The sequence below is a fragment of the Glaciimonas sp. GG7 genome (genome assembly GCF_052976905.1).
Map to the genome: position 1 here is coordinate 1 of NZ_JBRIIQ010000027.1, position 47,576 is coordinate 47,576.

General features: G+C 50.6%; 42 protein-coding genes and 1 tRNA gene. 9 read left to right on the plus strand and 34 right to left on the minus strand.

The genetic code is table 11. The features are described 5' to 3' along the window. Positions 1 to 79 precede the first annotated feature (79 nt). From ACVBEF_RS08790 to ACVBEF_RS08805, 4 genes are read left to right on the plus strand one after another with little or no spacing between them, the layout of a single operon-like run. The gene (locus ACVBEF_RS08790) at positions 80 to 3,157 is read left to right on the plus strand and encodes an anti-phage-associated DUF499 domain-containing protein (RefSeq protein WP_447123560.1); all 3,078 of its coding nucleotides are present in this window, start codon (positions 80 to 82) and stop codon (positions 3,155 to 3,157) included. A 41-nt stretch (positions 3,158 to 3,198) separates the two neighbouring features. Next, positions 3,199 to 3,786: an anti-phage-associated DUF3780 domain-containing protein gene (locus ACVBEF_RS08795; RefSeq protein WP_447123561.1), complete on the plus strand. Its 588-nt coding sequence runs from the start codon at positions 3,199 to 3,201 to the stop codon at positions 3,784 to 3,786. Between the two features lie 50 nt (positions 3,787 to 3,836). Then, positions 3,837 to 6,935, plus strand: a complete 3,099-nt coding sequence (locus tag ACVBEF_RS08800; protein ID WP_447123562.1) for an anti-phage-associated DUF1156 domain-containing protein — start codon at positions 3,837 to 3,839, stop codon at positions 6,933 to 6,935. A 6-nt stretch (positions 6,936 to 6,941) separates the two neighbouring features. Further along, on the plus strand, positions 6,942 to 9,683 hold the full coding sequence (locus ACVBEF_RS08805; protein WP_447123563.1) for a phospholipase D-like domain-containing anti-phage protein: 2,742 nt from the start codon (positions 6,942 to 6,944) through the stop codon (positions 9,681 to 9,683). A 395-nt stretch (positions 9,684 to 10,078) separates the two neighbouring features. On the opposite strand, the gene ACVBEF_RS08810 is transcribed toward ACVBEF_RS08805, so the two are convergent. From ACVBEF_RS08810 to petA, 14 genes are all read right to left on the minus strand, one after another. Beyond that, complete coding sequence (locus ACVBEF_RS08810; protein WP_447123564.1) at positions 10,079 to 11,845, minus strand: UvrD-helicase domain-containing protein; 1,767 nt, start codon at positions 11,843 to 11,845, stop codon at positions 10,079 to 10,081. 7 nt (positions 11,846 to 11,852) lie between these two features. Beyond that, on the minus strand, positions 11,853 to 13,739 hold the full coding sequence (locus ACVBEF_RS08815; RefSeq protein ID WP_447123565.1) for an ATP-dependent nuclease: 1,887 nt from the start codon (positions 13,737 to 13,739) through the stop codon (positions 11,853 to 11,855). A 624-nt stretch (positions 13,740 to 14,363) separates the two neighbouring features. Beyond that, positions 14,364 to 14,636, minus strand: coding sequence for a hypothetical protein (locus tag ACVBEF_RS08820; protein ID WP_447123566.1), 273 nt, complete (start codon positions 14,634 to 14,636; stop codon positions 14,364 to 14,366). A gap of 13 nt (positions 14,637 to 14,649) precedes the next feature. Beyond that, the gene (locus tag ACVBEF_RS08825) at positions 14,650 to 15,660 is read right to left on the minus strand and encodes a type IV secretion system protein (RefSeq protein ID WP_447123567.1); all 1,011 of its coding nucleotides are present in this window, start codon (positions 15,658 to 15,660) and stop codon (positions 14,650 to 14,652) included. A gap of 44 nt (positions 15,661 to 15,704) precedes the next feature. Further along, positions 15,705 to 15,983, minus strand: a complete 279-nt coding sequence (locus ACVBEF_RS08830; protein WP_447123568.1) for a hypothetical protein — start codon at positions 15,981 to 15,983, stop codon at positions 15,705 to 15,707. Between the two features lie 197 nt (positions 15,984 to 16,180). Continuing rightward, the gene (locus ACVBEF_RS08835; protein ID WP_447123569.1) at positions 16,181 to 16,807 is read right to left on the minus strand and encodes a helix-turn-helix domain-containing protein; all 627 of its coding nucleotides are present in this window, start codon (positions 16,805 to 16,807) and stop codon (positions 16,181 to 16,183) included. Beyond that, entirely contained in the window at positions 16,804 to 17,040 is a 237-nt protein-coding gene (locus ACVBEF_RS08840; RefSeq protein WP_168053691.1) for a plasmid-related protein, read from the minus strand. Before ACVBEF_RS08840 ends, ACVBEF_RS08835 begins: the two co-directional genes overlap by 4 nt. A 287-nt stretch (positions 17,041 to 17,327) precedes the next feature. Next, a complete protein-coding gene (locus ACVBEF_RS08845; protein WP_447123570.1) occupies positions 17,328 to 18,371 on the minus strand; it encodes a tyrosine-type recombinase/integrase in 1,044 nt (347 codons plus the stop codon). 97 nt (positions 18,372 to 18,468) lie between these two features. Then, a tRNA-Thr gene (locus ACVBEF_RS08850) sits at positions 18,469 to 18,544 on the minus strand. Positions 18,545 to 18,569: 25 nt separating this feature from the next. After that, positions 18,570 to 19,079: a ClpXP protease specificity-enhancing factor gene (locus ACVBEF_RS08855; protein ID WP_447123599.1), complete on the minus strand. Its 510-nt coding sequence runs from the start codon at positions 19,077 to 19,079 to the stop codon at positions 18,570 to 18,572. A gap of 189 nt (positions 19,080 to 19,268) precedes the next feature. Next, a complete protein-coding gene (locus ACVBEF_RS08860; RefSeq protein ID WP_447123571.1) occupies positions 19,269 to 19,880 on the minus strand; it encodes a glutathione S-transferase N-terminal domain-containing protein in 612 nt (203 codons plus the stop codon). An 88-nt stretch (positions 19,881 to 19,968) separates the two neighbouring features. Then, complete coding sequence (locus ACVBEF_RS08865) at positions 19,969 to 20,733, minus strand: cytochrome c1 (RefSeq protein WP_447123572.1); 765 nt, start codon at positions 20,731 to 20,733, stop codon at positions 19,969 to 19,971. Between the two features lie 19 nt (positions 20,734 to 20,752). Continuing rightward, entirely contained in the window at positions 20,753 to 22,159 is a 1,407-nt protein-coding gene (locus tag ACVBEF_RS08870) for a cytochrome b (protein ID WP_447123600.1), read from the minus strand. Continuing rightward, on the minus strand, positions 22,159 to 22,779 hold the full coding sequence (gene petA, locus ACVBEF_RS08875; RefSeq protein ID WP_447123573.1) for a ubiquinol-cytochrome c reductase iron-sulfur subunit: 621 nt from the start codon (positions 22,777 to 22,779) through the stop codon (positions 22,159 to 22,161). Before petA ends, ACVBEF_RS08870 begins: the two co-directional genes overlap by 1 nt. Positions 22,780 to 23,054: 275 nt before the next feature. On the opposite strand from petA, the gene mscL reads away from it, so the two are divergent. From mscL to ACVBEF_RS08890, 3 genes are all read left to right on the plus strand, one after another. Then, complete coding sequence (mscL, locus tag ACVBEF_RS08880; protein WP_447123574.1) at positions 23,055 to 23,474, plus strand: large conductance mechanosensitive channel protein MscL; 420 nt, start codon at positions 23,055 to 23,057, stop codon at positions 23,472 to 23,474. Between the two features lie 269 nt (positions 23,475 to 23,743). Next, positions 23,744 to 24,328: an RNA polymerase sigma factor gene (locus ACVBEF_RS08885; protein ID WP_447123575.1), complete on the plus strand. Its 585-nt coding sequence runs from the start codon at positions 23,744 to 23,746 to the stop codon at positions 24,326 to 24,328. Next, positions 24,328 to 25,077 (plus strand): anti-sigma factor, encoded by a 750-nt coding sequence (locus ACVBEF_RS08890; RefSeq protein ID WP_447123576.1) that lies wholly within the window; start codon positions 24,328 to 24,330, stop codon positions 25,075 to 25,077. The genes ACVBEF_RS08885 and ACVBEF_RS08890 overlap by 1 nt, the downstream gene beginning before the upstream one ends. A gap of 58 nt (positions 25,078 to 25,135) precedes the next feature. On the opposite strand, the gene ACVBEF_RS08895 is transcribed toward ACVBEF_RS08890, so the two are convergent. The 19 genes from ACVBEF_RS08895 to ACVBEF_RS08985 all read right to left on the minus strand — a co-directional run bounded on the left by ACVBEF_RS08895 (position 25,136) and on the right by ACVBEF_RS08985 (position 45,265). Further along, positions 25,136 to 26,299 (minus strand): phospholipase D-like domain-containing protein, encoded by a 1,164-nt coding sequence (locus ACVBEF_RS08895; RefSeq protein ID WP_447123577.1) that lies wholly within the window; start codon positions 26,297 to 26,299, stop codon positions 25,136 to 25,138. Between the two features lie 87 nt (positions 26,300 to 26,386). After that, on the minus strand, positions 26,387 to 27,205 hold the full coding sequence (locus ACVBEF_RS08900) for an endonuclease/exonuclease/phosphatase family protein (RefSeq protein ID WP_447123578.1): 819 nt from the start codon (positions 27,203 to 27,205) through the stop codon (positions 26,387 to 26,389). Positions 27,206 to 27,226: 21 nt separating this feature from the next. Then, a complete protein-coding gene (nudB, locus tag ACVBEF_RS08905) occupies positions 27,227 to 27,712 on the minus strand; it encodes a dihydroneopterin triphosphate diphosphatase (protein ID WP_447123579.1) in 486 nt (161 codons plus the stop codon). A 227-nt stretch (positions 27,713 to 27,939) separates the two neighbouring features. Continuing rightward, entirely contained in the window at positions 27,940 to 29,745 is a 1,806-nt protein-coding gene (gene aspS, locus ACVBEF_RS08910) for an aspartate--tRNA ligase (RefSeq protein ID WP_447123580.1), read from the minus strand. A gap of 97 nt (positions 29,746 to 29,842) precedes the next feature. Then, positions 29,843 to 30,478 carry a DUF502 domain-containing protein gene (locus tag ACVBEF_RS08915; RefSeq protein ID WP_447123581.1) on the minus strand — a complete coding sequence of 212 codons (636 nt, stop codon included), beginning with the start codon at positions 30,476 to 30,478 and terminating at the stop codon, positions 29,843 to 29,845. A gap of 70 nt (positions 30,479 to 30,548) precedes the next feature. Continuing rightward, positions 30,549 to 30,932 carry an FmdB family zinc ribbon protein gene (locus tag ACVBEF_RS08920; protein ID WP_447123582.1) on the minus strand — a complete coding sequence of 128 codons (384 nt, stop codon included), beginning with the start codon at positions 30,930 to 30,932 and terminating at the stop codon, positions 30,549 to 30,551. Positions 30,933 to 31,080: 148 nt separating this feature from the next. Then, complete coding sequence (locus ACVBEF_RS08925; protein WP_447123583.1) at positions 31,081 to 32,148, minus strand: ABC transporter substrate-binding protein; 1,068 nt, start codon at positions 32,146 to 32,148, stop codon at positions 31,081 to 31,083. Between the two features lie 20 nt (positions 32,149 to 32,168). Beyond that, on the minus strand, positions 32,169 to 33,077 hold the full coding sequence (locus tag ACVBEF_RS08930) for an ABC transporter permease (RefSeq protein ID WP_447123584.1): 909 nt from the start codon (positions 33,075 to 33,077) through the stop codon (positions 32,169 to 32,171). Continuing rightward, a complete protein-coding gene (locus ACVBEF_RS08935; RefSeq protein ID WP_447123585.1) occupies positions 32,978 to 33,883 on the minus strand; it encodes an ABC transporter permease in 906 nt (301 codons plus the stop codon). Before ACVBEF_RS08935 ends, ACVBEF_RS08930 begins: the two co-directional genes overlap by 100 nt. After that, on the minus strand, positions 33,876 to 34,961 hold the full coding sequence (locus ACVBEF_RS08940; RefSeq protein WP_447123586.1) for an ABC transporter ATP-binding protein: 1,086 nt from the start codon (positions 34,959 to 34,961) through the stop codon (positions 33,876 to 33,878). The genes ACVBEF_RS08935 and ACVBEF_RS08940 overlap by 8 nt, the downstream gene beginning before the upstream one ends. Before the next feature lie 87 nt (positions 34,962 to 35,048). Continuing rightward, on the minus strand, positions 35,049 to 35,666 hold the full coding sequence (locus tag ACVBEF_RS08945; protein WP_447123587.1) for a methyltransferase: 618 nt from the start codon (positions 35,664 to 35,666) through the stop codon (positions 35,049 to 35,051). A gap of 6 nt (positions 35,667 to 35,672) precedes the next feature. Then, positions 35,673 to 37,253 (minus strand): ubiquinone biosynthesis regulatory protein kinase UbiB, encoded by a 1,581-nt coding sequence (ubiB, locus tag ACVBEF_RS08950; RefSeq protein ID WP_447123588.1) that lies wholly within the window; start codon positions 37,251 to 37,253, stop codon positions 35,673 to 35,675. A gap of 18 nt (positions 37,254 to 37,271) precedes the next feature. Further along, positions 37,272 to 37,871, minus strand: coding sequence for a ubiquinone biosynthesis accessory factor UbiJ (locus ACVBEF_RS08955; RefSeq protein ID WP_447123589.1), 600 nt, complete (start codon positions 37,869 to 37,871; stop codon positions 37,272 to 37,274). Positions 37,872 to 37,984: 113 nt separating this feature from the next. Continuing rightward, positions 37,985 to 38,917 (minus strand): Tim44 domain-containing protein, encoded by a 933-nt coding sequence (locus ACVBEF_RS08960; protein ID WP_447123590.1) that lies wholly within the window; start codon positions 38,915 to 38,917, stop codon positions 37,985 to 37,987. 19 nt (positions 38,918 to 38,936) lie between these two features. After that, positions 38,937 to 39,671: a bifunctional demethylmenaquinone methyltransferase/2-methoxy-6-polyprenyl-1,4-benzoquinol methylase UbiE gene (gene ubiE, locus ACVBEF_RS08965; RefSeq protein ID WP_447123591.1), complete on the minus strand. Its 735-nt coding sequence runs from the start codon at positions 39,669 to 39,671 to the stop codon at positions 38,937 to 38,939. 83 nt (positions 39,672 to 39,754) lie between these two features. Continuing rightward, positions 39,755 to 40,309 carry a phosphonate degradation HD-domain oxygenase gene (locus ACVBEF_RS08970; RefSeq protein ID WP_447123592.1) on the minus strand — a complete coding sequence of 185 codons (555 nt, stop codon included), beginning with the start codon at positions 40,307 to 40,309 and terminating at the stop codon, positions 39,755 to 39,757. 22 nt (positions 40,310 to 40,331) lie between these two features. Continuing rightward, a complete protein-coding gene (locus ACVBEF_RS08975) occupies positions 40,332 to 40,763 on the minus strand; it encodes a gamma-butyrobetaine hydroxylase-like domain-containing protein (protein WP_447123593.1) in 432 nt (143 codons plus the stop codon). Positions 40,764 to 40,808: 45 nt separating this feature from the next. Beyond that, entirely contained in the window at positions 40,809 to 41,246 is a 438-nt protein-coding gene (locus tag ACVBEF_RS08980) for an HIT family protein (protein WP_447123594.1), read from the minus strand. Positions 41,247 to 41,248: 2 nt separating this feature from the next. Then, positions 41,249 to 45,265, minus strand: coding sequence for a DUF3683 domain-containing protein (locus tag ACVBEF_RS08985; RefSeq protein ID WP_447123595.1), 4,017 nt, complete (start codon positions 45,263 to 45,265; stop codon positions 41,249 to 41,251). Between the two features lie 231 nt (positions 45,266 to 45,496). Between ACVBEF_RS08985 and ACVBEF_RS08990 the strand changes: the two genes are divergently transcribed. Next, the gene (locus ACVBEF_RS08990; protein WP_447123596.1) at positions 45,497 to 45,643 is read left to right on the plus strand and encodes a hypothetical protein; all 147 of its coding nucleotides are present in this window, start codon (positions 45,497 to 45,499) and stop codon (positions 45,641 to 45,643) included. Between the two features lie 9 nt (positions 45,644 to 45,652). Here the strand turns inward: ACVBEF_RS08990 and ACVBEF_RS08995 are convergent, their stop codons facing one another. Further along, positions 45,653 to 46,144 carry a YqaA family protein gene (locus tag ACVBEF_RS08995; RefSeq protein ID WP_447123597.1) on the minus strand — a complete coding sequence of 164 codons (492 nt, stop codon included), beginning with the start codon at positions 46,142 to 46,144 and terminating at the stop codon, positions 45,653 to 45,655. A 210-nt stretch (positions 46,145 to 46,354) separates the two neighbouring features. Between ACVBEF_RS08995 and ilvA the strand changes: the two genes are divergently transcribed. Further along, on the plus strand, positions 46,355 to 47,576 hold a 1,222-nt coding region (gene ilvA / locus ACVBEF_RS09000), incomplete at its 3' end, for a threonine ammonia-lyase, biosynthetic (protein ID WP_447123598.1).

Sequence of the window (47,576 nt, forward strand, 5' to 3'; positions counted from 1 at the left end):
CAACAACAACAACAACAACAACAACAACAACAACAACAACAACAACAACAACAACAACTGCATCCATGGAGTCTGAGTAATGAAAACCGTTAAACAAGCCTGCGAACTTGCACCGAACGCTCTGTCGATTGACGTTAGCGACCAAATTGAACAGCTGGAAGAGCTAATTCACTCGGAGGGCAATGGTGAGGCGTTTTACCAAAAGACGTTCATCACGGTCGGTATGCGCGACTTGCTGCGTGGGACGATTGAACGCTTGGCAGGTAAGTCAAACAACGCGGTTTTCCACTTAAAGCAAGCCATGGGCGGGGGTAAGACTCATTTGATTGTGGGCACAGGGTTGGCCGCTAAGCACTCCCCCCTGCGCCAAAAATACTGCGCTGACATTCCGTACATCAACTCATTTGATGATGCCCGGGTGGTGGCATTCAATGGCCGCAACAGCCCCCAGCATTACTTGTGGGGTGAAGTTGCTCACCAACTTGGACAGGGAGAGCAATTCCGAAAGTTCTGGGCAAATGGTCCTGACGCACCGGATGAGTCCGATTGGACTACCGTACTGAAGTCGGACAAGCCAACGTTGATTTTGTTGGATGAGCTACCACCGTACTTCCAAGTGTTAGGCACCCGCTCAGTAGGCATTGGTACGGTTGCGGATATCGCTACGCGTGCTTTCGCCAATATGCTCAGTGCCGCCGGCAAACTCTCGAATGTGTGCGTTGTTGTATCTGATCTGGACGCTTCATACGCTCAAGGTGGTGCAATGATTGAACGTGCGTTGCTTGATGCCCGTAAAGAGTTGGGCCGCCAAGAAAAGGCAATCACTCCGGTGGACCTGGCCGGCACGGAAGTCTATGACATCCTGCGCAAGCGACTGTTCGTAAAGTTGCCTGATATCGCTGAAATCCAAGACTTGGCAGCACGCTACGGTCAAGCGCTCGAAGAAGCTACTAAATCGAAGGTCATTGCCCGTGGCGCAGAAGCTCTGGCCGATGAAATCGTCAATACCTACCCATTTCATCCTAGGCTGAAAGACTTGGTCGCCCTGTTCAAAGAAAACGAACAGTTCATGCAGACCCGCGGCCTTATGGAGCTGATGTCCCGTTTATTGAAGTCGGTGTGGGAACGCGACAGCGACGATGTGTATCTAATCGGTGCCCAGCACTTTGACTTAAGTATCACGGAAGTTCGTAGCAAACTGGCTGACATCTCTGGTATGCAGGACGTCATCGCAAAGGACTTGTGGGATTCCAATTTTTCAGCCCATGCCCAAGGTTTGGATGCTGCGAGCGGCAATAAAAATGCAACCGAGGTAGCAAATCTGTTGTTTACCGCCAGCCTGTCGACCGCCGTAAATGCTGTCAAAGGCCTGTCAAAAGAAGAAATGCTGGAGTGCGTGGTTACCCCTCAACAATCAGTGGTCGAGTATGGTGCTGCACTTGATGCGTTACTTGGAGAGTGCTGGTTCCTGCATCAAAACCAAGATTCACGGCTTTACTTTGACCGTCAAGAAAACTTGACCAAAATGCTTCAGGCTCTGGCTACAGCAGCACCTGAAGCGCAGATTGACGAGCTTATCAAAGTCCGCTTGGAGTCTATGTTCGCCCCGGTTAGAAAGACGGCTTATACCAAGGTTATTGCATTACCGGAATACGTCGAGGTGACTGATGAGGTTAAACGCAATCGTGTTTTGCTCATTATCAATCCAGCCACCAAGATGCCCCCAGATGCGTTGACACAGTTCTTCAACGAACTGACAGAGAAAAACAATCTCTTGGTATTGACTGGTGACAAAACTCAGATGGCCAGCATCGAAAATGCGGCCCGTCGTGTGTTCGCGACCCTCAAGGCTGACAACAAAATCAATAAAAATCATGCCCAGTTCGAAGAATTTTTAGTCAAAAAAGAAACGGCAGACCACGAGTTTTACTCTACCATTCTTGGTGTTTTCGATAAAGTTATCTATCCGGTACAGGTTGGCGACAAGGCCCCTGAACTAAAAGTCAAGCCACTCGATACCAAACGTGACGGTAATAAGCCGTATGACGGCGAACAGCAAATCGAGCAAACCTTGGCAGCTCACCCGCGTAAGCTATTTCTGGATATTGAAGCTGAATTTGATGCGCTGCGCGAATTTGCCGAAACTAACCTGTGGAACGAAACGTCGCCCCATATCGACTGGACCACTGCGGTCGCACGTGAAAAGCAAAAGCCTAAGATGCCATGGCTGCCACCTCGGGGGTTGGAGTCACTCAAGACCTTGGCTATTCAAAAAGGCGTCTGGGAGGATTTAGGTACTGGACACATCAGCCACACACCCGCCAAGAAGAAAACAGCAGTCCAAGTTGTGCCTGAGACGACACCTAATGATGAAGGATTCGTTCTTTTGCGGATTAACGCCCTGAATGCTGGCCCGTCTGCCCGTATTCATTACGCTGAAGATGGCGTCGTAAACGAAGCAAGTCCGATTTTAAAGGACGACGTTTTACAAACTAAGGCCTATCGAGTGCAGTTTTTGGCAGTTGACCCCAATGGGCAATTCGATACAGGAGACAGCCAATCCTGGGAGAACAAACTGGTTATTCGAGCAAGCTGGAATGCCCTCAATCGTGAGGTTGAGTTATTTGTTGCTCCAGCTGCAAAACTTTGGTACACATTAGATGGGTCTGAGCCTCGGAACGGCACTCCGTATATTGACCCGATTACGTTAGATTCTGGCAACATTACTCTTCTGGTTTTTTCCGATGGCGGCGGTTTGGAGCAAAAGGAGCGTTTTACTTATGGCGCAATCTCTGATGGCAAGAAGGCTGTGGTCATCGATCGGAGTAAGCCTGTCACGCTCAATAAAATTGTATCTTTAGGATCTCGCCAGGAAGCATACCAGGCGCTTAGCTTGCTCAAAGAGCGTCAAACAGTTTTGGAAAAAATCCAGGCCGTAATTGGTACTGCGCCTCAGGTAGCGCAATTTGGACTAGGAGACACTCCTGTCAGTGCGGAATATTTAGAGAACGTACTTAGCCAGATTGGTTCCTGCCTGCCCGTGGATTCCGCCATCAGCCTCAAGATTCACCGATTCCAGTTTAAGTCAGGGCAGGACCTCGTCGACTTGGCCGAAAAAGCCGGATTTGAGGTTGGCGAGAACGATTTCTCCCAGTAACAGAATTCTCAACGGCTCATCACCAAAAGTTAAAGGATTGCATGACTCAACCAAAAAGCGATAAAACAGCAGAGCATTACTTAGGATTTGGCGCGCTTGCGACATACGGCGCGCACATCTTTCGGGTAAACATTCCTGTCGCTTTGAAAGGGGACATCGCCATCATCGAAGATTATGGGTTGAAGGGGGGCGATAATGGTTTCCCCACCCATGAGGTTCGAGTGAACCTGCCTCGGCGTTATTGGTCGGCTATATCTGAAGCGGCTCGAAAAGACTTTGCTGCCCGGCTGAAAGCTAAAAAGCTGCCTTCCAGCCGTTGGACTACTGGCGACAATAAGGTGGACCGTATGCTGGGTAAAGAGTTGTGTGTACTGGCCTGGGCGGCAGAACACGCTCAGGCAGTAGATGAATGCAAGGTGATTGCTGCCAAATGGTCTGCGCTAAGGCCCGAAGAGCGCTGGTGGCTATTTGGTCAGACTATTGCTGAAGCAGGCTTGGCCGCTGATACCGATGGTGGATGGCGAAAGGCCCTTTATTTTGCGCTCTCGGGCGGCAACTCTCCTGATGAACGGAAGCCTCGCTCGATTCGCCCGTCGGAAGAAACTTCAGAAAACCTGAATTTGTTTTAAGTATTCTCAACTCAAGCCTTACCGGCTAAATACTACAAAAAATTGAGACCATGACCTCTACCACTGCTGTCACCACTATTCCAAAAATAGACTACACCACCAAGCCGCATCCGTCTGGCGTGATTGCGCTGAGCCTAAAAGACACTCCCTCATTGATTGAGGCACTACTGCCGGTACAGAAGCTCTCCATCGATGTCTACAAAGAACGTATGGCTGGCTCCGGCCAGACCCTGACTGCACTTGGCAGTTACTGGAAAGGTCGCAAGCCTTTGGTGCTCAACCGCGCCTGTGTATTGGCAGCCCTGTTACCGGCAACGGACAACCCTATCAAAGACCTCGAAGTCTTTGAGCTACTGATGGGCATGGACGAGGTTTCGATGTCCAAGCGTATCGGACTGGCAAAGCCAGCTGAAATTGCTGAACATCTGGTCATCGGCGACATAGGCGCGTATTTCAAGGTTGACCCGCCTGAGCAGACCAATGCCCTTCCCATCCAAGCTCCTTTTGACATCAAAGATTATACCTACCTGAAAAATGGGATTGAGCACGTCGTAAAGCTCTCTTGGCGTGACGACGTCTCGGAGGACGAAAAACACGAGTTGGCTGCGGGGCTATTTGATACCCAGTCATACAAGGAGCTGGCCAGCGACAAAGGGACCAAGCGCGCCGAAGAGATTGCCGACAAGGTGAGCACCCATATTTGGCCCACAGTAAATGCTCATTTAAGTACAAAGACCACGACTTTCGCGGGGTTGGTTGAGCAATTGGGGGTAATGCGGTACGGCCATCGGCCGACCGTGGCGGATACGTTTTCAGGGTCCGGACAGATTCCGTTTGCGGCTGCACAGCTCGGCTGTGATGTGTACGCTTCGGACTTGAACCCAGTGGCGTGCATGTTGACATGGGGGGCATTCAACATCGTAGGGGCAACAGTCCCGAAACGTAGAGAGATTGAAAAAGAACAAAAAGCATTGGCACTTAAAGTTCGTGGGGAAATTGATGCTCTGGGCATCGAGACGGACGGTGCTGGTTGGCGAGGCAAGGTCTACCTGTATTGTCTGGAAGTCACTTGCCCCTCGTCAGGATGGAAGGTGCCCGTGTTGCCAAGCTTTATTGTCTCAAAGCAGAGAACGGGAGCCAATAATAATTTGGCTATAAAACTGGTACCTGACTATGCAACAAGTACTTATGCCATTGAGTTGGTGCCCAAGCTGAGTTTATCCGCAATAGATGAATTTATTAACGGGACCTATAGGGACGGTAACGTAGTCCATACAGTAAATGGGGTGGAGCATATCAACGCGCTTACAGCAATTCGCGGGGACTACACCACGGTGGAAGATGGCAAAAAAATAAAGAAAAATATGTTACGGATGTGGGACACAGAAGACGTAGTGTTTCTGGAATCTGATATTTTTCAAGAAAGGCTATACGCTATTCAGTGGATTAAGGATGATGGCTCTCCTCGGCCCACGGCTGAATTTCGTTCTGTCACGCAGGCTGACCTAGCTCGCGAAGACAAGGTAACAAAACATGTACAAAAGAATATTGCCAATTGGCAAATAAAAGGATGGGTGCCCGATACGCGGATTGAACCGGGCGATAAGACTGACGAACCGATTCGGACGCGTGGGTGGACCCATTGGCATCATTTGTTTAATCCTAGGCAGCTCTTAATCGCAACTCTATTTCGACGTAACATTGCTGCTGACAATGCCTTGAATCTCAACCAGATTCTTAATTGGAGCGCTAGGCTGTCTCGATGGAATCCTGGAAGTGGGGGGGGCGGAAGTGTTCAGGATGTGTTCTATAATCAAGCTCTAAACACGTTATTTAACTACGGGTGCAGGGGGATGGTGTCAATTGCCAACGTGTTCTTGAAGACCGCATCAGAAGTGGCTGTTTCTACACATGAACTAGTGCTGGAAAACATTCCCGTCTCGAAGCTTAATATTAACTGTGAAGTATTTATCACGGACCCTCCATACGGCGACGCAGTAAAATATGAAGAAATTCTGGAATTCTTCATTGCTTGGCTTCGTAAAACTCCGCCAGCTGAGTTCGCTGACTGGACTTGGGATTCGCGACGTGAACTAGCGGTCAAAGGTGAGGATCATAATTTTCGGCTAAGCATGGTTGCAGCCTATAAACGCATGGCCGAATGCATGCCAGACAATGGACTGCAAATTTTAATGTTTACCCATCAAGATGGCAACATTTGGGCGGACATGGCAAACATTGTCTGGGCCAGTGGCCTCCGTGTTACTGCAGCATGGTATTTGGTCACAGAGACCGACTCCGCGTTGCGAGAGGGTTCATACGTCAAAGGGACCATTCTTTTGGTACTGCGCAAACGCTTAGGAGCGAAACGTACGAACCAGACGGACCTATCTTATGAGTTGGAAGACGAGGTCGCCGAACAAATCAAGCGACTCACCGGCCTGAATGATACAGTTGCAGCTGATTCAAACCGTGCCAAAGATGGGAACCTATTTGAGGATGCAGACCTGCAAATGGCAGGCTACGCCGCTGCCCTTAAGGTACTGACCAAGTACAGCGTAATTGATGGAAAAGACATGACCCAGGAGGCTTTGCGCCCGCGAGTGGGGGGGCAAGAAACGTTGGTGGACGGGTTGATTGAGTTTGCCGTCAACACTGCAAACAAAGCTTTGGTGCCACATGGCTTACCCGAAGCCGTCTGGCATGACCTCAATCCGAGCGAGCGCTTTTATTTAAAAATGCTGGATATGGAGTCGCAGGGCATACATGGGCTGGACAATTATCAAAACTTTGCCAAAGCCTTCTCGGTTAAGGATTGGAAACCATTCATGGAAAGTGAAAAAGCGAGCGCCGCATCTTTACGCTCTGCCAAGCAATTCGCACGGTCAGAAATGAATGTGTCATCCGGGCTGTTTGAGACACCCACCCGTGCGGTGCTCTACGCCCTCATGGACCTGCAGGCCCAGAAAGATATCGATCTGGTGCTGAAAGGGTTGGAACAAAACCTCAAAGTAAACGCTTTTTACTCCTCACGCGTCACCTTAGTGAGTCTTTCCAAGTTCATTGCCAAAAAAGTGGAATTTATGCGCCCCGAAGAAGCGGCCGCCGCCCGGATTCTGGCAGGTGGTCTTGAAAATCAACGTATGTAAGTCGATATGAGTACCATTCAGCGCTTCAGTTCTCGTAGCCAACGCCTTGATAAGGAGTTCTTGGCCAAACGCCTAGAGGGCGCTGTTTCATACAGGCGCATTGCCGGCTACTTTCGCAGTTCCATCTTTGAGCTAGTTGGCGAAGAAATAGCGAATATTCCGGACGTGCGCATTGTCTGTAACAGCGAGCTAGACGTGTCGGACATCAAAGTTTCCCAAGCTGCGCGGGAATCTGCTTTGAAGGAGGTTTGGAACGAAACATCCCCTGCCATTGAAGCACTGCTTTACCGAGACCAGTACCGAAAGCTTTATGCCTTACTTCGCGCGGGTAACGTAAAAATTCGGGTGGTTCCAAAAAACTGCGTATTTTTGCATGGAAAAGCAGGCGTAATCGAGCAGGCAGATGGTTCCATGACTTCGTTTATGGGTTCCATCAACGAGTCCAAAAGTGCTTTTTTGACCAACTACGAAATTCTTTGGGAAGATTCTTCACCTGCAGCAGTTGCTTGGGTCGACGCCGAGTTTGATGCGCTTTGGAACGATAGTTACGACCTTCCAGATGCCATCATTGATGAAGTCGGACGTATCGCAAAGCGATATGAAGTTCGTTTCGAAGAACTTAAGTCTAACGAAATTCCTGGCGCAGCCTTAGTTGAAAGTCCTCTGTATCGGGCGGGTGAGATGCTGCAGCCTTGGCAACGATCTTTTGTGAGCATTTTTATGCAACACAGGGAAACTTACGGCAAGGCTCGACTGCTTTTGGCCGACGAGGTTGGCGTGGGTAAGACGCTCTCCATGGCCGTATCGGCGATGGTTTCTGCACTGATGGGTGACGGCAAGGTGCTTATTCTCTGTCCCTCAACTCTCACCTTTCAGTGGCAGACCGAACTTAAAGACAGGTTGGGCATCCCCAGCGCGGTATGGCTATCCAGTAAAAAATGCTGGCAGGATGAGAATGGCCATATCATCAAGAACACGTTGGGCGCAGCGGGCATAAAACGCTGTCCAAGTGCCATGGCCATCGTTTCGCAGGGCCTAATTTTCCATAAGGCCGACGAGTGCGCTGAACTGCTTAGCATTCAGTTTGGAACTGTGATTCTCGACGAAGGACACAAGGCCAGAGTGAGCCGAGGCATCGGAAAAAAAGACTACAAGCCGAACAACTTGTTGAGCTTCATGCTGCAGTTGGCCAAAAAAACTAAAAACATGGTCATTGGAACGGCAACGCCCATCCAGACTGAAGTAGTAGAGTTGTGGGACTTACTCAACCTGTTGAATGAGGGTGCTGGCTTCGTTATGGGTAGGGAGTTCTCCAGTAAGTGGCGTAACTGTGATGAGGCCTTGCCTGTAGTCAAAGGGGTAACTACGTTTGACGATCCGGCAGTAGTCTGGGATTACTTGCGTACGCCGCTCCCCCCCAGAACCGAGACAGATGACCGGATAGTGAGCCTGCGGCACAACTTGGACGTGGACGATAACCAACATCATAGCGATCTCCCGTTCTCCGAATTAGAGAGCAAGAACTTCTTTTTACCCATGACCTTAGCTGAAATTACCCAAGATAAGAGCTTCTTTAAAAACAATAATCCCATCCTGCGACACACGGTTCTGCGCCGGCGCGATGTCCTTGAGCATATGGGCTTGCTGGAAAAGGTCGCCGTCGACGTCCATCCAGACCCTAAAGCGCCGGCTGGCACGTATCCAGGCTTGCACTTGGATGGCCTTGGTTTAGTGACCAATCTCCCGTTTGATATCGCGTATCAAGCGGCTTTGGATTTCACAAAGTTGCTGTTGAAACGAACTCCTGCAGCCGGATTCATGAAAAACATGCTGCTGCAACGCATTTGCTCCAGCTTTGCCTCTGGCCGTGCGACAGCCCAGACGATGCTGGATAACCGATCCATTGAGGACGAAGAGGCGCTTGAGGGATTAGACAATCCACTTGACGGCCTCAGTCAAGGAGAGGCTGACTGCCTCCGCACAATTGTGGCCGAGCTCAGCAGACCGGAAGCTCGTGACCCGAAACTGGCGGCCGTGAACTACTTCTTGAGCGAACACCGCACGGGACTTGGGCCAGACCGGAGAACCTTCCTGGAGCATGGTTGCATCGTTTTTAGCCAATATTACGACACCGCCAAATGGGTGGCCGCCGAACTGGCCAAGGTGCACCCGGATATCGTGGTGGCGGTCTATGCAGGTACGGGGAAAAGCGGATTGTTCCGCGGTGAGAACTTCTCCACCGTAGAGCGCGAATACATCAAAGCGGCAATTAAACGGCACGAAATCAAGTTGGTGGTTGCGACCGACGCGGCATGCGAAGGGTTGAATCTTCAGGCCTTGGGGTCGCTTATCAATATCGACCTACCTTGGAACCCAAGCCGACTGGAGCAACGCCTTGGCCGCATCAAGCGCTTTGGCCAAGCTAGGAGAATCGTCGACATGCTCAATTTAGTCTATGCCCAGACCCGGGACGAACGAGTCTATGAGGTGCTTTCCAAGCGACTAAAGGATAAATTCGACCTGTTTGGCTCGTTACCTGACACCATTGACGACGATTGGATTGAAAACGTTGAAGAGCTTGGCGCGGAGCTGGACAAATACATTGAGAAGCGCAAAGCGGCGAAAAATGCTTTTGAAATTCGCTACCAAGGAGGGGACACTATCCACCCGAGCAAGGACCGATGGGAATTGTGCGAACGCGTTTTAGCCCGGCAGGAGCTCGTAGCAAAGCTATCTGAGGGTTGGTAAACCGCTCTCCCGCGCCTGTCGTTATAGCCGCCGAGAGCAGAAAACAGATTGCCATCCTCCGTATCCAGGTCCTAACGGAGGATCGTTCAACCGTAGCGCAGATTCGTCTGCACATGTGAAAAGTTGAAGTCCGCCGATGGATTTCAGCCAAAAGTCCATCACTTATGTATAGTTGCAAACGATTTTTTTCCCAGGCTTCGTTCGCAGCATTTATAGGCATCCCGGTAACGAGTAAGTTCCGGAATTTCGTCATGACGAAATGAGGACCATTAAAGGTGGGCCACCTTGACCACGCTAGTCTATCCTGCCTTAGCTACAACCAACTTCATTTTTTTCGTCATGACGAAAAACGCGCTGGCTTCTCCGGAAAATGAAAATCAGAAGAGATAATAAAATCAGTTCGAAATATGCTGAAAACCTAACTTAAGAAGCTGTTGCTTCTCGTCTTTCTTGAGCGACTTCACTGCCCAGATTAAGATGTGCCGAGGTCGCGATGACGCGACATAGGCAAGGCGGGCTGCCTCGCTGGTTGCATCCTCAAGCCACTCTTTCCAATGTGACTGTTTCCCTTTTTTTGTACTTGATACAAGCATCGTCAGATCATGCGTTTCACCTTTAACTTCATGGATGGTAGCTAACCTAGTTGTGCGCTTGTTGACGGGCATTGCCCGAAGCGAAATTACCAACTTACTCTCCCCGAGATTCTTTGGTGAAGGATGACGTTTCTGCTGCAGGTCAGAAAGAACTTGGGATATTGTAGGGTCAATCGGATCAATAACCGACAAGCGCGGCAGCGCTGCCTTCAATGCAACGCACCACATTTTCCACGTCAACGTTTGATTGGCGAGTCCATTTTCGACAAACGCAGACAACACACTGTAAAGAAATTGATGCCACGCGAGCGTGGAGGAGACCAGTACAGGACGGAAGTACACGTCCGCGCCTCCCGTGTGGCTGCGAATGCAAGTCTCCGCAAGATAAGCGGAAAAAAGTCCCAGCGACCGCTGTAAAGTACCGTTTTCCCCTTGAGAAAACACTAATATCGCAAGGGCTAACGTCTCAACAGGCGATTTCTCAGAGGTGGCATACCTGAACTTATCCAGAGTGCTGTGACCGCGCGCTACAATCACCGCTTTAGCGTGACCTAATGCCAGCGCGTCAAACCTTGTCAACACTTCTGTCGGGCATTGGTTATACTCCAGAAGATAGCAAGTTTGCGGGGAAAAATTGGGGCGCCCGGTTATTGGCTGCGCGTGCACAAACTTCCCATGCATGTCGACAATCGCCTGACCGCTACGGAAATTTTCATCCAATAACATCTCGTCATGCTCAATGGATGCAATGAACCGAAAAATGGCCACTGGATTGCAGTTGCGAAATCCGTATATCGATTGATTCAAATCACCCACCAGGTGAAGCTTAATTCCGCGCTTGACCAGCATCGTGAGAATAGTGATTTGCTCCGCAGAAAGGTCTTGGCATTCATCGACAACGACGCAGGGATACCGTGCCACTAGCAGACCAATGCGCTGCTCAAATCGCTTATCGCCCAATATGCTCAAGGCCAACCTCTCTACATCTTTATAGGTGGCGAAGCCCTTGGCGTAAAAGCGCTGCTTTGTATCAAGGAGATCTTGAATTTGGTGAGGCTGCAAAATAATTGCATTCAGCAATTTTTTTACGGACTCGGCTTCATCAAAGAACACGAAACGCTCAGTGGCGAGATCCCAATCAAAGGAATTCGCAGCGACATTCCCTCGATTGGCATAGCCATATTTAGTTTTGATAAAGATCCGCGCATCATGGCTAATAATCCTTAAGGTAAAGTCACCCTCGTCGCCCGGGTATCCAGTGATCTTGTGCGAAAGCGGAGTGACTATGTTTTTAAGTACAAAGCTATCAATCGTGCCAATAAAATGGGGAAACTCCCTTTGGTTCCCACGCCTAGCGATTGAGATGCGCTCCCGCAGTTCATCCGTCGCACTATTGGAAAAGGAGAGGATCGCCATACCGGCTGGGAACTGCATCCAGGCGTCAATTTCCTTAGCCACCTTGGCGGCGGTCACTTCGGTCTTTCCGCTACCCGGGCATGCTTTCAGGTGTACATTTCTCTCAAGACTAGAGTCAATGTACTTAAGCTGCTTAGGAGTGAAATCAATCATCGCGCACTTACTCCAAACCGCAGCTCCACTTCACTGCTCCAGTGATATAGGCCGGAACAGCCAGCGAAATTCTGTCATTTTCTAACACATCAGCTAGCAATTGGGCGAACAATCCTTTTCCCATATCATCGTTCTCAATGAAGTTCAGTAGCTCGAACGCAGCATTTGCCCTTTCGCTATCATCTTTTTCAGTCCAGTCCACCGCTAAATCAGACAACGCGAGCAAGCGAGCTTTGTTTCGGCCATTAGTGGGCCAACTGTCATGCATAACCTTTGCCATGACACGGATATTATTTTCTTCTAGCGCACAGTCATACTCGAAGGTTTTGTAAGCCCCTACAAAAAGCCTCGCATGCTCTGACGTTCCGATCTGTAGGACAAGGTCGAGCGCATGATTTGTGCCAGGATGTTGGCTATCCTTATGCGGCTTAATGTCCTCTACTATCTCCTTATCCCCCAAAATAATTTTCCGTGTCTTCGCCGGATCCAAATCTGTCAAACCTGCGCACCGTATTGGTATGTTAGCCCCTTCCACCTTCGCATCCAGATTGCAGAACAACTGCATGAAATGCTTGAAGTAAATACCATTCAGACTTATAACCGATATTCCCATATCGTCTAATGTCCGTTTTCCTTCGGGTTGATCAGCCAAAATGGTTTTCGCCATGACTGGTAGCAATATCGCTTCCGCTATACCTTCAACTAGGAGAAGACCCCGAGCAAACAACAGATTGGACTTAGTAACATCGAGCCATCTGTTGATAAAGCGCCGACTTGGCTCTTCCAAACCACATGCCGACAAAGGCGTAGCGATGGGATATGGAACACAGGTCACGTGCAAAATCGATTGGACGGGCACGGCTGAAGCCAAGACGGTCGAGTGCGTCGTCACGATTACTTGGACACTCTGCTTCTCCGCGGCTTCTGATAGGAAGCGAAGCAGCCGTGTTTGCAATTGTGGGTGTAGGTGGGCCTCAGGTTCCTCTATTAACAATAGTCTGAAGTATCCCGCATCGCGATCCTTCTTTCCTGCTCCAAAGGTTAGCTCCGCCAAGATAGACGCGATATATATCAGGTTGTTATAGCCCAAGCTGTTTTCATTTAAACTGCGGAAAAGTGCAGCATCTACATTCTCAATACTCGGGAAATACAACAAGCGCAATCCTTCGACGATCCGCGAAAAGTCGCTCTCCGAAAATTGGATCCTTGTCGCCTGCGAAAAATGGACTCCGATTGCATCCTTAAGGCTCTTAGAAATAAGCTGGTTGGCCTGCTTAATCGCATATTTATCGCTATCAGCCAATTCCGTATTGAACGCCTCAACACGCTCCACGAGCGGGTGTTGAGTACCAGCATCCTCGTGCGCCTTAAGCTCTTTCTTGCTAATTGTTTTCAGTAGCTTCGCGAGCCTTGAACGCGTGCCGTTTGATAGCTTCTCTTCGGCATCACGTAAAGGAGGAAGGTAGATGCAATTAATGAAATCAAGTATATCGGTATCAATGGCCTTCTTTTCTAACCCGCCCCATAGTGTCCTTTTGTATCTTCCTCGAGTCTCGCGGTTCTCGACGTGCAAGTTGAGCTTCGGTTCACCCATAGCGTCTTTCCAAGTCAGAAAAGCCAGCTCTTCCTCCCCGTCCAAGTCAGCAAATGAGGCAGTGATAGCAAAATCACGTGCGCGCGTAGAGCCCTTTGGAAAATCCTGATAAAAGTCTTGATCAGTAACTGAATATCGCCCAGCTTCGGAGTCAACGAATAGTTGCCGGAGCGCGCTAATAATTGCAGTCTTGCCTGCTCCGTTTTCACCGACTATTACATTCAGACCAGAATTAAATTTGACCTTAAATGGCTGGTTAAACGTGCGAAAACTTTTAATCGTCAGTTCGTTAATGTGCATTTTTCAAATTAATATTTTGATGAAAAAACATAACGCAAGACCCTAAAATACCAAAAGGTTGATACGCCTAGCGAAAGATCTAACATTAACATAAAGCTATTAAAGTTTACTGAAAGATAATTTGATTATCTGCAGTTATTTTTTCAAATAGATTAATTTGAATCCGCCACACTGCCCCTATGTTTGCTCGTACTCAGCTATTGATTTTGATATGAACTTGTATGAGGAAATTATTGGTTTGTACTTACCAAAACCCTTCACTAATTGACGGTAGATAAATAATGATCTTGGTTTATTGATGGTCGATGTAGGACCTGACAGCGCCAAAGGTGCTGCACCTTGACCACGCACGTCTATCCTGCATTAGCTACTACCTTCTCGGAATTTTTCGTCATGACGAAAAAATGCGTATTTTCCACTACGGAAAAAGAAAGTTGGCGACAAGAATTTGCGATTAATTTTTGTTAGGCGCCGCGGAAAAACATCTCTTAAATGCCTTATGTTAGTTTTCGCTTGGCGCATCGCTGCAACCAAAATAGCCAAAAAAGTCGGGCAAATATCTGCTGGCTGAAAATCGCCTGCGCGTAAGTGGCATTAAGGATAAGGAAGGTTGGGGAGATGAGATTAAATAATAACGATGAGTTGGAAGCCGTCCGGTGCAACCAGCATGATTAGCACGTCATACAACCATAAAACAGCAGTCATTCCGAGGCCGATCCAAAGGAAGGCAAATAGCGGCGTGGTTTCTTGTCGCATGAATGTAAAAATAAATAGAGAGCAAAAAAGTGAAATTCCGGCGATGCCACCACAGCCGACACGAATGACTGGCCGAACGAATAGCAATGCTGTGAACAAAATAAACTTGAGCGTGTGCAGAAGCGATTGAAATATGTTCATCTTTATATCTCCATTAATTCGACGATATGCTGTTGCGATTACGCGCCTTGTAAGCGCTGTAAGCCCGGCCACCCGTAGCGCTCCACCCTACTCGCGCGGCCTTTTTTGTACCGGCTGCGGCAGCTTGTTTACCGCCGCGATAACCAGCGCTTGCCAAATCACGCGCTGGACGTGAGAAGACCGATAACCCTAGACGCCCCATTCCATATGACGACATAGACACGCCTCCGGCAAGGCCTGCTGCGATACTGGTGATTTGCGCTAGTACGAGGCAGCTAATTATTCCAGACGCAACCATGGGAATAAGCTGATCGATAGAACCTGTTTGCTGCTGGGCTGCAATCCCTGAAAACCGTTCAAAAATCTTTAGTACAAATGCGTTGGCCGCGATGATCAATATGTTCACCATCCCATAATTTGTTATCTGCTGAATCCATGAATTGAAGAAGTTTGCAGTCGACTGGAAAAGCAGTGAAAGGATAAACAGCGGACCGACGGAGATCAATAACGCAAGCGCTACCTTGCTCAAGATTAGCAAGAAGCAAGTGTAGGCGGTAACAGCAAGGGTTATGCCCCACGTGCAAAACGCCGCAATATAGAGCCCAAAGTCACCGCTTAGTATTCCTCCCTTGTCATACATTTGTTTGCCTGCAATAAAACCCTTCATAAGCAAACTATCAAGGAGCGAAGAAACGGTTCCGCTTGAGTTGCCACCAATGGCGTTTGCCAAGTCCTGTGGCGCGTCCCAGGCATTCTGAATGACGTAAGTTGAGTATGTTGCGACGTTTAAAGCTATTCCGAATATGAATGCGATTTTAAGCATCCTAACGGCCATGTCTGTAATGGGCTCTTGAATCAAGCCACGCATGCTTGTAAGTCCCCATATGATGACGTACACGCCCAGAAGGGAGTACGCGGCCGGGGCAATGGCAGATGCTACGACCTCCACTTTTTGACCAACAAATTCAATGCATGCCGCATCTACAAATTGGATAACATCCTGATACACAATTGCCATTTTCATTTCCTTTCCGTACTAGTGTTTGTCCGGAGTAGCGCGGTATTCCGTCAAGAAAGCGCTATCGTTGATAATGCCCATCCGCTGGTATCCAAGGTCAAGAACGGAGAAATATTAGGCACATCCAGAAGTGCATCCAGAACGTGATCGATTGAGCGGAAATAATGCGGACTGCCATCGCGTCGTACGACTGAGTAGGACTCTGATCCCAAAGTGATCTTTAGCGAAAACCCATGTCGCATGTCTGGATAAATCAATGACTCTGCAATCACGTCATCGCGATCGCATAGCCTCGATATCTGGTCAAACGTTATAATGTCTAAAGCCATATCGGACCTCTTCTCAGGTTCTATTGTGGTCAGGCTGCAGTCTGGTGTCCGCCATATTGCAGCCGCTGTAGATATCAAAAGAGTGCGCGGCTTCACTCTCTTTATAAGTAAACATCTCTCTCTTTAGTAGCTCATGGGTGACCCCTATTACCGCCTAAAAGGGTTCATGGGTGAGCCCTTTTCGACTTATACACAGCTCATGGGTGATCGGTGTCACCGGTGGGCTGTGTATAAGTCCCTGGCGCGATTGCACCCACATTTTTAAGCAGAACAACTAATTGCTCTCTTAAACCTGGTTGGATTTGGTCTAATGTCGCCTGGAGGTTGAAAACTACGCCGCCACTAGCGACATGATTAACGTTGACCTGTAATCTCTCGATATGAACAATGCTCGCGTTCTTCATATCGCGGCTCCGCAAAGCGCTTTTCAAATCGGCGACGGACTCCCTCACCGTTGAGGGCTTGTAGTCCCAAGTCGCCTTAGCAGTATTGTTTCCAGATTCATCCTGGATTTCCACAATTTCATGTATCCGATAATGATTGGAGCATCCAATTAGCGAGCTCGAGATATAACCGAACGACACAAGATCTTTGATGAGCCGTTTAACCTGCGAGACTGACATGCCCGATTGCTTAGCGATTTTTTCATGGCTGGGAAATGCATCACCGGTGTGATAATTGCTGTGCGCTTTGATGACGAGATAGACCTTCAGCGATGAACCTGTCATTTCCGCAAGTCCCCCTCCATCAATCATCGAGCGGAAAAAATGAAACCACTGCGTTTCCGCTTGAAAAAGTTCACCTTGAGGTTTGGCGGGAGTCATTTCACCACCTGGCTTGACTCGCCGATTTGGGACAATGCCTCGATCACTTGTAACGTGCGGAAATATACACGGCGACCAAATTTGACGCGAGTTGGTCGCAAAATACGCGACATCTCATTATCCGAGCACAAACTAATGCGCAAACCTTCTGCGCTTCGATGGAGTATTTCGGCCAACTGACCAATTGTCATGTATGGGCCAAACTTGCCGAGCAAAAGTTCTTCTGTAGTCATAGCCTTGGTTACCGTAATGTTTCGTTTTATTACGAATGTACAAGGCATAATCTATAGACCTTCACCACCACCTGTCAAATGCAAGTCATTGATTTAAAAGACAAAATTTAAATTCTTGTATCGACAATATTGCTAGTTTTGTAGCGACAATTTTTAATGTTTTGTTGGACAGTTTTTCGGAAAATTCAATTAAATCAAGCACAAAGAGAAAACACGGACATTTGTTTTCATCTTCGATTTATGGCGGAATTATTGTTTTGTATCAATTTGTAACGGACTGTTTATCCTTATTCATCTTGCAATCTATCGAGTTTTTTCACCAAATCTTCCGCGCGCAAATGCGTGTATCTCCGCAACATTTGCATGGACTTGTGGCCACTTATCGACGCTACTTCCTGATCGCTTAATCCAGCTTCAACCAATCTGCTGACGGCCTCATGCCGTAAGTCGTGAAAATGGAGGTCTACAAATCCAAGCGATTTTTTGATATCTCCCCAGATTTTCTTAAATTGGTACGGGCTTCGCTTGCCGTCCTTTCCCGGCTCACCAAAAAATACTAAGTCGATACCGCTAGGACGAAGGGGATTTTCCAACGCTGTTTTGAAGACCTCAGTTGCGACGCGAGTGAGTGGCACAGTGCGGGACGAATCATTTTTTGTATCGCTCAGACGCACTACACGCCGTTTAAGATCGACGTGGGAACGGCGTATGCCGAGAATTTCTGACTGTCGCATACCAGTTTCTATCGCGATCATTACGATCCATCCCAGCATGGGGTTGCTGTGCTGTTTGACGGTGTTGAGTAACTGCTCCTGCTCCGTGACTGTTAAGCGGCGGTCACGCCCTTCTCCCGGGCTTGGCTTGCGAATATTTACCACCGGGTTGTATGTGATACCGAGCCCCCATTCTTGGGTGGCAATCGTAAATAGATGACTTAACAGGGCGAGCTCAATGCGTACCGTATTGTTTGCCTTCCCGTCAGCGAGTCGCTGATCTCTGTAAGACGCGACCAGCTCACTGCTTACGGCTGCGAGAGAATATTTACCAAAGAATTTATCCAGATGTTTTGCGGAGCCGGCCTCACTACTTTGGGTCTTCAGCTTTTTCGTCGTGGAGACTTCAGCGATATAACGTTTGAGCGCCGCGCCAAAGGTCATTCGTTCAGAGGGTGATCGAGAAATAAAAACGCCACGTACCATTTCATCTTCGGTCCGACGCGACCAGTCATCGGCGTCGCGCTTTGTGCGAAAAGTCTTGGAAGTTGTTGGCCAGCCGATCTTGCGAATGAGTGCCTTCCAGGTACCGGAAGGGGTCTTAACGATGGTTGCCATTTGGCCTTTGCGGATGCTGAGTGTACTGATACTGTACTTTTAGCGTTCCACAAAAGCAAATGCCTCCTGTGGAGTCCACGGGAGGCATTGTAAATATTGGTGCTGACTGCAGGACTTGAACCCGCCACCCCCTGATTACAAGTCAGGTGCTCTACCAGATGAGCTAAGTCAGCAAAACTGCAAGAACCGAATTATACATTACTTAATTCTGGTTAGGGTAGGTCTTACGCCTTTTTTTGGTGGTTCCGGATCTTTTTCTGGATCGGTTTCGCCTGCATTATTTCCAGAATATGTACCTGTAGATGGTACTGAGGTAAGTGTCGGTACGATCACCATCGGAGGACTCTTAGGAGATGGATTTTTTTCTTCAGCCTCCGGTCCTTTGGCTTCCGTTTTCTTCGTCATCTCGAACGCCATACCCTGGCCATTTTCACGTGCGTAAATCGCGATAACATTGTCTACGGGTACAAAAATTTCCCGAGAGACTCCGCCAAACCGCGCACTAAAAGTCACAGAATCGTTATCCATTTTCAGGCCGCTCGTCGCTTCAAAACTAATGTTGAGGACGATCTCGCCATTCTTAACAAACTGTTGCGGCACTTGGGTACTTGCATCAACCTGAGCAGCAATATGAGGCGTGAAGCCGTTATCGGTACACCATTCGTAAATGGCACGTAACAAGTAGGGTTTAGTAGAGGTTTCAGACATCATCAATACGAAGAAAATACAAATATGAATTGAGGTTTGGTATGGGCATGAAGCCACATAACGACTTGCAAGACCAGGATACTGGAATTGTGTTGAAACAGTTGACAAAACCATCCAGAACTACATCGTGCAACTGCCAGAGCACTAGCTTAGCAACTGCACGATTTGACTGTTGATTACTTCTTACGATCAACGACGCATGACCTTTTCGGATGGTGTCAATGCTTCAATATAGGCTGGGCGCGAGAAAATACGCTCAGCATATTTCATCAGAGGCGCGGCCGTCTTCGACAATTCGATACCATAGTGATCCAAGCGCCATAATAACGGTGCAATCGCCACGTCAAGCATCGAAAATTCGTCACCCAACATGTATTTATTCTTCAAGAACAAAGGTGCAAGCGTCGTCAGGCGATCACGAATTTCTCCACGTGCAACTTGATGACTCTTATCTGCGCCCTTGGTTTTTTCATTTTCCAGGACGTGAACGTGAACAAACAATTCTTTCTCAAAATTGAATAGCATCAAACGGGCGCGGGCACGCATCAACGGATCTGCCGGCATCAGTTGCGGATGCGGGAAGCGCTCATCAATATACTCATTGATGATGTTGGATTCATACAAAATCAAATCACGCTCAACCAGAATCGGCACCTGGCCGTAAGGATTCATGGTTGAAATATCTTCGGGCTTGTTGAACAGATCAACATCGCGAATTTCAAAGTCCATGCCTTTCTCGAATAAGACGAGACGGCAGCGTTGCGAAAATGGGCAGGTTGTACCTGAATAGAGAACCATCATTTTTATAGTTCCTTAAAAACAAAGGAGTGAGACGCTATACGCCCCTCCCCTAAAACGCATACCCGCAAAAACGCGGGCATGATGAATATTATTTCACCTCTTTCCAGTACGACGCATTCAAGCGCCATGCCAGAACGAAGAATAGCCCGAGGAATAACAGAACCCACACACCCAAACGCTTACGGGTATTTTGTGATGGTTCTCCCATCCACTCAAGGTAGGACACCAGATTTGCGACGGCGGTATCGTACTCCAAAGGCGTCATTTTTCCTGGTGTGAGTTGCTCAAACTTAGAAAATTTATGTTCGATCCGATCTTCTTCCTCCGGATCTTTCACGTCGACGAACTTGGCAGTACGAACACCTTCGAGTTCCCATAACACATGGGGCATCGCAACGTTCGGGAATACCATATTGTTCCAGCCAGTTGGACGGGTATCGTCCTTGTAGAAAGTACGCAAATAGGTATAGAGCCAATCGGGACCGGAACCAGCCTCAGATGCTTTGGCACGTGCAATGACGCTCAGATCTGGCGGTGCGACGCCAAACCATTCTTTACCATCCTTATGCGTCATCGCAACATGCATCAAATCGCCCACCTTATCGCTGGTAAATAGCAAGTTGGTTTTGATTTGATCTTCAGTAAGACCAATATCGCGAAGGCGGTTATAACGCATCGAGGATGCCGAGTGGCAATTCAAACAGTAATTCACAAACAGCTTGGCACCACTTTGCAAGGCCGACATATCCTTGGTGCGATCCGGTGCTTTATCGAGCGGATAACCACCTTCAGCGGAAAAAGCCAACGCCGGTAGTAGCACAAGAGTCGCAATCAAACTTTTTAGCAATTTCATTTTATGTCCTCTGTGCGGCTTAGTGCGGATGATAAGTAACGCGATCGGGCACTTGTTTAAAGGTCCCCATTGCGCTCCACCATGGCATCAACAAGAAGAAGCCAAAGTAAATGAAAGTACACACTTTCGATACGACAGCACCAATAGCTGACGGCGGTTGTACGCCCAGATATCCGAGAATTACGAAAGTAATCCCAAACAGGATATAGACATATTTATGCCAACTTGGACGATAACGTATCGACTTGACTTTAGAGTGATCCAACCAAGGCAAACCAGCCAGGATAACCACTGAAACGCCCATCATCACCACGCCAAAGAACTTCGCATCGAAAATAAACATCGCACCGATAATTACCAGACCAACGACTGTGGCAATGACTTTGACAAGAGAAGCCAGATTAGATTTCAACCACAGCAACGCTACAAAAGCAGCAACACCAGCTTGCAGATAGATAACGAAGTCCGAAGTCACCGCACGCAGAATCGAATAGTACGGAGTGAAGTACCAGACCGGGGCGATGTGCGGAGGTGTTTTGAGTGAGTCAGCTGGAACAAAGTTGTTGTATTCGAGGAAATAACCACCCATTTCAGGACCGAAAAACACAACAGTACTGAACACGATCAGGAACACGGCAACCGCCATGATATCGTGCACCGAATAGTATGGATGGAAAGGAATGCCATCCAACGGAATGCCATTTGCATCCACGGTATCTTTGATTTCCACACCATCAGGATTGTTCGAGCCAACTTCATGCAACGCAATGATGTGCGCGACAACAAGGCCGATCAATACCAACGGAATAGCAATAACGTGGAACGAGAAGAAGCGGTTCAAGGTTGCATCAGAGACAACGTAATCGCCACGAATCCATAGCGACAAATCAGGACCGATGAAAGGAATCGCGCCAAACAGGTTGACGATAACTTGCGCGCCCCAATAAGACATTTGGCCCCATGGCAACAAATAGCCCATGAACGCTTCACCCATCAGACACAAGAAAATACCGACACCAAACAGCCAGACCAACTCACGCGGCTTACGGTAAGAGCCGTATAACAGGCCGCGCACCATATGCAAATAAACGACGATGAAGAATGCCGATGCACCGGTCGAGTGCATGTATCGCACCAGCCAGCCCCAAGGCACATCGCGCATGATGTATTCAACCGAAGCAAATGCCAGCGTTGCGTCTGGTTTGTAATGCATCACCAGAAAAATGCCGGTCACAATCTGAATCACCAGCACTAACAGTGCCAGAGAGCCAAACGCGTACCAAAAGTTAAAATTCTTTGGTGCGTAATATTCAGAAAGATGTGCCTTCCAGGTGGAAGTCAGCGGGAAACGCGCATCAACCCAATTGAGGGCCTTGTCTGCAATCGGCGCGTTGGCCGGCAGCTTCTTTTCGTGGAATGCCATGATTAAGCCTCACCTTTCTCGTCTTTACCAATCAGTATCTTGGTATCCGACAAATACATATGACGCGGAACATCGAGATTGTTTGGTGCAGGCTTATTCTTAAATACGCGACCGGCCAGATCAAAAGTTGAGCCATGGCAGGGGCATAAAAAGCCGCCTTCCCAGTCGTCAGGCAACGAAGTTTGCGCACCAGGCGTAAATTTCGACGATGGCGAACAACCCAAATGCGGACAAATTCCGACTAGCACCAAGGTTGCCTCGTGACCGACGTGACCGCGATTATTCGCTTTATTTTTACAATAGTCAGGGAGATCCATTGTGTACGGCTTAAGCGACTCCGGATCGGCGACTTCAGCAGCGGTATGCTCGAGCCCCTTCATTTGCTCCGGCGTGCGTTTCATGATCCAGACTGGCTTACCGCGCCACTCAAAAACCTTCATCTCGCCAGGTTGAATGCTGGAAATATCTACTTCTACTGGCGCACCTGCAGCTTTGGCCCGCTCGGACGGCTGGAAGGTAGACACAAAGGCCCCCGCTGTAGCCAATCCAGCTACGCCACCCGCCGCACATGTAGCGACAAGCAAACCACGGCGACCTGAATCGACCGGCTTTTCGTTACTCATACCAACCCCAATCAGTCAAAATACGAAACCTGTGTGAAACTTCTAGCAACCCTAGATTATATCGAAGCTGAACGGTGTTTTAAAGGAAATAGATACTATGACTGTCAAATTTACGGAGATTTTTATCCAAATCGTCTAGAAATGGGCACAATCCATGCGTTAACTCAGGCACATATCAATACTTAGATGACGAAAAGCAACACAGCAGTTCGCATAGTGATCAATGTCCGATATAAAATGCACTTTTATTACACCGAACTTTGGAGAAACCCACTATGAGCATGCTCGACGAATTTAAGGCTTTTGCGGTCAAAGGTAACGTCATTGATCTGGCCGTCGGCGTCATTATCGGTGCCGCGTTCGGCAAAATTGTTGACTCTCTTGTGCAAGACATCATCATGCCGATCGTCGGCAGAATTTTTGGCGGCCTTGATTTTTCGAATCACTACCTTCCATTAAATGGACAGGCGATGTCACTGACTCTGGTTGAGGCAAAAAAAGCCGGTGCAGTATTAGCATACGGAAATTTCATCACCATCTTGCTCAACTTTCTCATTCTGGCATTTATCATTTTCCAGATGGTGCGCCTGGTCAATAAAGTCAGAACAGCAACACCGGCAGCTGCAGATCCGGAAAGTACTATCTTGCTGCGTGAAATTCGTGATTCTCTAAAAAATAATAAACTTAACAGTTAAAACACTTTTTCAATACTTTCAAAGCCCGTTAATTAACGGGCTTTTTTATTTCTATCTACATAAAGAGGCATAAAGAAAAGACATAATAAACAGTAACAAGTTGCTCCACCGACAAGCATGCGCTAACCTGTGCCACACCACGCCTCAACAACACCCGCATTAACACCTGCGCAAACACTCTGATTGCTCTTGACGGACTACCCTGACCGTCAGGTGTATCCGGATATAGCAAATGCTGAATCACCCAATATCATGCGAAGGAAATCCAATTGTCTTCCCCTGATCTACAACCGGCACAACTGAAAATCTGGCTTGCCGCCGTTGCCCACAAGGATGCCAGCGCCTTTCGTTCCCTGTATGACGCAACATCATCGAAACTGTTTGGCTTCGCGCTGCGTATATTAGTCAAGCGCGAAGTGGCCGAAGAAGTTTTGCAGGAAAGTTTCATCAATATCTGGAACAACGCCGACAGCTATCAAGCCAGTCTGGCCGCACCAATGACATGGATGACGACCATCGTGCGCAACAAAGCCTTCGATATGTTGCGTCGAACTGACCATGACGTTGAAATTGATGCAGAGACGTTCGACAAAGATGTCCTCACCGCGATGGAAAGCACCGATCCGACGCCGTTAGAAGCGCTGCAATTGAGTGCCGACTCACAGGCCCTCGCGACCTGTCTGGCGCGTCTAGAGGGCTTACATCGCCAAGCAATAGCATTGTCTTTTTATCATGATTTATCGCATAGTGAAGTTGCAGATCAAATGAAGCTCCCCATCGGCACCATCAAAACGTGGATCCGACGCGGATTGGAGCGATTACGGACTTGTCTCGGGAAGCTGGAGCACATTTAATGAATATTCTTCAAAACCAGGCATTAACAGATAAATTAGCAGCAGAGTATGTGCTTGGCACCTTGCGTGGCGGTGCTCGCCGTCGCTTCGAGCGGCATCTGGAGGACAGTGCCGCACTGCGCCTGACGGTGGCCGAATGGCAGGATCGTTTGCACCCGATGGCGCAGCTCGCCCCGGCAGTCAAACCACCGAATAAAGTCTGGCTAGCCATCGAAAAACGCCTTGACTTGCAGCTCATTGCGGCGCGTAAGCGCAAAGCGAATTTCTGGTTGTCGCTACGTGACGATCTCAGTTTCTGGCGTGGATTGGGTATGGTTTCCACTACGGCGGCGTTGATTTTAGTATCGCTGTTGCTGACTAAACAGTTGACACCGATCCCTGTTGCGCCAGTCACCGCCACTGCGGCTGCCACCGCCTACATCGCGATGTTAAGCGACGATAAAGCAACCCCGATTGCCGTCGTCACGGCAGCACAAAATGGCGCAATGGTCGTGAAAGTTATCTCACCGCAATTGGTCGCGGACGATAAAAGCCTGGAATTGTGGGCCGTGCCGAAATCAGGAGAAGGTCCGCCGCGCTCGCTCGGTCTGGTTGCTGCGAATGGTAGCGTGACACTCCCGTTACCCGCCAACGCGACACCGCAATCGATACCTTTACTGGCCGTCACGCTTGAGCCAAAAGGCGGCTCACCTGATCCGCATGGACCTACCGGGCCTGTCGTATTTAAAGGTGCGTGGGTTCAGATTTAGGTTAATTAGCAAAGTATTACAGCGACGCATCGAAAGGTGCGTCGCTTTTTTTAATAATTTAATGATGATTACCCATCGTAATAATCCGCATGCCCAATCGATAGAACACAAAAGCCGTTCCATACCAAAGACGCCGAGGCCATGTAATGTAACCGAAATCCGCCGCCTGGACCTCTACGCCATCGGCGATGCCCATTTCGATTTTCTGTCGCAGCGCTTGTGCGAATTGCGCATCGAAGACCACGACATTCGCTTCCTGATTCACCAATAAGCTCAAACCGTCGTAATTACTCGATCCCACGGTGGCCCATTCTGCATCCACCACCCCCACTTTGGCGTGCAGCGCAGTCTTGCGATATTCAACGATACGGACCCCAGCCTTGAGAAGCTTAGGATAATAAGAATGCGTGACAGCGTCCTGCAAACGATAATGCCCAACCCCCAATAACAACGTCACCTTCACGCCACGCTGCGCAGCAGAAACTAGCGCCTGACGCAGTTTGCGGCCCGGCGCAAAATACGGATTGGCCAGCAGAGCACTTTCACGCGCATGGCCTAAGGCTTGCATGTAAGCGCGTTGAATCGTCCGACGATTACGCAGATTGTCGCGAATCACTAAGCCAGCCAATGCAGCCCCGCGGGTTGCGGCAATCACACTGGTGCGTGTGCGTTTGAACTCATCCCATCGCGCCCGTAATTTCAGCCCACCCAAGCGCATCCACTGCGCCTCCAGCTCAGCATGCACGACAGGAACTAACGGCCCGGTGATGCGTACCGCAAAATCCCAGCGCGGCGCGGGTAATAGTAAATGCTGCACGTCATCAGTAAACATATCGTCATTAATGTTAATACCGCCAACGAAGGCGATTTGGCTATCGACGACACATAACTTACGATGCGTGCGCACGACACCCTTGCGAAACCAGGGATTAAAGACGCGATGCACTATCGTCGTATGCAGAAATGCAGTTTTTAGCATCGTACAATGCGTCCCACCGGTACCCAGCCAATCCGTCACCACCCTGACGGCAACCCCTCTTTTCGCAGCGTTTTTCAACGCATCCCTTACCCGCACGCCGGTCTCATCGGCGGCAAAAATATAGGTTTCCAGATAGATTTCGTCACGCGCCGCATCAATTGCAGCTAGCAACGCAGGAAAGAATTCTGCGCCGCTTTGCAAAAGGTCGATATGGTTATTGGCGCTAAAATTTACCGCGCGCATTGGCGATATAGAAGACGGATCGTCATGGGAAAATCGATTCAGAATGAAGGGTTCGCATTGGTTCGCATTGAAAATGCCGATGCAATATTATTTCAACTGCAATGTTGCCACAATCGGGGCATGATCCGACAACTTGGCCCACGCCGGACCGTGCAACACCTGGGCGGACTCCACGCTAAAGCCACGCAGATAAATCCGATCCAGCCGTAAAAATGGTAGCGCAGCAGGAAACGTACGCGCCGGTTTGATACTCGCGCTAGCGCGCACTTTACCGCTCTGCTCGCGCCCCATCAGTTTACGCAAATAGTAACCAAGCCCACGCGACGCAATATGTTCATCAAAAATTTCAGCCACACCCAGACGCTCGCGCATTAATTCACTCAGGCGATTTCCCCAGTCGTTAAAATCGCCGGCAATAATGAGCGGCGCGTCTGAGGGTGAAGAGCTACGGACCGCCTCAATCAGTGCTGCCGTTTGCCGCCGACGCCCCCCCCCAAACAAACCCAGATGCACTACATAGCAATGGACATCGACTGTTGGCGTTTGCAACACGCAATGCAAAATACCGCGTGCCTCATACGCGTGATCGGATACATCCTGATTGGTCTGCGATGCAATCGGAAACCGACTTAACAAGGCATTCCCATGATGCCCATGGTCATACACGGCATTCATGCCGTAAGCCGCATGATGTGAGTCACCCGCCAGAAAATCTTGCTGCGACTGCTCCGGCCAATGCGCCTCATGTCGGGCTGCCATCAAATCATGCCGCCCTTGCACCTCTTGTAGAAAAAAAATATCTGCTTCCATCAATCCCAACGCTTGCTTTAACGCATGCACGCGCGGGCGACTACCGAAAGAGGAGACGCCTTTATGAATGTTATAGGTCGCAATGCGTATTTTCATGGCTTCTGGATTAAGAAATACTTACCTTATTACATCACGCAAATAATGCGGCAATTGCAATATCGCCTCGGCATTGGATGGAGAAAAACATAAATCAGCAGCCGCTCTGTGCGGCAACCAGCGAAAGTCGACATGCTCACGCGGGGCCAGAGTGACGCCAATATCGGCAGGCACCTGCAAACTAAATACATGCTCAGTATTTTTAGTCACGCCGGGCGCATAACGATGACGCCAGGTCGGATAGATTTCATACACGTTCGAGAGTCGCCAGTCACGCAGATGCGACAACGGCACCTGCCCTGCCTCGCACACGTCACCAGAGGCGACAATGATGCCGGTTTCTTCGGCCACTTCCCGCATCGCAGTCTGTATCAGCGGTTCATCAGAAAAATCTTTGGAGCCGGTGACGGATTGCCAAAAATCGGCATTGTCAGCACGCGCAATCATTAGCACCTGCAAATCAAGAGTATGGATAACAACAAGAACGGATTCGGGGATTTTATACATGCGCAGGACTAATTAAATGATGCTGATTTATTGACGGGATAGTCAGAAGTAACGTGAGAGGTTCTCTGTATCAGGATGCAATATTGCGCAAGAAACACAACTACATTAACAATTAAGTTAACAAGGTCCAACTATAAACCGATTTCTCACACCCATAGAAAAAGCGCGGCTTTCCGCGCTTTTTCTATGTCCGACGCACAATAAACAAGCTGCATTTATTGTACGAATTACGATACGACTTTAACCTCCGGTGCACGCAGACGAATATGCAGCTCTTTTAACTGCTTTTCCTCCACCACCGACGGCGCTTGCGTCAACAAACATTGCGCACGTTGCGTTTTAGGGAAGGCAATCACATCACGAATCGATTCAGCACCAGTCATCATCGTGACGATACGATCGAGGCCGAACGCCAGACCACCGTGCGGCGGCGCGCCGTATTGCAACGCATCGAGCAAGAAACCGAATTTCAGTTGCGCTTCTTCAGCATCGATCTTCAGCGCACGGAACACCTTGCTCTGCACTTCAGCGCGATGAATACGGATTGATCCGCCGCCCAGCTCCCAACCATTCAAGACCATGTCATAGGCTTTTGCGATGCACTTGCCCGGATCGGTTTCCAGATAGTCTTCATGCCCGTCTTTTGGTGCGGTGAACGGATGATGGCAAGCACTCCAACGGTCACCCTCTTCATCGTATTCAAACATCGGAAAATCAACCACCCAAAGCGGACGCCATACATCGTCGAACAAACCGACTTTTTTACCAAACTCGCTATGCCCGATTTTTACACGCAATGCGCCGATGGCATCGTTGACTACTTTGGCCTTATCGGCACCAAAGAAAATCAGATCGCCATCTTCTGCACCGGTTTGCTCCAAAATTTGCGCCAATGCTGCATCGTGCAGATTTTTTACAATCGGCGATTGCAAGCCATCACGGCCTTTGGCTTTTTCATTAATCTTGATATACGCCAGACCACGTGCACCATAAATGGCGACGAACTGGGTATACGCATCAATTTCCGAGCGTGGCATCGCAGCGCCGCCAGGCACGCGCAAACCGACCACGCGACCGTTTTCCATATTCGCCGCGCCCGAGAAGACCTTGAAATCAACGTCTTTCATGACGTCGGTCAGGTCCGTGAATTGCAGCTTGACGCGCATATCCGGCTTGTCCGAACCGTACAACGCCATCGCCTCAGAAAACGGCATGACCGGGAACGGATTCGGCAAATCAATATCGAGTGCATTCTTGAATATCAGACGCATCATGCCTTCAAACATGTCGCGGATTTCTTGCTCCGACATGAACGATGTTTCGCAGTCGATCTGGGTAAATTCAGGCTGACGATCGGCACGCAAATCTTCATCGCGGAAGCATTTTGTGATTTGATAATAACGGTCGAAGTTAGCCACCATCAGCAACTGTTTAAACAATTGCGGCGACTGTGGCAACGCAAAGAAATGTCCTGCATTGACGCGTGAAGGGACCAGATAATCGCGCGCGCCTTCTGGTGTCGATTTGGTCAGCATCGGCGTTTCGATATCGATGAAACCATTCGCGTCCAGAAACTTACGCACTTCCATCGTCACCTTGTAACGCAGGCGCAGATTGTTTTGCATTTGCGGACGGCGCAAGTCCAGTACGCGATGCGTCAAGCGGGTTGTTTCCGACAGATTATCGTCATCCAACTGGAACGGCGGCGTAACAGAAGGGTTAAGCACTTCCAGCGTCTGCGCCACCACTTCGATCTTGCCGGATTTCAAATTACTGTTGACCGTGCCGTCCGGGCGGTGACGCACCACGCCAGTGATGCGCAGACAAAATTCATTGCGCACGACTTCCGCATTTTTGAAGACATCAGCTTCTTCAGGATTGCAGACCACTTGCACCAGACCTTCACGGTCGCGCAGGTCGATAAAAATCACGCCGCCGTGGTCACGACGACGATGCACCCAGCCGCACAGGCTAACGGTCTGATCAAGAAGTGCCTCAGTGGTGAGGCCGCAATAATGGGTTCGCATGGACATATTCAAGTCTTCCAAAGTTCAGGTGTAGATGTAAGGTTACTGAGGTAATGTTACTGAGATGCTATAAGTGATAAAACCGACGTAGGTGACTAATGCACTACCGCGTCGTCTGATCAGGTTCGGCAATCCGTTTTTTATCCAGATGCTCAGGCGGGGAAACAACGCCCATCGATATGATGTATTTCAAGGCTTCATCAACGCTCATGTTGAGTTCAACCGTATCGGCACGCGGCACCATCAGAAAAAATCCGGAGGTCGGGTTTGGCGTCGTCGGAATATAAATGCTGACGTAATCGCCCACCAAATGATTTTTGACATCGCCGCCGGGAATACCGGTCAAAAATGCAATCGTCCACGATCCCTTGCGGGGATACTCGACCAGCAAAGCCTTACGAAAGGCATTCCCGGACGAAGAAAATAAGGTATCCGAGACTTGCTTGACGCTGGAATAAATAGAATTGACAACCGGGATACGCGTCAACACAGCTTCCCACACGGCAACAACCTGGCGACCGATAAAGTTATGCGTTGCCAGGCCGGTCAAAAAAATGATCAACAACGTCAAAATCGTACCGAGGCCTGGGATATTGAATCCAATTAACGCCTTGGGCCGCCATTCCATCGGCAGAAACAACAGCGACTGATCCATCGTCCCAATTATCAGGTTGAGCACCCATAGCGTAATCGCAAGAGGAACTAAGACTAGTAGGCCGGTAATGAAATATTTACGCATGACTCTCTTTTATGTGAGCGTTGCAGCTGCGCCCAGGACAAAGTACCAAGGTGGTTGGCGCAAAATACTGTCAGGTTGCTGCCGGTGTAGATGCTTTACTCGGCGTAGCGCTGGCGGTCGTTGTGCTCGGGGCGGCAGGTGCACTCGCTCCACTAGCTGGCGCTACGCTGGCCGCCGGAGTTGCCGCAGCACTCTCGGTCGTTGATGTTGATGCCGATGCCGACGAAGATCCCTCGTCACTTGCGCCTTTCGATGCCCCACCAGTAGCGGCACCGCCACGGAAGTCAGTCACGTACCAACCCGTGCCCTTGAGCTGAAAACCGGCGGCGGTCACTTGTTTCTTAAAGGACTCTTTTTGGCAGGTCGGGCAGACGGTCAACTGCGCGTCGGACATCTTTTGCAAGACATCCTTAGCAAAACCGCACTCGTCGCAGCGATAGGCATAAATTGGCATGGTGAACTTCCGCAAAAAGCGTGTAAAACCCTGAATTATAGAGGTTTTTTCGGAAGTTACCCCGCCGCGATTCTGACCTTGGCAATGGGAAGAGCAAATCCGGGACAGCCATCAAAGGCAGCCATCCGACACACCCCTTAAACCCGCCTCAACGCGCCCGGATCTCGGTCCATATACGGTTCAATGCGCGGCGTTGTTTTCCGGTGAGATCTTTTAACATTTCCAGTTTAGTCACGGTTTCCTTTGCCGGGAAAATCGCTGTGTTGTGCGCAATTTCCGGCTTGATGTATTGGGCCGCATCCGCATTCGGGTTACCGGTGCCGATCAAATTAGTCAGTTCAGCGGCATTTTTGCCATCAAGCATAAAGTTAATAAACTTCAGCGCCAGATCCGGGCGCGGCGCATCTTTATGTATCACCATGCTATCGAGCGCCAATACCGCCCCCTCTTTTGGCAACGCTGCGCGAATATGAAATGTGCGATTGGCTTTTTGCGCATCAACATCGGCCTGGAAGATGTCGCTCGAATAACCATGTACCACCCACACATTGCCAACGGTCAACTCCTTAATGTAGCTCGTGCCATTAAACGCAGCCCAATACGGTTTGGCGCGCAAAATCACATTTTTAGCCTCTTCCCAGTGTTTCTCGTCGGTATCGTTGGCCGAATAGCCGCGATATTTCAACGCGGCGGCCATCAACTCATTGGCCGAATCGAGGACCGTGACCCGGCCTTTGATTTTAGCCAGAATCGCCGGGTCAAAAATGGTCGCCCAACTATCGACCGGAATCCCCAGTTCTTTGACTTTTTGCTCGTTATAACCCAGCAGCGTGATGGTGTAGGCATACGGCACCGAATATTGATTCCCCTTATCGAAATCGGTATTCATATACGCCGGATTCACACTCTTCAGATTCGGCAATTGCGCCTTGTCCAGCGGCTTCAATGCCTTTTGCTTGATCAAGGCGTCCAGCGCGTTGCCGGTCGGCACAATGATGTCGTAGCCTTTGGCACCGGCGGCTAGTTTGGCTAACATTTCTTCATTGTCGCCGTAGTAAGTCTGGACCACTTTGCACTTGCATGAGGCTTCAAAGCGCTGCACGGTTTCCGCGGCAATGTAGTTGTTCCAGTTATACAAATGCAATTCATCGGCGGCTTGAGACGTACCAACGACACCGGCAAGCAGAAACGCAACGCTGGCAAACATGTTTTTCATAGCGATCCTTGAGAATAGAATTAAGAAGACGAACGCAGCGCACTCGGGGCCAGCTTCGAAGCAACAATAATCAAAAACAATGTCAGCCCCATCAATAAGGTGGAGACCGCATTGACTTCCGGCGTGACAGCAATCTTGATCATGGAATAAATTTGCAACGGCAAGGTTGACGCATTCGCACCAGCGGTAAAGAAAGTAATCACAAAATCATCAATCGACAAAGTAAACGCCATCAACGCGCCAGCCAACACACCCGGCATGATCAACGGCAACGTCACCAGACGAAAAGCCTGCAGCGGCGTGGCACCGCAATCGCGCGCCGCTTCGGTCAAACTTTCATCCATGCCCGACAAGCGCGAGCGCACCACAATGGCGACAAACCCGATGCAAAACGCAATATGCGCCAACGTAATCGACACCAGACCCAAGGTGATATTGAGCATGACAAAGAAAATCAGCAACGACACGCCAATCAGAATTTCGGGGATCGCAATCGGCGTCAACACCAGCAACGGCAATAGTTTGAGCTTGTAACGATGCATCGCAAAACCGGCCATCGTACCCAGCACCGTCGCCACAGCACTGGCGATCAAGGCGATCAATAACGAATTACCCGCCGCGCTTAACATCTCATCGTGATGCAACAGTTTGCGATACCAGTCCAACGTAAAGCCTACCCACTCCGCGTTCAGGGTCGAATCGTTAAACGAGTACACCATCACAATAATGAGCGGCAAGTACAAAAAGGCGTAGACCGCCACCGCAACGGTCCATAGCGCGTAGGTACGCTTATTTATCCGCTTGAAATCAATCATCCTGGATTCACCCTTTACCCTTCGCGCCGTGGTCGGGAAACCAATACGGCCAAGCCCGCCACCGCCAGCGCCGCAACCGTCAACACAATCGACAACACGCTGCCAAAAGGCCAATCGCGGGTTTCCAAAAATTGCTGTTTGATGACGTTACCGATCATCATCCCGCCAGTGCCGCCCAGGATGTCCGACACCGCAAAGATCCCCAACGCGGGAATAAACACCAGCGCCGCACCAGCATAAACACCCGGCAACGACAGCGGAAAAGTAATCCGCCAAAACCGCTGCCAGGCCGACGCTCCCAAATCCTGCGCCGCGTCCAGCAAGGCCGGATCATGCTTTTCAAGATTGGCGTAGAGCGGCAGCACCATGAACGGCAAATGCACGTAGACCAAGCCAACGATCACTGAAAACGCCGTGAACAACAACGTCACCGGCTGCACGCCAAACACACCCAGCACCGCATTAAGCGCACGCGTCAAACCCGATTGCGGCCCCAGAATAATCATCCACGCATACACTCGGATCAAAAAATTGCTCCAGAACGGCAGGATGACCAACAAAATCAGCAAATCCCGATGTTTTTTAGCGCTACGCGCAATCAGCACCGCCAACGGATAGGCCATGATCAGACAGAAAAAAGTCGTGATCGATGCGTACATCAGCGACTTCAAAAAGATCGCCGTATAGATAAAATCGGAAAAAAAGCGGGTGTAGTTCTCAATGGTCAGATCGAGCTTACCGACCTCATCGAAGATCGGTGCCAAACCACCGTAATCGCCTGCATAGCGAAACGATGCAAACACCATAATCAAACTAGGGATCGCAAAGAAGACCAGCAAATACACCAGCGGCGGGCCACTGATTAACCAACGCGCCAAGCGGTTGCGCGAGGATGCGGATGGGCTCTCCGGCTTATTCATACAAAAAATGCCCCGCGCCAAAGTCCCATGCCACATCAACGGTATCGCCGACTTCAAAAAATTTGGCACGGCCGACCGTCGAATTGGCCAGCAATGCTTGTATCGTGGCCCCGGCTTCGGTTTGTACGACATACACCGTGACGTCGCCCAGATACAAAAATTCTTTGATATAGCCCTTGAAATGATTTTCTGCGTTATGCGCGCTGATGGCAGCGCTAATCTTGATTTGCTCCGGGCGAAGCGCCAATGTTCCCTTGCGACAGGCCCGCGCATCCGACGGTAGCACGGCGGTGACCGGCCCCAAGCCCGACACCGTGAGTTGCATCGTTGTGCCATTGATCTCAGCAATCGCGCCATCAAACAAATTACAGGTCCCGATAAAATCAGCGACAAAACGTGTTTTCGGATAACTATAAATCCGCGACGGTTCATCCAATTGCTCGACCCGCCCGTGATTCAACACCGCAATCCGATGCGACAAGGCCAGCGCCTCGGTCTGATCGTGGGTCACGTAGACGAAAGTAATGCCGACCTCTTTTTGCAGATTGATCAGTTCAATCTGCATTTGCTCGCGCAATTTGGCATCCATCGCCGAGAGCGGCTCATCGAGTAATAACAATTTGGGACGCGACACCAACGCACGCGCAACCGCTACCCGCTGACGCTGACCGCCGGACAACTCGTGCGGATAACGTGCACCAAAACCGCTCAAACGCACGTCTTCCAGCGCTGCTATGACTTTTTGTTTGATGTCTGAAGGGGGCATTTTCGCCATCTTGAGCGGAAAAGCGATATTCGCGCTCACCGTCATATGTGGAAACAAGGCGTAGTTTTGAAAGACGGTGCACACCGGACGCTGCTCGGGTGGGCGGCCCACCAAATCGACACCATCGAGCATGATTTGCCCGGCATCCGGCAAATCGAACCCGGCGATCATGCGCAGCAGCGTGGTTTTGCCGCAGCCCGATGGGCCGAGCAAGGTAAAGAATTCACCTGCCTCTATCGACAAACACATATTATCAACGGCAGTAAAGTCGCCAAATCGGCGGCTAACGTTACGAATTTCGAGCAAAGCCATGTCTTTTTGACCCGGAAAGCAAAGCGCCGATTGTAGCAAAAATGATCTTATTTACAGCGTGGATTGAGAGAAAAAACCACGGCTTGCTCAAAGACGACGCCAAACTTGCCAACGCTCTTTACCGTCGAAGACCGGAATAGAATCGGTCACCGGCTGATCTTCTTGCAATGCAAAATACGGCAGCAATAATTGTTCCAGCTCAACCCGATCAATACCGAACGGCGGACCTTTGGGTTGCGTATCAAAAAAGAAAAAACCCGCCAACATCGCTCCCGGCGGCAATAATGCGGCCCAGCGCTGCACAACCGCAGGGCGCATTGCTGGCGGCAACGCACACAAAAACGCCCTTTCATAGATCAAGCCGAGCGGCTTAGTCGGCGCAAACGCAAAGAAATCAGCCTGCTCTACGTGAGCGCCCCAAGGCCCCAGTACCGCCTGCGCTGCGCCAACCGCTGCGGCAGAGAAATCAATCGCGGTCACATCCCAACCGGCATTGGCCAGATAAGCCACCTCGTAGCCGACGCCGCATCCTGGAATCAACGTCACCGCTGGGGTGCTGCGTTGGATGTAGTCCTGCAACGCCAAAGGTACGCCGCCCTTATCCCAGGGCATGAAAGCCTGCGTAAAACGCTCGCTCCAAAAGTCTGGCGTGGACGGGTCGCGCGATGTGAACGACGGAGTCGATTGTGATTTTGGTATGGTCATCGGAGATTAGCCAGCAAAGAACAAAAACCCCCAACGCTGGAAAATCAGCGTCAGTAATATTCCGCCCATCAATCCGCCGCCAAAATACACCACCACGCCGAGTAAATGATTGGTTCTTTTTTGCTCCGCAAGCGAGCGCAACATCAGTTCGTTTTGGAAATTTTGCGGACCATCCGCCGCTTGCGACAACACTTTATGGATCAAGCGCGGCAACTGCGGCAGCAATTGGCTGTAACGCGGCGCTTCGATTTTCAGATGCTGGACCAAGCCGCGCCAGCCGACTTGCTCGCTCATCCAGCGCTCCAGATACGGCTTGGCGGTTTTCCACAAATCGAGCTCCGGGTCCAACTGTCGCCCAAGGCCCTCAACGTTAAGCAAAGTCTTTTGCAGTAATACCAGCTGCGGCTGGACTTCAATATTGAAACGGCGCGAAGTCTGGAACAGTCGGAGCAAGACCTGGCCGAACGAAATATCTTTCAGAGGCCTGTCGAAAATCGGCTCGCAACAAGCACGTACGGCTGACTCAAGTTCATCGACACGGGTTTCTTTAGGTGCCCAGCCCGACTCAATATGCGCTTCGGCCACGCGTTTGTAATCGCGCCGAAAAAATGCCAGGAAATTTTGCGACAGGTAGTCTTTATCAAAGTCATTCAGTGTGCCGACGATACCGAAATCGAGCGCGATATAACGACCAAACGTGGCGGGAGCTACCGACACCAAAATGTTTCCCGGATGCATATCGGCGTGAAAGAAGCCATCCCGAAATACCTGGGTAAAGAAAATCTCAACCCCATCGCTGGAGAGCTTTTTCATATCCACGCCAGCCGCTTCCAAACGCGCTAACTGCGAAATGGGAATGCCGTGCATGCGCTCCATCACGATCACCGATGACGAGCAATAATCCCAGAACATCTCCGGCACCATCAGCAAGTCAGAATCGGCAAAATTGCGACGTAGCTGGCTGCCGTTGGCGGCCTCGCGCATCAGATCGAGTTCGTCGTGCAAGTATTTATCGAACTCGCCGACGACTTCGCGCGCCTTCAAACGCTTGCCTTCGGACCATAATTTTTCCAGCAAATCAGCGGCTAAATGCATCAACGCCACATCTTCATCGATGGATTTTTTCATACCCGGACGCAGCACCTTGACCGCCACTTCGCGCCCATCTTTGAGCGTCGCAAAATGGACTTGGGCAATCGATGCCGACGCCACCGGCTCGCGCTCGAAACTGGCGAACAGTTGATCGGGATGCGCTTTCAGGGATTGCACAATTTGCGCAATCGCGAGGTCGGAGCTGAACGGCGGGACCCGGTCTTGCAAACTGGCTAAAGCATCGACCATATCGCCCGGCAACAAATCGCGACGGGTCGAGAGCACCTGACCGAATTTAACGAAAATCGGCCCCAGTTCTTCCAACGCCTTGCGTAAGCGTTCGCCACGGGGCGCAGACAGATCGCGCCAAAATAGTAGCGAATTGACGCACTTTGAAATGCGCGGGGTGTTTAGCGCCGACATCGCAATATCGTCTAAACCGTACCGTGTCGCGACCCGTACAATTTTGAGAATCCGTATGAATTTTAGAAACATTGATGTCTGACTTTCAACTTAAGTTTTTGCATTATGCGTACGTTCGATGCGCTCTACACGCTTGATCAAGCGCTCCAGATCATCGCGTAAGGTCGTGACCGCCTCGGTAAATTCGGTAACGGCATGCGGGCGGACCAGCAGCGGCTGCTCGTCGAGAAAATATTCGGCCAGATTTTCTGCCAGTTTTTTTTGCGTGCTTTGCAGGGCCAACACGGTTGCCTTAGCTCCGGCGACCACCCGCACTGCGGCAATATCGCCGATCAACTTACTCAAATCGTGTTCGGCATCCCAGCGCAGACCAAGGCCGACTTGCGAAATCGCATTCGCCAGATCGGCATCGCCCTCAATGGTGACGTAGGAAAATGCCCGTTCAGGATTCTGCGCCATCAACAGCAGATCGGACAACTTCAGTCGTATCGTGACATTCGGCGCGACTTCGGCTGGCGGCAACTGCAACAAGCCGTCATCCGTGATTTGCCATTTGAGGGCCAGTGCGCCGCCATCGATACAAGCGATCTTGCCAGCGTGCGCGGCCAGCTTGCGCGTAGCCCACGGCTCTTGGGCGAGCAGATGATTGACCGCTGCAGTGATGGGGGTGAAATTTAATGGAGGGATCATGGCGTATAGGTCACACTGGGTCACAATAGGTCACAAAACAAAACCGCCCGTGAAAATTCACGGGCGGTCCAAGTTTAGCAGAGCGGTTCAGAACTGATGATGCAATGGTCCGATTAATTTACTTGCTGAATCCCTGCCAAAATCCAACCACCGTGGCCGTCTACTGGCTTAGACAAATTCCACACCTCAGTAAACGGCTCCGCAGAGGCGTCCGGGGCTTCTTTAATCAGGCCACTGAATTTAACGCTGGCAAGATGATCATTACCCACCGTTTCAATGCCCATCAACTCGCCGTCAAGCTGCACGACGTCGGTATTGTTGGCAGAAGCGCCACGCTCCTGTATTTGCATTCTTAATTCGGCATACATTTCCGGCGTGGTGAACTCGCGAATATCGTTGATATCGGCCTTGTCCCACGCCGCTTGCAGGCGAATGAAATACGTCTTGGCGCTACGCACAAAACCCGGCACATCGAAATCCGCCGGAATGCCCCACGGCGCGGCAGAGTGCACCGGCGTAGCTTGATTTTGGAATACAGCAGGACGCGGCGGTTCAATGCGAGAGCCGATCTCTGGCGTATATCCGCCATTGTTACTGGCCGCGCTATCGTTGATGTCGTTACGCGAATAGGTGTCTGAATAAGGGCCTGCGGGTGCAGCAGCGCTGCTCTTACGCATGACCATGCGCACCACAAAAATCACCACAAACGCCAACAAAGCCATCATCAAAAATGATCCGGCAGCGCCGCCAAGGCCAAAATGCGACATCAACGCGCCCAGACCTAACCCTAATAAAGCACCGCCAAGTATGCCTTTCCACGGACTAGCCGGTTTAGGCGTCATGCCAGGCGCGGCAGCGGGAGCGGCTGGACGGGCCTGACTGGCATTCGGACTTTGCTGCATCGGGCTACTCGGGACCGAGCGTGAAATCCCGGACGACTGCTTACCGAACGAGCCGCCGCCGCCCAAACGTCGGGCGTCTGCATTCGACAGCGTCAACGAAAAAGCACTCAGGACCAACATCAGTACGACAAATATTTTTTTCATACCGCCTCCAGGCAGGGTTCTACAGCTTGATCCCGGTATGCAATGCAGCCACACCAGCGGTTAAATTAAAGTACTGCACGCGCGCAAGTCCGGCGTCTTGCATCATCTGTTTCAGGGTTTCCTGATCCGGATGCATGCGGATTGATTCCGCCAGATAACGATAACTCTCCGCATCGTTGGCAATTTTTTTGCCCAACCACGGCAATACTGAAAAGGAATACACGTCATAGGGCTTCTTAAGTTGCTCGCAGACTTTGGAAAATTCCAGCACCAGCAATTTGCCCCCCGGCTTGAGAACCCGGCGCATTTCTGATAGTGCCACATCCTTGTGCGTCATATTGCGCAAACCGAAAGCGACTGAGACCCGATCAAAATAATTATCGGGAAACGGTAATTTTTCAGCATCGCACAACAACGTGGGGGTAGACAGACCGGCATTGAAAACGCGGTCGCGCCCGACCCGCAGCATCGACTCATTAATATCAGTGAGCCAAACCTGGCCCGTCGGACCAGCGCGTTTGGCAAAGGCCTTCGCCAGATCGCCCGTGCCGCCAGCAATATCAAGCACTTTAAAGCCGGGCCGGATCGCCGCCTGTGCAACTGTGAAGGCTTTCCAGAGGCGGTGCATGCCAGCCGACATCAGATCGTTCATGACGTCGTATTTAGCGGCGACCGAGTGAAAAACCTCGGCGACTTTGTGGACTTTATCGTCTTCAGAGACAGTTTTGTAACCGAAATGGGTAGTGTTGGTCATGGTATCAACCTTGTTAGAGCAGGCCGCATTATACAAGCCCGAATCTTGATCTTGTTATCACACAAAAATAGAAAAACATTACTTTAATAGGTGCCTGCTATCGCACAATCCGCCATCACTGCCGCAAAATAAGGCAATCCCGGTGTCACCATTTCCGCGTCTTTAGCGAGGTCATCCCACAACCGCAAACGGACTGCATCAGCCGCATAAGGCCGGGCAATGAATACCGCCGCAGCATCAGCGGAAAACACACCGCCTTGCAAGGCAAGACTACGTTTAGAATCGGGCGACAATTTGTCGAAATAGGCGGTATCGGTCGCACACAAATAACGCTTGGCATCCACATGCATCCGAATCGGCTCCAGCACTGCCGGACTAAACAAGCCCCGTAAATACGGGATGGCAAAATATTGATGCGTATCGTCAATCCCGCGCTCTGACGGTGTTTCGCCTTGCGGATTGAGCAAATGCCCTAGGTCATGGAGTAACGCGGCGCAGATCAACTCCGGTGCCGCGCCTGCCTGCTCTGCCAGTGTTGCGGTCTGCAAAGCATGCTCGCGCTGAGAGACTGGTTCGCCGGAATACATGGCGTCTCCACCGCTATCAAACAGCGCGCATATTTCTGATATGGATAGCATTGGTTTGTGCCCCGATACAACGTTAGCCGCAACCGTGACCGCCAGCGGTCTTGGCAGTCATGGATAAATCTCGCCCCGCCTCACGTCCGAGGCCTGCGTCATCCAGACGACGTAAATAGTCTTCCCATAGCGCATCTTGTTCGCTACCTAACTTATACAGATAGCTCCAGGTAAAAATTCCGCTTTCATGACCATCGGAAAAGGTTGGCTTAACAGCGTAGTTCCCGACAGGGTCAAGCGCGGCCAGGGTGACATTGCGTTTGCCGGTTTGCAAGGTTTCCTGACCGGCGCTGTGTCCTTGCACTTCGGCGGAAGGCGAATACACGCGCATGAGCTCGAATGGCAGCGAAAAACTGGCATCATCGTCAAATACGACTTCCAGCACGCCAGACTTCTGATGCGCAGTGAACGATACCGGCATCGGGCCGGGGACAGATTGTTTAGAGCCAAGCATGATTTATCCGTAGGTAAGGTGATTTCTTGAGGCATTCAAAGAAGCTTAAGGGGCCGAAAGAGCGACGCCCAATGCTGATAACAACGCAGGTAACAACGCCTGCCGCGCAGCCAACGCCGCGTCCGAAGCAACCTGTTGCACGCTGCCCCACACTGGCTGAGGAAAATGATCGTCATCCAGATAACGTGGAATAACGTGCCAATGCAGATGCGGCGTCATATTGCCAAAACAGGCCAGATTGATTTTCTCCGGCTGCATGACGGTGCGCAGGGTCTGTTCAACTTGCCACACTGCCTGCATGAACACATCGCGATCTTCGGCAGTTAAATCGGTCATTTCCTTGACATGTGCGTGCCAGATAACCCGGCAAAAACCGGGGTATCTGGCGTCATCGACTAACACTATTCGATATTTTTCGGTGCGGTGGAGAACTTCTCCACCGTCACCGACGCACAACTCACACGACGCGGCGTTGGCGCTCATCCTCAGACCAACACCCGTTCAATGCCGCCGTCGTTGGCGCGGCCAACATAATCCGGCAACCAGTTTTCACCCAGCAAATGCTTCGCCATTTCGACCACGATGTAATCCGCCGTGGTGCCGGAATCATCGTTGTAGCGTGACAAGCCTTGCAAGCAAGATGGGCATGACGTCAGAATTTTGACTTCGCCAGTGAAGCCATCGGCGCGTACTTTGTCTGAGCCCTTGATCATCTCTTCTTCCTTGCGGAAGCGCACCTGCGTTGAAACGTCCGGACGGCTGACGCCGAAAGTACCGGACTCGCCGCAGCAACGATCATTCTTCTCGATCTTCTGATTGTCGATCGTGGTGATCAGGGCGTTGACTGTTTTCAATGGGTCCTGCAACTTCATCGGCGAATGGCAAGGGTCGTGATACATGTACCGTGTACCGTTGACGCCTTCGAGCTTGAGATTCTTTTCCAGCAGATATTCGTGAATATCGATGATGCGGCAGCCGGGGAAAATCTTCTCAAACTCGTAGCCTTGCAGTTGATCGTAGCAAGTCCCGCAAGAGACGATGACGGTTTTAATGTCGAGATAATTGAGCGTATTGGCCATGCGATGAAACAGCACGCGATTATCGGTAATGATCTTCTCGGCTTTGTCGAAATCACCTGACCCGCGTTGCGGATATCCGCAGCACAGATAACCGGGCGGCAGCACGGTTTGCACGCCGACATGCCACAGCATTGCCTGCGTCGCCAGACCAACTTGCGAGAACAAACGCTCCGAGCCGCAACCGGGGAAATAAAACACCGCCTCGGTTTCAGCTGTCGTGGCGTGTGGATTACGGATGATCGGAATGACTTTATCGTCTTCGATATCCAACAAGGCGCGCGCCGTCTTTTTCGGCAGATTGCCGGGCATTTTTTTGTTGATAAAGTGAATCACCTGCTCTTTGATCGGCGCTTTACCGATGGTCGATGGCGGTGCTTTGGTCTGCTTTTTGGCAAACTTTTTCAAGACTTCATTACCCAGACGTTGCGCTTTGAAGCCCCAGTCGGTCATGACTTTACGGGTCATGTTGATCGTCGCCGGATCTTTGGCGTTGAGGAAAAACATCGCCGCGGTGGTGCCGGGATTGAACGATTTTTTGTTCATCTTGCGCAGCAAATTGCGCATGTTCATCGACACTTCGCCGAAGTCGATATCGACCGGGCAAGGTGTCAGACATTTATGGCAGACGGTGCAATGGTCGGCGACGTCTTCGAACTCTTCCCAATGCTTGATCGAGATCCCGCGCCGGGTCTGCTCTTCGTACAGAAAAGCTTCGACCAGCAGCGAAGTCGCCAGAATTTTGTTGCGCGGTGAGTACAACAAATTCGCCCGTGGGACGTGCGTAGCGCAGACCGGCTTACATTTACCGCAGCGCAAACAGTCTTTGATGCTGGTGGCAATGGCACCAATATCGCTTTGCTGCATGATCAGCGACTCATGCCCCATCAGGCCGAACGATGGCGTGTAGGCATTGCTTAAATCCGCGTCGAGTCCGGTCAGGTTGAGTAACTTGCCTTTGTTGAAGCGCCCTTCCGGATCGATGCGCAATTTGTAATCGCGGAAATCCTTGATTTCGTCTTCGGTCAAAAACTCAAGTTTAGTAATCCCGATGCCATGCTCGCCGGAAATCACGCCATCGAGCGAACGCGCCAACTTCATGATGCGAGCGACCGCAACGTGGGCGTCTTGCAGCATTTCGTAATGATCGGAGTTGACCGGCAAATTGGTGTGGACGTTGCCATCCCCGGCGTGCATGTGCAGCGCCACAAAGACGCGACCGCGCAATATTTTTTTGTGGATCGCCGTGCACTCATCCAGGATCAACTTGAACGCACCGCCGTTGAAAATCTGGCGCAATTGGGCGCGCACTTCTTGCTTCCACGACACGCTGATGGTGCGATCTTGCACCACGTCAAACAGGGTTGCGTCCGGTTGCTGAATTAAGCGCTGCTCAAAGGTCGCGCTTAATTTATCGAGGCCGAGCACCGACAACTCAGCCTTGGCTTCCATTAGCGGTGTATCGAGTTTTGTCAGCAAATAAGTCCAGCGCGCCCGGGTCTTTTGCAGCAGATCTTCGGCCTGATGCACACGATCTTCTAATAATTCGGCGGCGGGAATATGCTCATCGTCGGCGTCTTCGCTTTTGCCCAATGGCAGATTGCCTTTGCCAAGAAACAGGTCAAGCTGATCTAGCAATTGCAGCTTGTTTTTGATCGACAACTCGATATTGATGCGCTCAATACCGTCGGTATATTCGCCCATACGATTGAGCGGAATGACGACGTCTTCATTGATTTTGAAAGCATTCGTATGCTTGGAAATCGCCGCCGTGCGTGAACGATCGAGCCAGAATTTTTTGCGCGCCTCGGGACTGACGGCCACAAACCCTTCACCAACGCGATTGTTGGCCAGCCGCACGACTTCAGACGCTGCATGCGCAACGGCATTTTCGTCATCGCCGACGATATCGCCAAACAAGGCCATCTTTGGCAGCACGCCGCGCTTGGACTTGGTGGAGTAACCGACTGCACGCAGATAACGCTCGTCCAGATGCTCCAGACCGGCTAAGCGAATCGAGGTAAATCCTTCGCCTTTGGCTGGCAGGCCATCAAGATAATTTTTGATTTCGACAATCGATGGAATCGCATCGCGCGCCTGACCGAAAAACTCCAGACAGACGGTACGGGTGAACTTCGGCATTTTGTGCAAAATCCACACGCCTGACGTAATCAAGCCATCGCAACCTTCTTTCTGGATACCGGGCAAACCCGCCAGAAATTTATCGGTCACATCCTTGCCCAAACCTTCTTTGCGGAAAGTACGGCCCGGAATTTCCAGAATTTCAGTCTTGAAGACCTCCTCCGCAGGATGGCCTTTGGCAGCCGGATGACGCCATTCCAGCTTAAAACGCGCCAATGGCGTGTCATGAATTTTGCCGAGGTTGTGATCCAGACGCGTGACATCTAGCCAATCGCCGTTTGGATCGACCATGCGCCAGCTAGCCAGATTGTCGAGCGCTGTGCCCCACAACAAGGCCTTCTTGCCGCCAGCATTCATGGCGATATTGCCGCCGATGCAAGATGCTGACGCCGAAGTTGGGTCCACCGCAAACACGAAACCAGCCTTTTCAGCCGCATCGGCGACGCGTTTGGTGACAACGCCTGCGCCCGAGAAGATGGTGGCGTATTCAGTCTGTAGGCCGGGCAATACGGCCATTTCGACTTCGCCTAATTGTTCCAGTTTTTCGGTATTGATGACCGCAGAAAACGGGGTGAGCGGAATCGCGCCGCCCGTGTAACCGGTGCCGCCGCCGCGTGGAATGATGGTCAGACCGAGCTCGATACAGCCTTTGACCAGCCCGGCCATCTCGTCTTCGCTGTCTGGCGTGAGCACGACGAAGGGATATTCAACGCGCCAGTCGGTCGCATCGGTGACGTGCGAGACGCGCGAGAGGCCATCAAATTTAATATTGTCTTTGGCGGTATAGCGTCCCAAAATTTTATTGGTGCGCTTACGTAAATCGTAAGTGTGGCGGAACTCGTCTGAAAACTTAGCAATCGCCAGCCGTGCTGCTTGCACCAAGGCTTCGACACTCGCGCTGCGGCGCTCTGCATCGGCGTCGCCACTGTCGGCGTGCGCGATATTCAGCCTGCGCTTGTCAACTTCGGCCAGACGATGATTGAGCGCGTCGATCAAGGCCTGACGGCGCTTTGGATTGTCGAGCATGTCATCTTGTAAATAGGGATTACGCCGTACTACCCAGATATCGCCCAATACTTCGTACAGCATGCGCGCAGAGCGGCCCGTCTGACGTTTGGTGCGTAACTCATCGAGCAAGGCCCACGATGCTTCGCCGAGCAGGCGAATGACGATTTCACGATCTGAAAACGAAGTGTAGTTATAAGGAATTTCGCGCAAGCGCGTAGGGGTGGCGCCATTAGGCGCGTCCGAAATGAGGGCTTGGATTTGTACTGGGGCGTTCATGTGTGTTTGGGAGTGGGAAGCCGCTGAGATAGCATTTTAGCCTATCGAGCAGAGTCGCGATGGCAAGCTAGTGTTTGTACGACATCACATTGGTTTGCGACGACAGACTATTGCGATAGGAACAAGCAATTGCATTCATTTAAACTATCAATTTATATTTATTGATAGCTTAAACATATAATCAATGCATCGCTCCGCTTGGTGGGGCCTGGGCCAAAATGGAGCGCAAATATGAATACTAATAAGCAAGTACTGAAAAATCGTTATTCCGGTCTATCGCATTTACTCAGTAGACAGCCTTGGCAATTACGGATTTTGCCGCCGTTAGTCATGCTGCTAATTACTCCGGCATTGGCGGGCATGATTTTACGAGGCTAATTTATAAAGCTAGGACAGCCATTGCCCAAGCTGCCGCCAGAATCCATCCGGCACCGACAGCAACAGCCAGGTCATGGCGATATAGCGTAAAAATTTACCGATTGCCATATAGATGACACTGGGCCAGAACGGTAAATGCAACCAACCAGCCAACGTGCACAGTGGGTCGCCGATAATCGGCAACCAACCCAACAACATGGTTTTAGGGCCGAAACGCTCCAGCCAATGGAACCAGCGGGTTTTACGCTCGCGGGCAAATGCCCGTTTAGCGCTGTAGCCCATCCAATAATCCAATGCTCCGCCGAGGGTGTTACCCACCGTCGCCACCACAATGACTGGCCAATACAGTGCGCCGTTGGCTTTAATGACAGCAAACACTGCCGGCTCGGACCCCATAGGCAATAAAGTTGCCGACACAAAACTGACAATAAATACCGACCATAAACCAACGGTCGGTATCGCCAACACCCCAAGCAGCCATGCAACAGCAGATTCGATCATAGACAATTCATTAGTATTTAGATGAAAAAACGTTCATTCGCGCATCCGACAAGCGCTCGAAAATCAATTTATTACACCATTCAAGCCTAGGCGCAAAGCCGCCATTATAATGATCGGCTGTCTTGCTCCCGGATAATCCTTGTAACCTGACTTCTCGCTGGCGACTTGGGAGCATCCCAACCTGCTGCAGCGCGCTAATTTGACCCGACCATGACCACAGATTATTTACAGAAAATCTTGACCGCCCGCGTCTATGACGTCACGCAGGAAACCCCGCTCGAGTTAGCGCGTACGCTCTCGCTAAAAACTGAAAACCAGATTTATTTCAAGCGCGAAGATATGCACAGCGTGTTCAGTTTTAAGCTGCGCGGCGCTTACAACAAAATGGCGAGCCTGACGCCGCAGCAACTCAAACGCGGCGTCATTTGTGCCTCGGCTGGCAATCACGCCCAAGGTCTGGCGTACTCCGCAACAGTGCTGGGTTCGCACGCTTTGATCGTAATGCCGACCACTACGCCGCTAGTCAAAGTTGAGGCGGTGCGCGCCCGTGGGGCCGAAGTTGTGCTGTTTGGCGACTCTTACACCGATGCGTACAACCATGCCCTCACGCTGGAAAAGAAACACAAGCTGACCTTTGTGCATCCGTTTGACGATCCGTATGTCATTGCCGGGCAAGGCACGGTCGGCATGGAGATTTTGCGCCAGCATGCCGGGCCGATTCATGCCATTTTCGTCCCTATTGGCGGCGGCGGATTGTTAGCCGGTATAGCTGCTTATGTCAAAGCGGTGCGCCCGGAAATTAAAATTATTGGTGTGCAAACCGTTGATTCGGACGCTATGGCGCGCAGTTTGCAAGCCGGTCGCCGGGTAACGCTATCCGATGTCGGCCTGTTTGCCGATGGCACGGCGGTCAAACTGGTGGGCGAAGAAACGTTCCGGCTCGCCAAACTGTATGTCGATGAAGTCATTTTGGTCGATACGGCGGCCGTTTGCACGGCGATCAAAGACGTATTTCAGGACACGCGCAGCATTATGGAGCCATCTGGTGCCTTATCGATTGCGGGCGCTAAAGCCTACGTCGAACGCGCTAAAGGCACGCGCAAACCGATCAAAAATCAGGTCCTGGTCACCATCGCCTCTGGTGCCAACATGAACTTCGACCGGCTGCGCTTCGTCTCTGAGATGGCCGACATCGGCCAATCACGTGAAGCCGTATTTGCTGTGACGATCCCGGAAGAGCGCGGGAGTTTCCGCCGTTTTTGCGAGTTGGTCGGCGAGCGCAACGTGACCGAATTCAACTATCGTATTAGCGATGAAAAGGCCGCCCACATCTTTGTCGGCGTGCAAACCTCAACCCGCGACGAATCCGGGCTGATCGCTAAAAACTTCGAAAAGCACGGCTTCAGCACGCTCGATCTGACTCACGATGAAC

Coding starts and splice junctions, on each gene's coding strand:
- ACVBEF_RS08830 (WP_447123568.1), bottom strand. CDS start 15,983: ATGGCTTTAGACATTATAACGTTTGACCAGATATCGAGGCTATGCGAT.
- ACVBEF_RS08960 (WP_447123590.1), bottom strand. CDS start 38,917: ATGAAAAAAATATTTGTCGTACTGATGTTGGTCCTGAGTGCTTTTTCG.
- nudB (WP_447123579.1), bottom strand. CDS start 27,712: ATGTATAAAATCCCCGAATCCGTTCTTGTTGTTATCCATACTCTTGAT.
- aspS (WP_447123580.1), bottom strand. CDS start 29,745: ATGTCCATGCGAACCCATTATTGCGGCCTCACCACTGAGGCACTTCTT.
- mscL (WP_447123574.1), top strand. CDS start 23,055: ATGAGCATGCTCGACGAATTTAAGGCTTTTGCGGTCAAAGGTAACGTC.
- ACVBEF_RS08975 (WP_447123593.1), bottom strand. CDS start 40,763: ATGCTTGGCTCTAAACAATCTGTCCCCGGCCCGATGCCGGTATCGTTC.
- ACVBEF_RS08835 (WP_447123569.1), bottom strand. CDS start 16,807: ATGACTCCCGCCAAACCTCAAGGTGAACTTTTTCAAGCGGAAACGCAG.
- ACVBEF_RS08915 (WP_447123581.1), bottom strand. CDS start 30,478: ATGCGTAAATATTTCATTACCGGCCTACTAGTCTTAGTTCCTCTTGCG.
- ACVBEF_RS08805 (WP_447123563.1), top strand. CDS start 6,942: ATGAGTACCATTCAGCGCTTCAGTTCTCGTAGCCAACGCCTTGATAAG.
- ACVBEF_RS08790 (WP_447123560.1), top strand. CDS start 80: ATGAAAACCGTTAAACAAGCCTGCGAACTTGCACCGAACGCTCTGTCG.
- ACVBEF_RS08825 (WP_447123567.1), bottom strand. CDS start 15,660: ATGAAAATGGCAATTGTGTATCAGGATGTTATCCAATTTGTAGATGCG.
- ACVBEF_RS08925 (WP_447123583.1), bottom strand. CDS start 32,148: ATGAAAAACATGTTTGCCAGCGTTGCGTTTCTGCTTGCCGGTGTCGTT.
- ACVBEF_RS08800 (WP_447123562.1), top strand. CDS start 3,837: ATGACCTCTACCACTGCTGTCACCACTATTCCAAAAATAGACTACACC.
- ACVBEF_RS08955 (WP_447123589.1), bottom strand. CDS start 37,871: ATGATCCCTCCATTAAATTTCACCCCCATCACTGCAGCGGTCAATCAT.
- ACVBEF_RS08820 (WP_447123566.1), bottom strand. CDS start 14,636: ATGAACATATTTCAATCGCTTCTGCACACGCTCAAGTTTATTTTGTTC.
- ACVBEF_RS08855 (WP_447123599.1), bottom strand. CDS start 19,079: ATGTCTGAAACCTCTACTAAACCCTACTTGTTACGTGCCATTTACGAA.
- ACVBEF_RS08840 (WP_168053691.1), bottom strand. CDS start 17,040: ATGACTACAGAAGAACTTTTGCTCGGCAAGTTTGGCCCATACATGACA.
- ACVBEF_RS08945 (WP_447123587.1), bottom strand. CDS start 35,666: ATGACCATACCAAAATCACAATCGACTCCGTCGTTCACATCGCGCGAC.
- ACVBEF_RS08935 (WP_447123585.1), bottom strand. CDS start 33,883: ATGAATAAGCCGGAGAGCCCATCCGCATCCTCGCGCAACCGCTTGGCG.
- ACVBEF_RS08815 (WP_447123565.1), bottom strand. CDS start 13,739: ATGCACATTAACGAACTGACGATTAAAAGTTTTCGCACGTTTAACCAG.
- ACVBEF_RS08985 (WP_447123595.1), bottom strand. CDS start 45,265: ATGAACGCCCCAGTACAAATCCAAGCCCTCATTTCGGACGCGCCTAAT.
- ACVBEF_RS08845 (WP_447123570.1), bottom strand. CDS start 18,371: ATGGCAACCATCGTTAAGACCCCTTCCGGTACCTGGAAGGCACTCATT.
- petA (WP_447123573.1), bottom strand. CDS start 22,779: ATGAGTAACGAAAAGCCGGTCGATTCAGGTCGCCGTGGTTTGCTTGTC.
- ACVBEF_RS08860 (WP_447123571.1), bottom strand. CDS start 19,880: ATGATGGTTCTCTATTCAGGTACAACCTGCCCATTTTCGCAACGCTGC.
- ACVBEF_RS08920 (WP_447123582.1), bottom strand. CDS start 30,932: ATGCCAATTTATGCCTATCGCTGCGACGAGTGCGGTTTTGCTAAGGAT.
- ACVBEF_RS08810 (WP_447123564.1), bottom strand. CDS start 11,845: ATGATTGATTTCACTCCTAAGCAGCTTAAGTACATTGACTCTAGTCTT.
- ubiB (WP_447123588.1), bottom strand. CDS start 37,253: ATGTTTCTAAAATTCATACGGATTCTCAAAATTGTACGGGTCGCGACA.
- ACVBEF_RS08900 (WP_447123578.1), bottom strand. CDS start 27,205: ATGAAAATACGCATTGCGACCTATAACATTCATAAAGGCGTCTCCTCT.
- ACVBEF_RS08990 (WP_447123596.1), top strand. CDS start 45,497: ATGAATACTAATAAGCAAGTACTGAAAAATCGTTATTCCGGTCTATCG.
- ACVBEF_RS08940 (WP_447123586.1), bottom strand. CDS start 34,961: ATGGCTTTGCTCGAAATTCGTAACGTTAGCCGCCGATTTGGCGACTTT.
- ACVBEF_RS08980 (WP_447123594.1), bottom strand. CDS start 41,246: ATGAGCGCCAACGCCGCGTCGTGTGAGTTGTGCGTCGGTGACGGTGGA.
- ACVBEF_RS08895 (WP_447123577.1), bottom strand. CDS start 26,299: ATGCGCGCGGTAAATTTTAGCGCCAATAACCATATCGACCTTTTGCAA.
- ACVBEF_RS08995 (WP_447123597.1), bottom strand. CDS start 46,144: ATGATCGAATCTGCTGTTGCATGGCTGCTTGGGGTGTTGGCGATACCG.
- ubiE (WP_447123591.1), bottom strand. CDS start 39,671: ATGACCAACACTACCCATTTCGGTTACAAAACTGTCTCTGAAGACGAT.
- ACVBEF_RS08890 (WP_447123576.1), top strand. CDS start 24,328: ATGAATATTCTTCAAAACCAGGCATTAACAGATAAATTAGCAGCAGAG.
- ACVBEF_RS08795 (WP_447123561.1), top strand. CDS start 3,199: ATGACTCAACCAAAAAGCGATAAAACAGCAGAGCATTACTTAGGATTT.
- ACVBEF_RS08865 (WP_447123572.1), bottom strand. CDS start 20,733: ATGAAATTGCTAAAAAGTTTGATTGCGACTCTTGTGCTACTACCGGCG.
- ACVBEF_RS08970 (WP_447123592.1), bottom strand. CDS start 40,309: ATGCTATCCATATCAGAAATATGCGCGCTGTTTGATAGCGGTGGAGAC.